Annotated in this window: 60 protein-coding genes, 4 tRNA genes and 2 pseudogenes (1 of these 66 running past the window's edge); 12 read left to right on the forward strand and 54 right to left on the reverse strand. The window is 59.0% G+C overall.

The features are described from left to right. The 4 genes and pseudogenes from H9642_RS17370 to msrA form a co-directional block, all read left to right on the forward strand. Window positions 1-293 (forward strand): M15 family metallopeptidase (locus tag H9642_RS17370; RefSeq protein WP_286010401.1); only part of this gene is annotated, 293 nt, incomplete at its 5' end. A gap of 31 nt (window positions 294-324) precedes the next feature. Then, a pseudogene (aceF, locus tag H9642_RS17375) lies at window positions 325-1,662 on the forward strand (dihydrolipoyllysine-residue acetyltransferase); the annotation flags it as partial. A gap of 712 nt (window positions 1,663-2,374) precedes the next feature. Next, a pseudogene (locus tag H9642_RS17380) lies at window positions 2,375-4,012 on the forward strand (putative bifunctional diguanylate cyclase/phosphodiesterase); the annotation flags it as partial. A gap of 110 nt (window positions 4,013-4,122) precedes the next feature. Further along, a complete protein-coding gene (gene msrA / locus H9642_RS17385) occupies window positions 4,123-4,755 on the forward strand; it encodes a peptide-methionine (S)-S-oxide reductase MsrA (protein WP_251837736.1) in 633 nt (210 codons plus the stop codon). Window positions 4,756-4,837: 82 nt separating this feature from the next. Here the strand turns inward: msrA and ribD are convergent, their stop codons facing one another. After that, the gene (gene ribD, locus H9642_RS17390) at window positions 4,838-5,944 is read right to left on the reverse strand and encodes a bifunctional diaminohydroxyphosphoribosylaminopyrimidine deaminase/5-amino-6-(5-phosphoribosylamino)uracil reductase RibD (protein WP_251837737.1); all 1,107 of its coding nucleotides are present in this window, start codon (window positions 5,942-5,944) and stop codon (window positions 4,838-4,840) included. Continuing rightward, window positions 5,941-6,405: a transcriptional regulator NrdR gene (gene nrdR, locus H9642_RS17395; RefSeq protein WP_251837738.1), complete on the reverse strand. Its 465-nt coding sequence runs from the start codon at window positions 6,403-6,405 to the stop codon at window positions 5,941-5,943. Before nrdR ends, ribD begins: the two co-directional genes overlap by 4 nt. A gap of 114 nt (window positions 6,406-6,519) precedes the next feature. Here nrdR and H9642_RS17400 point away from each other — a divergent pair, with 114 nt between their 5' ends. Beyond that, window positions 6,520-7,182, forward strand: coding sequence for a class I SAM-dependent methyltransferase (locus H9642_RS17400; protein ID WP_251837739.1), 663 nt, complete (start codon window positions 6,520-6,522; stop codon window positions 7,180-7,182). A gap of 60 nt (window positions 7,183-7,242) precedes the next feature. Here the strand turns inward: H9642_RS17400 and H9642_RS17405 are convergent, their stop codons facing one another. Beyond that, window positions 7,243-8,466, reverse strand: a complete 1,224-nt coding sequence (locus H9642_RS17405; RefSeq protein ID WP_251837740.1) for a hypothetical protein — start codon at window positions 8,464-8,466, stop codon at window positions 7,243-7,245. Window positions 8,467-8,726: 260 nt separating this feature from the next. On the opposite strand from H9642_RS17405, the gene trxA reads away from it, so the two are divergent. The 6 genes from trxA to H9642_RS17435 all read left to right on the forward strand — a co-directional run bounded on the left by trxA (window position 8,727) and on the right by H9642_RS17435 (window position 13,979). After that, a complete protein-coding gene (gene trxA / locus H9642_RS17410; protein ID WP_251837741.1) occupies window positions 8,727-9,596 on the forward strand; it encodes a thioredoxin in 870 nt (289 codons plus the stop codon). Window positions 9,597-9,980: 384 nt separating this feature from the next. After that, on the forward strand, window positions 9,981-10,586 hold the full coding sequence (locus H9642_RS17415) for a DUF2796 domain-containing protein (protein ID WP_251837742.1): 606 nt from the start codon (window positions 9,981-9,983) through the stop codon (window positions 10,584-10,586). Window positions 10,587-10,626: 40 nt separating this feature from the next. After that, complete coding sequence (locus H9642_RS17420; RefSeq protein WP_251837743.1) at window positions 10,627-11,337, forward strand: ABC transporter ATP-binding protein; 711 nt, start codon at window positions 10,627-10,629, stop codon at window positions 11,335-11,337. 1 nt (window position 11,338) lies between these two features. Continuing rightward, window positions 11,339-12,604 (forward strand): ABC transporter permease, encoded by a 1,266-nt coding sequence (locus tag H9642_RS17425; RefSeq protein WP_251837744.1) that lies wholly within the window; start codon window positions 11,339-11,341, stop codon window positions 12,602-12,604. A gap of 8 nt (window positions 12,605-12,612) precedes the next feature. After that, window positions 12,613-13,140 carry a DUF3299 domain-containing protein gene (locus H9642_RS17430; RefSeq protein ID WP_251837745.1) on the forward strand — a complete coding sequence of 176 codons (528 nt, stop codon included), beginning with the start codon at window positions 12,613-12,615 and terminating at the stop codon, window positions 13,138-13,140. A gap of 140 nt (window positions 13,141-13,280) precedes the next feature. Next, on the forward strand, window positions 13,281-13,979 hold the full coding sequence (locus H9642_RS17435; RefSeq protein ID WP_251837746.1) for an OmpW/AlkL family protein: 699 nt from the start codon (window positions 13,281-13,283) through the stop codon (window positions 13,977-13,979). Window positions 13,980-14,041: 62 nt separating this feature from the next. Here the strand turns inward: H9642_RS17435 and H9642_RS17440 are convergent, their stop codons facing one another. From H9642_RS17440 to H9642_RS17455, 4 genes are all read right to left on the reverse strand, one after another. Beyond that, window positions 14,042-14,974: an SDR family NAD(P)-dependent oxidoreductase gene (locus tag H9642_RS17440; protein ID WP_251837747.1), complete on the reverse strand. Its 933-nt coding sequence runs from the start codon at window positions 14,972-14,974 to the stop codon at window positions 14,042-14,044. Next, the gene (locus H9642_RS17445; RefSeq protein WP_251837748.1) at window positions 14,967-15,851 is read right to left on the reverse strand and encodes a sugar nucleotide-binding protein; all 885 of its coding nucleotides are present in this window, start codon (window positions 15,849-15,851) and stop codon (window positions 14,967-14,969) included. Before H9642_RS17445 ends, H9642_RS17440 begins: the two co-directional genes overlap by 8 nt. Window positions 15,852-16,158: 307 nt before the next feature. Further along, on the reverse strand, window positions 16,159-16,659 hold the full coding sequence (locus H9642_RS17450) for a single-stranded DNA-binding protein (protein WP_251837749.1): 501 nt from the start codon (window positions 16,657-16,659) through the stop codon (window positions 16,159-16,161). Window positions 16,660-16,675: 16 nt separating this feature from the next. Continuing rightward, window positions 16,676-18,061: an MFS transporter gene (locus H9642_RS17455; RefSeq protein ID WP_251837750.1), complete on the reverse strand. Its 1,386-nt coding sequence runs from the start codon at window positions 18,059-18,061 to the stop codon at window positions 16,676-16,678. A 162-nt stretch (window positions 18,062-18,223) separates the two neighbouring features. On the opposite strand from H9642_RS17455, the gene uvrA reads away from it, so the two are divergent. Beyond that, entirely contained in the window at window positions 18,224-21,058 is a 2,835-nt protein-coding gene (gene uvrA / locus H9642_RS17460) for an excinuclease ABC subunit UvrA (protein WP_251837751.1), read from the forward strand. 115 nt (window positions 21,059-21,173) lie between these two features. Here uvrA and H9642_RS17465 read toward each other — a convergent pair whose 3' ends face one another. From H9642_RS17465 to H9642_RS17695, 47 genes are all read right to left on the reverse strand, one after another. Further along, window positions 21,174-22,631, reverse strand: coding sequence for a catalase (locus H9642_RS17465; RefSeq protein ID WP_251837752.1), 1,458 nt, complete (start codon window positions 22,629-22,631; stop codon window positions 21,174-21,176). Window positions 22,632-22,803: 172 nt separating this feature from the next. Further along, a complete protein-coding gene (gene rplQ, locus H9642_RS17470) occupies window positions 22,804-23,193 on the reverse strand; it encodes a 50S ribosomal protein L17 (protein WP_251837753.1) in 390 nt (129 codons plus the stop codon). A gap of 45 nt (window positions 23,194-23,238) precedes the next feature. Further along, window positions 23,239-24,240, reverse strand: a complete 1,002-nt coding sequence (locus H9642_RS17475) for a DNA-directed RNA polymerase subunit alpha (RefSeq protein ID WP_251837754.1) — start codon at window positions 24,238-24,240, stop codon at window positions 23,239-23,241. A 22-nt stretch (window positions 24,241-24,262) separates the two neighbouring features. Further along, a complete protein-coding gene (gene rpsD / locus H9642_RS17480; protein ID WP_251837755.1) occupies window positions 24,263-24,883 on the reverse strand; it encodes a 30S ribosomal protein S4 in 621 nt (206 codons plus the stop codon). 16 nt (window positions 24,884-24,899) lie between these two features. Next, window positions 24,900-25,289 (reverse strand): 30S ribosomal protein S11, encoded by a 390-nt coding sequence (gene rpsK / locus H9642_RS17485; RefSeq protein WP_251837756.1) that lies wholly within the window; start codon window positions 25,287-25,289, stop codon window positions 24,900-24,902. A gap of 18 nt (window positions 25,290-25,307) precedes the next feature. Further along, the gene (gene rpsM, locus H9642_RS17490; RefSeq protein ID WP_251837757.1) at window positions 25,308-25,664 is read right to left on the reverse strand and encodes a 30S ribosomal protein S13; all 357 of its coding nucleotides are present in this window, start codon (window positions 25,662-25,664) and stop codon (window positions 25,308-25,310) included. A 132-nt stretch (window positions 25,665-25,796) separates the two neighbouring features. After that, window positions 25,797-25,913, reverse strand: a complete 117-nt coding sequence (gene rpmJ, locus H9642_RS17495; RefSeq protein ID WP_027590520.1) for a 50S ribosomal protein L36 — start codon at window positions 25,911-25,913, stop codon at window positions 25,797-25,799. A 29-nt stretch (window positions 25,914-25,942) separates the two neighbouring features. After that, on the reverse strand, window positions 25,943-27,271 hold the full coding sequence (gene secY / locus H9642_RS17500) for a preprotein translocase subunit SecY (protein WP_251837758.1): 1,329 nt from the start codon (window positions 27,269-27,271) through the stop codon (window positions 25,943-25,945). Further along, window positions 27,272-27,706, reverse strand: coding sequence for a 50S ribosomal protein L15 (gene rplO / locus H9642_RS17505; RefSeq protein WP_251837759.1), 435 nt, complete (start codon window positions 27,704-27,706; stop codon window positions 27,272-27,274). Between the two features lie 2 nt (window positions 27,707-27,708). Next, entirely contained in the window at window positions 27,709-27,888 is a 180-nt protein-coding gene (gene rpmD, locus H9642_RS17510; protein WP_093985653.1) for a 50S ribosomal protein L30, read from the reverse strand. Window positions 27,889-27,890: 2 nt separating this feature from the next. Continuing rightward, window positions 27,891-28,418: a 30S ribosomal protein S5 gene (gene rpsE / locus H9642_RS17515; protein WP_251837760.1), complete on the reverse strand. Its 528-nt coding sequence runs from the start codon at window positions 28,416-28,418 to the stop codon at window positions 27,891-27,893. A gap of 3 nt (window positions 28,419-28,421) precedes the next feature. Continuing rightward, window positions 28,422-28,772 carry a 50S ribosomal protein L18 gene (gene rplR / locus H9642_RS17520; protein ID WP_251837761.1) on the reverse strand — a complete coding sequence of 117 codons (351 nt, stop codon included), beginning with the start codon at window positions 28,770-28,772 and terminating at the stop codon, window positions 28,422-28,424. A gap of 10 nt (window positions 28,773-28,782) precedes the next feature. Next, the gene (gene rplF, locus H9642_RS17525) at window positions 28,783-29,316 is read right to left on the reverse strand and encodes a 50S ribosomal protein L6 (RefSeq protein ID WP_251837762.1); all 534 of its coding nucleotides are present in this window, start codon (window positions 29,314-29,316) and stop codon (window positions 28,783-28,785) included. 12 nt (window positions 29,317-29,328) lie between these two features. Further along, window positions 29,329-29,721 (reverse strand): 30S ribosomal protein S8, encoded by a 393-nt coding sequence (rpsH, locus tag H9642_RS17530; protein WP_251837763.1) that lies wholly within the window; start codon window positions 29,719-29,721, stop codon window positions 29,329-29,331. 188 nt (window positions 29,722-29,909) lie between these two features. Next, window positions 29,910-30,215, reverse strand: a complete 306-nt coding sequence (gene rpsN, locus H9642_RS17535; protein ID WP_251837764.1) for a 30S ribosomal protein S14 — start codon at window positions 30,213-30,215, stop codon at window positions 29,910-29,912. A 12-nt stretch (window positions 30,216-30,227) separates the two neighbouring features. After that, window positions 30,228-30,767: a 50S ribosomal protein L5 gene (gene rplE, locus H9642_RS17540; protein WP_251837765.1), complete on the reverse strand. Its 540-nt coding sequence runs from the start codon at window positions 30,765-30,767 to the stop codon at window positions 30,228-30,230. 19 nt (window positions 30,768-30,786) lie between these two features. Next, the gene (gene rplX / locus H9642_RS17545) at window positions 30,787-31,101 is read right to left on the reverse strand and encodes a 50S ribosomal protein L24 (protein WP_251837766.1); all 315 of its coding nucleotides are present in this window, start codon (window positions 31,099-31,101) and stop codon (window positions 30,787-30,789) included. Between the two features lie 12 nt (window positions 31,102-31,113). Further along, on the reverse strand, window positions 31,114-31,482 hold the full coding sequence (rplN, locus tag H9642_RS17550; RefSeq protein WP_003281831.1) for a 50S ribosomal protein L14: 369 nt from the start codon (window positions 31,480-31,482) through the stop codon (window positions 31,114-31,116). A gap of 23 nt (window positions 31,483-31,505) precedes the next feature. Then, complete coding sequence (gene rpsQ / locus H9642_RS17555) at window positions 31,506-31,772, reverse strand: 30S ribosomal protein S17 (protein WP_251837767.1); 267 nt, start codon at window positions 31,770-31,772, stop codon at window positions 31,506-31,508. A gap of 2 nt (window positions 31,773-31,774) precedes the next feature. After that, window positions 31,775-31,966 carry a 50S ribosomal protein L29 gene (rpmC, locus tag H9642_RS17560; protein WP_002555481.1) on the reverse strand — a complete coding sequence of 64 codons (192 nt, stop codon included), beginning with the start codon at window positions 31,964-31,966 and terminating at the stop codon, window positions 31,775-31,777. After that, entirely contained in the window at window positions 31,966-32,379 is a 414-nt protein-coding gene (gene rplP, locus H9642_RS17565) for a 50S ribosomal protein L16 (RefSeq protein WP_251837768.1), read from the reverse strand. Before rplP ends, rpmC begins: the two co-directional genes overlap by 1 nt. A 12-nt stretch (window positions 32,380-32,391) precedes the next feature. Continuing rightward, window positions 32,392-33,078 carry a 30S ribosomal protein S3 gene (gene rpsC, locus H9642_RS17570; RefSeq protein WP_251837769.1) on the reverse strand — a complete coding sequence of 229 codons (687 nt, stop codon included), beginning with the start codon at window positions 33,076-33,078 and terminating at the stop codon, window positions 32,392-32,394. Window positions 33,079-33,091: 13 nt separating this feature from the next. Continuing rightward, window positions 33,092-33,424, reverse strand: coding sequence for a 50S ribosomal protein L22 (gene rplV, locus H9642_RS17575; RefSeq protein WP_251837770.1), 333 nt, complete (start codon window positions 33,422-33,424; stop codon window positions 33,092-33,094). A 13-nt stretch (window positions 33,425-33,437) separates the two neighbouring features. Next, window positions 33,438-33,713: a 30S ribosomal protein S19 gene (gene rpsS / locus H9642_RS17580; RefSeq protein WP_090444963.1), complete on the reverse strand. Its 276-nt coding sequence runs from the start codon at window positions 33,711-33,713 to the stop codon at window positions 33,438-33,440. A 16-nt stretch (window positions 33,714-33,729) separates the two neighbouring features. Next, complete coding sequence (gene rplB / locus H9642_RS17585; protein ID WP_251837771.1) at window positions 33,730-34,551, reverse strand: 50S ribosomal protein L2; 822 nt, start codon at window positions 34,549-34,551, stop codon at window positions 33,730-33,732. A gap of 11 nt (window positions 34,552-34,562) precedes the next feature. Further along, window positions 34,563-34,862 (reverse strand): 50S ribosomal protein L23, encoded by a 300-nt coding sequence (rplW, locus tag H9642_RS17590; protein ID WP_251837772.1) that lies wholly within the window; start codon window positions 34,860-34,862, stop codon window positions 34,563-34,565. Then, entirely contained in the window at window positions 34,859-35,461 is a 603-nt protein-coding gene (gene rplD, locus H9642_RS17595; RefSeq protein ID WP_251837773.1) for a 50S ribosomal protein L4, read from the reverse strand. The genes rplW and rplD overlap by 4 nt, the downstream gene beginning before the upstream one ends. A 14-nt stretch (window positions 35,462-35,475) precedes the next feature. After that, a complete protein-coding gene (rplC, locus tag H9642_RS17600) occupies window positions 35,476-36,105 on the reverse strand; it encodes a 50S ribosomal protein L3 (protein ID WP_251837774.1) in 630 nt (209 codons plus the stop codon). An 83-nt stretch (window positions 36,106-36,188) separates the two neighbouring features. After that, entirely contained in the window at window positions 36,189-36,500 is a 312-nt protein-coding gene (gene rpsJ / locus H9642_RS17605; protein WP_003463313.1) for a 30S ribosomal protein S10, read from the reverse strand. Window positions 36,501-36,653: 153 nt separating this feature from the next. After that, the gene (gene tuf / locus H9642_RS17610) at window positions 36,654-37,853 is read right to left on the reverse strand and encodes an elongation factor Tu (RefSeq protein ID WP_251837775.1); all 1,200 of its coding nucleotides are present in this window, start codon (window positions 37,851-37,853) and stop codon (window positions 36,654-36,656) included. A gap of 28 nt (window positions 37,854-37,881) precedes the next feature. Next, the gene (gene fusA, locus H9642_RS17615) at window positions 37,882-39,984 is read right to left on the reverse strand and encodes an elongation factor G (protein ID WP_251837776.1); all 2,103 of its coding nucleotides are present in this window, start codon (window positions 39,982-39,984) and stop codon (window positions 37,882-37,884) included. A gap of 30 nt (window positions 39,985-40,014) precedes the next feature. Continuing rightward, window positions 40,015-40,485 carry a 30S ribosomal protein S7 gene (rpsG, locus tag H9642_RS17620; protein ID WP_251837777.1) on the reverse strand — a complete coding sequence of 157 codons (471 nt, stop codon included), beginning with the start codon at window positions 40,483-40,485 and terminating at the stop codon, window positions 40,015-40,017. Window positions 40,486-40,583: 98 nt separating this feature from the next. Then, entirely contained in the window at window positions 40,584-40,955 is a 372-nt protein-coding gene (gene rpsL, locus H9642_RS17625; RefSeq protein ID WP_251837778.1) for a 30S ribosomal protein S12, read from the reverse strand. 157 nt (window positions 40,956-41,112) lie between these two features. Next, complete coding sequence (gene rpoC, locus H9642_RS17630; protein WP_251837779.1) at window positions 41,113-45,312, reverse strand: DNA-directed RNA polymerase subunit beta'; 4,200 nt, start codon at window positions 45,310-45,312, stop codon at window positions 41,113-41,115. A gap of 65 nt (window positions 45,313-45,377) precedes the next feature. Further along, the gene (rpoB, locus tag H9642_RS17635) at window positions 45,378-49,454 is read right to left on the reverse strand and encodes a DNA-directed RNA polymerase subunit beta (protein WP_251837780.1); all 4,077 of its coding nucleotides are present in this window, start codon (window positions 49,452-49,454) and stop codon (window positions 45,378-45,380) included. A 210-nt stretch (window positions 49,455-49,664) separates the two neighbouring features. After that, on the reverse strand, window positions 49,665-50,033 hold the full coding sequence (gene rplL, locus H9642_RS17640; RefSeq protein ID WP_251837781.1) for a 50S ribosomal protein L7/L12: 369 nt from the start codon (window positions 50,031-50,033) through the stop codon (window positions 49,665-49,667). Between the two features lie 81 nt (window positions 50,034-50,114). Continuing rightward, complete coding sequence (gene rplJ, locus H9642_RS17645) at window positions 50,115-50,615, reverse strand: 50S ribosomal protein L10 (protein ID WP_251837782.1); 501 nt, start codon at window positions 50,613-50,615, stop codon at window positions 50,115-50,117. Between the two features lie 197 nt (window positions 50,616-50,812). Beyond that, window positions 50,813-51,508, reverse strand: a complete 696-nt coding sequence (rplA, locus tag H9642_RS17650; RefSeq protein ID WP_251837783.1) for a 50S ribosomal protein L1 — start codon at window positions 51,506-51,508, stop codon at window positions 50,813-50,815. Continuing rightward, complete coding sequence (gene rplK, locus H9642_RS17655) at window positions 51,508-51,939, reverse strand: 50S ribosomal protein L11 (RefSeq protein ID WP_251837784.1); 432 nt, start codon at window positions 51,937-51,939, stop codon at window positions 51,508-51,510. The genes rplA and rplK overlap by 1 nt, the downstream gene beginning before the upstream one ends. A 119-nt stretch (window positions 51,940-52,058) precedes the next feature. After that, entirely contained in the window at window positions 52,059-52,592 is a 534-nt protein-coding gene (gene nusG / locus H9642_RS17660; RefSeq protein ID WP_251837785.1) for a transcription termination/antitermination protein NusG, read from the reverse strand. A 9-nt stretch (window positions 52,593-52,601) separates the two neighbouring features. Beyond that, window positions 52,602-52,970 carry a preprotein translocase subunit SecE gene (gene secE, locus H9642_RS17665; RefSeq protein WP_251837786.1) on the reverse strand — a complete coding sequence of 123 codons (369 nt, stop codon included), beginning with the start codon at window positions 52,968-52,970 and terminating at the stop codon, window positions 52,602-52,604. 49 nt (window positions 52,971-53,019) lie between these two features. Continuing rightward, window positions 53,020-53,095, reverse strand: a tRNA-Trp gene (locus H9642_RS17670). A 54-nt stretch (window positions 53,096-53,149) separates the two neighbouring features. Then, a complete protein-coding gene (gene tuf / locus H9642_RS17675; RefSeq protein ID WP_251837775.1) occupies window positions 53,150-54,349 on the reverse strand; it encodes an elongation factor Tu in 1,200 nt (399 codons plus the stop codon). A gap of 82 nt (window positions 54,350-54,431) precedes the next feature. Beyond that, window positions 54,432-54,507 (reverse strand) — tRNA-Thr (locus H9642_RS17680). Between the two features lie 25 nt (window positions 54,508-54,532). After that, window positions 54,533-54,606, reverse strand: a tRNA-Gly gene (locus H9642_RS17685). A gap of 22 nt (window positions 54,607-54,628) precedes the next feature. Beyond that, window positions 54,629-54,713, reverse strand: a tRNA-Tyr gene (locus tag H9642_RS17690). A 140-nt stretch (window positions 54,714-54,853) separates the two neighbouring features. Next, on the reverse strand, window positions 54,854-55,505 hold the 3' portion of the coding sequence (locus tag H9642_RS17695) for an SPOR domain-containing protein (protein ID WP_251837787.1). Its footprint extends 26 nt past the window's final position; 652 of the gene's 678 nt are visible here — the last part of the coding sequence; the start codon falls outside the window, past its right edge; its stop codon occupies window positions 54,854-54,856.

A 55,505-nucleotide genomic window follows, 5' to 3' on the forward strand; every position in this document is an offset into this window, starting at 1 on the left:
GCGCGGCGGTCGACGTGACGCTGCTCGACTCCCGCGGCCATGAGCTCGACATGGGGTGCCCCCTGGACGCGACCCCCGAGGAGAGCGGCGGCGCCTGCTACTTCGACGCCCCCGGCATCTCGCGGCAGTCCCGCGCGCACCGCGAGCTGCTGGCGGCGGCCCTGGGGCAGGTCTGGCTCGTCAACTACCCCACGGAGTGGTGGCACTGGAGCTACGGCGACCGGTACTGGGCGCTCGCCACGGGGGCGCGGTACGCGCTCTACGGGCCCGCCGGGCTGGCGACCGCGGCATGAGCACCGACCTGCTGCGGCCACCTCGCACGACCCCCCCCCCCCCCCCCCGGCCGCCCCGGCACCGGCTGCGGCGTCTGCCTCCAGCAGCCAGGAAATCCGCGTGCCGGACATCGGCTCGTCCGGCACCGCCAAAGTCATCGAAGTTCTGGTCAAGGTTGGCGATACGGTGGAAGCCGAACAATCGCTGATCACCTTGGAGTCGGACAAAGCGAGCATGGAAATCCCCTCGCCGGTTGCCGGCGTGGTGGAAAGCCTGGCCGTTCAGCTGGACGCCGACGTCGGTACGGGCGACCTGATCCTGACCCTCAAGGTCGAAGGTGCCGCACCTGCTGCTGCGCAGCCTGCAGCCGCCGCGCCTGCCGCACCGGCCAGCAGTCCTGCTGCTGCACCGGCAGCTCTGGCTGCAGCGACACCAGCACCAGCTCCTGCGCCAGTAGCCGCAGCCAACCGTGACAGCAGCAAAGTGCACGCCGGACCGGCCGTGCGCCAGCTGGCCCGCGAGTTCGGTGTCGACCTGGCTGCCGTGACCGGTACAGGCCCGCGTGAGCGCATCCTCAAGGAAGACGTGCAAACCTACGTCAAAACCATGATGCAGCAGACCAAGGGCGCACCCACCGGGGCGACCGGCGGTGCCGGCATTCCGCCGATTCCGGCTATCGACTTCAGCAAGTTCGGTGAAGTCGAAGAAGTGGCCATGACTCGCCTGATGCAGGTGGGCGCTGCCAACCTGCACCGCAGCTGGCTCAACGTGCCGCACGTCACGCAGTTTGAATCCGCCGACATCACCGAGCTGGAAGCCTTCCGCGTTGCGCAGAAGGCGGTGGCCGAGAAGGCGGGCGTCAAGCTTACCGTCCTGCCACTGCTGCTCAAGACCTGTGCACACCTGCTCAAGGAAATGCCGGATTTCAACAGCTCGCTGGCACCCAGCGGTACTGCACTGATCCGCAAGAAGTACGTGCACATTGGCTTTGCGGTGGACACGCCGGATGGCCTGCTGGTGCCGGTGATCCGCAACGTTGACCAGAAGAGCCTGCTGCAACTGGCGGCCGAAGCGGCCGAATTGGCCGACAAGGCGCGCAACAAGAAACTGTCGCCCGACGCCATGCAAGGCGCCTGCTTCACCATCTCCAGCCTCGGCCATATTGGCGGCACCGGCTTTACGCCGATCGTCAACGCGCCGGAAGTGGCGATCCTGGGTGTCAGCAAGGCGACCATGCAGCCGGTCTGGGACGGCGCGGCCTTCCAGCCCAAGCTGATGCTGCCGCTGTCGCTGTCCTACGACCATCGGGTGATCAACGGCGCCGCCGCCGCACGCTTCACCAAGCGCCTGTCCGAGCTGCTCGCGGACATCCGCACGATGCTCCTGTAATACCCGCCGGGGCCAGCGCCCCGGCACCGTTCCTTCTAACGAGCATGCGCCACGCTCGTACCTCAAACCCTGCCGATTGGCAGGGTTTTTTTTGCACTTCGCTTGCGATCAGCCAAGAAGCTGGGAACGCTCTAGAGTAGGCTTACTAGCAACATCGTATGGCTAGGCACTCATGCGTGCTGGTTATCCGGCATGTGCAGCTTGCCGCGTTGACGATAACGCCACATAGTAGCCAAGTGCCCCATTCCAAAACTCAGGCTCGCGTATCGATTTGCCTGAACGATAAATAGAAAACCATTAGCGTGACCCTTGTTAGCGAGCCTTCATGTTCAAGCAGCCCGAATCCGCGTCAGAGCTTATCGCGCAGTTGCCCTCGCTGGCCCGCTTCGGCTTGGCTCGTTTCGCTCGTCCCAACAATGAAGAGTGGCGGCTGACCTGCGACTATGCGGAAGGAGCTGAAGGCGCGCTTTGGTCGCGGCTCGTTGGCGCTCGTTATGACGAACTGATTTCCTTGGCGTTACGCCGACAGTTGCACCAGTTGGTGCAGCGGCAATTGCAAAGCAGTAGCCACTATCGTTTGAGTTACTCCCTGAGCACCCCGCGTGGCCCGCTTAAATTGCTGGAAATCGGCGAACATACTGGTGATTGGCTGCGGGGCTACCTGTTGGCACAACAGCCCACCCCAATCAGTCGCGAAGGGATATGCCTAAGTGCCATCGAACAAAGCGCTCAGGCCTTTTTACTGGTGGATACTCGCGGCCGGATCACCTATGCCAATCCCAGCCTGTGCACCATCACCCACTACAGCCTTGAGGAACTTCTGGGCCGTCGGCTCGCAGAGCTGCCCCCGCTGGATAGCGTCGCGGAGTTGTTCCGCGATGCCATGCACCAACGGCCCGAACACGCCAGTTGGACAATTGAATTCCCCAGCCATCGCAAAAATCTCGAGCCCTATTGGGGGCGTGTAACGATTTCCCGTGTGCGCGACGAGAACGGTCGAACCAGCCATTTTTCCGGGCTCTGGGAAGACATTACCCTGAGTAAGCTGAACCAGCAGCAGTACCAGCAGCAAGCGCTCACCGATTCGCTGACCGGCCTTGGCAACCGCGAATACTTCCTCGCTCTGCTGCAGCGGCGCCTCGAAGCCAAACGGCCCGCACCGTTCAGCGTCCTGCTGATCGACATCGACAATTTCAAACGCATCAACGACAGCCTGGGCCATGAGACCGGTGACAAATTGCTGATCAGCCTGGCCCGCCGCCTGCGCAACAGCTTGGCCTCCACCACCAGCCTCTCGCGCTTCGCCAGTAATGAGTTCGCTGTGCTGCTTGACGCTGAAACGGATCAGGCAGCCGAGGATATTGCCCAACAACTGCTGCAGTTACTCGATCTGCCGCTGTTCGTGGCCAACCAATTGATTACCGTGACCGCAACACTGGGCATGGCCTTCTTCCCTCGCCATGGCGACGAGGCGAAAACGCTCACCAAACATGCCAGCCTGGCCCTGCACAAGGCCAAAGAGGTCGGCAAGAGTCGCCTGCAGGTATTCACTGAAAACCTCAACAGCGAAGCCGATTACAACCTGTTTATCGAGAGCAACCTGCGCCACGTGCTGGACCGGAATGAGCTGGAGCTCTACTACCAACCCAAGCTATGCCTTGGAAGCAAACGCCTGATCGGTCTGGAAGCCCTGTTGCGCTGGCGCCATCCAGTCAAAGGGTTGATCTCACCAGACAAGTTCATTGGCCTGGCCGAAGATACCGGACTGATCGTGCCCATCGGCCAATGGGTGATTCGCGAGTCCTGCCGAATGCTGCATCATCTCCAAGCGGCAGGGCGCCCCGACCTGCGCATTGCCATCAACTTGTCGCCGCGCCAGTTCCATGATGAGCATCTGGTCAGCTCCATCGAAAAGATCCTCAGGGAAGAGCACGCCGACGCCACACGCCTGGAGCTGGAACTGACGGAAAGCCTGCTGCTCGACTTCAGTACCAACACCTTCGAGCAGCTGACCCGCCTGAAAGCCCTGGGCTTTACCCTGGCCATGGACGACTTTGGTACGGGCTACTCGTCGCTGAGTTATCTGAAGAAATTTCCGCTGGATGTGATCAAGATCGACCGCAGCTTCATCAAGGACATCCCGGACAGTCAGGACGACATGGAAATCACCTCAGCGGTGATTGCCATGGCTCACAAACTAAAGCTGCAAGTGGTCGCCGAAGGCATCGAAACCGACGCCCAATTGGCTTTTCTGCAGCTTCAGCATTGCAACCTCGGGCAAGGCTTTCTGTTCGACAGACCCATTGCCGGCAGCGGCTTGCTTGAGCATCTGCAACGTTATCCTGCGTAACGACCGCACAGTTAGCCGGCTGGCAAGAGGACGCTACCCTTAAACCAACTGGCTCCCGTCATGGCAAGGGGGTAGGCTGAAGCCCAGTTCTTGCACACCGGGAGTTTCACATGTTTGCTACTGCCCACCACGCCGCACTGCCCAGTGCCGAACAGGCGTTGCCCGGACGTGACACGCCGCTACCGGTCCCGCACAGCCATTACGTGAACGGTCATCCGCTGCAGCCGCCCTTCCCGGGCGGCCTCCAACAGGCGATTTTTGCCCTCGGCTGTTTCTGGGGCGTAGAGCGACGCTTCTGGCAACAGTCTGGCGTCTGGAGCACAGCGGCCGGATACATCGGCGGGCGTACGCCCAACCCCACCTATGAAGAAGTGTGCAGCGGGCTGACCGGGCACACTGAAGCGGTGCTGGTGGTATTCGATCCACAGCTCATTGATTACGCAGCGCTGCTCAAGCTGTTCTGGGAGGCTCATGACCCTACCCAGGGCATGCGCCAGGGGAACGATATCGGCACCCAGTACCGCTCGGCCCTCTACTGGCTGAATGAGGAGCAGAAAGCTACCGCCCTGGCCAGCCGCGACGCCTATGCACAGCAACTGGCAAAGGCCGGGTTTGGCCCAGTCACCACGGAAATCGCCGAAGCGCCGCCGTTTTATTACGCCGAGGCTTATCACCAGCAATACCTGGCAAAAAACCCCAATGGTTATTGCGCGTTGCGCGGCACGGGAGTTTGTCTGCCGTAGGCGGCGAGTTAGCAGGAGCGTGGTTGGCTGAAGCCGATACCCTGGCGAACCTGCGCCATGGGTATCGCTGCGGTGTTGGCTTTTATACAGCGGAACGGGGTTTGGCGATGATCCGCCAGTCCTCACCCACCGCGCGTATGTCGACGATGCGTAATTCACGCGCTTCGCTCATACGCTCCAGCGGCAGATCCAGCAAGGGGCGGGCGCTGGAGCCGAGGAACTTGCCAGCGACGAAGATCTGATACTCATCGACCAGATCCTGCTGGGCAAAGGCGCCAGCCAGGCGCGGCCCGGCTTCCACCAGCACCTCGTTGGCACCGCGCGCAGCCAATTCACGCAGCAAGGCCGGAAGATCCACCTGCCCTCCTTCACCCGACACGCTCAGGCATTGGTGCCCGGCAGCCAGGTAATCCAGACCGGGGAACGAAGCCGTCGCCACCAGTGCCGCGCCAGCCTGAAAAAACGGTGCATCCAAGGGCACGCGACAACGTCCATCGACCAGTACCCGCAACGGCGGACGACCCAGCGCCAGCGCCGTCTGCTCGGTATCCAAACCCAGCTCGTTGCCGCGTACCGTAAGCCGCGCCTGATCCATCAAAACGGTATCAGCGCCGGTCAGCACCACACTGGACTGTGCGCGCAGGCGCTGCACTGCTGCACGCGCCGCAGCGCCGGTGATCCATTGGCTTTCGCCGCTGGCCATCGCCGTGCGTCCGTCCAGGCTCATCGCCAGCTTGACCCGCACATAAGGCAGGCCCGTTTCCATACGCTTCACAAACCCACAGTTCAGCTCACGCGCCTCGTCCTCCAACACTCCGCTGGCGACCGCGATACCGACACTGCGCAACCGCTCGAGGCCACGCCCCGCGACCTGTGGATTGGGGTCTTGCATGGCCGCCACCACCCGGGTGACACCCGCGCTGACCAGCGCTTCCGCACATGGCGGGGTACGGCCGAAATGGCTGCACGGCTCCAGGGTGACATAGGCGGTAGCACCCCGTGCGCGCTCGCCGGCCTGGCGCAAGGCATGCACTTCGGCGTGCGGCTCGCCGGCGCGTACATGCCAGCCTTCACCGACCACCTCGCCATCGCGCGCGATTACACAACCGACTCGCGGGTTGGGATGGGTCGAATACAAACCTCGGCGCGCCAGCTCCAGGGCACGCGCCATATACAGCTGATCACTCATGGCTTGGACGGCTCACGGGCCAGGCGTTCAATTTCCTCACGGAACTCGTTAAGGTCCTGGAAGCGACGGTAGACGGACGCGAAACGGATATAGGCGATCTCATCCAATTGCTGCAGAGCACTCATCACCAGCTCGCCAACCACCAGGGATTTGACCTCGCGCTCGCCCGTGGCGCGCAACTGATGCTTGATGTGGGCAATTGCCGCTTCCAAGCGCTCGACACTTACCGGGCGCTTTTCCAGCGCGCGCTGCATACCGGCGCGCAGCTTGTCCTCATCGAAGGGCTGGCGGCTGCCGTCCTGCTTGATCAACCGCGGCATCACCAGCTCCGCGGTCTCGAAGGTGGTGAAGCGCTCGCCACACGCCAGGCATTCGCGCCGGCGCCGAACCTGGTCGCCTTCGGCAACCAGACGCGAATCGATGACCTTGGTGTCATGGGCGCTGCAAAAGGGACAGTGCATGGGCGAAGAACCTGATGAAAGAACCAGGCGCCATGGTAGCGCATCCCCTTGAGCAGACAAATCGGCCGGGCTTGCAGCTACACTCGACCTCCTTTTCAGCCTGCCACCTTCACCATGAACACACCACACACCCTGCAACAGGCGCTCCATGAACTGCTCGGCGATGCGCGCCTAAGCGCCACGCCGTTGCCCGATACGGATCTACGCCTGTGGCTGATCGATGCCAACAATATGGACCGCGCCTTCAGCCCCGAAGAAACCCGGCGCATTCTCGAGGAGCCGCCGTACTGGAGTTTTTGCTGGGCCAGCGGATTGGTGTTGGCACGCTGGCTGGCCGAGCATCCGCAGTGGGTGAAGAATAAGCGCGTGCTGGATTTCGGCGCGGGTTCTGGCGTCGCGGCCATTGCCGCCGCCAAGGCCGGCGCGCTGGAAGTGGTGGCCTGCGACCTTGACCCCTTGGCGCTGGCGGCCTGCCGGGCCAATGCTGAGCTCAACGGCGTGGAGTTGGGCTACTCGGCGGATTTTTTTGCCGAAGGTGATCGCTTCGACCTGATTATCGTCGCCGATGTGCTTTACGACCGCACCAACCTGCCGCTGCTTGATCACTTCCTCAGTCGCGGCCAGGAAACCTTGGTGGCCGATTCACGGGTCAAGAATTTCCACCATCCGCTGTACCGGCATCTCGGCGAGATGGAAGCCTGCACTTGGCCGGACCTGGCCGAGCCGGCGGAATTTCGTCATGTGAACCTGTATCACGCCGCGCGCGTGACGGCCTAGGCCGCCACCAACAAAATGCCCCGCACAGGGCGGGGCATGGATGATCGCAGCGACTCGAGCTTAGAACGTCAGACCGATGTTCATCCGCGCACCGTCGAACTCTTCCTTGGCGTGGCTTTGATAGCTGGCGCCAACGAAGAACTGGGTGTTGGTAGCAGCTGAGCCTGACCAACCGAAATTGACGCCGTATTCAGTCACCTGATCGGAGTACAGCGCATCGCCGGAGTAACGGGTGTCGCGCACGAACACCTGGGTTGCCAGCTTCCACGGCAGGGCAATATGCCAGGCCAGGCCGTTGGTCATCGCCTTGTTGCTCAAGTCGTAGTCGATGACATAAATGTCCTCGTCGTCTTCGTACTCGATGCGCTCGCTGTCGATTTTCACCAAGCTGTTGTTCAGGGTGAAATTCTGGCCAAACAGGCTGAAGTCGTAGCGCGTGGTCAGCGATAGGGCACGCAGCACACCGACGGTAAGAATTTCGGCGGAACCAGCGGCGCCGTAGTCGATGGCCGGAGTAATTTCCAGGCCTTCAATCAGCGGAATGGTCCAGGCAAAGCCCAATTGCAGGCTGTAGCTCTTGGCATCCTCGTTAACCGTGGTGTAGTTCACCGGCATACGGAACTGCAGACGGTGACCCGGGAACCAATCGAGCTTGAAGGTATAGGCCAGCGGCAGGTTATAGTTGATGACATCCTGATTGTCCGCCGTGGTGTAGCTGCTGTAGCGCAGGCCAAGATCCCACTGGTTGTCGATATCCTGACGGTCGGTGCCGGTGATCGAGCTGTTGGTCAGGAAATAGATGTTGTCGACCATGGTCGACATCAGGCTGCTGGGGTTACCGGCAACGGGGTCGAAGCTGGTGGCTTGCGCGGCGACCTTATTGATCTTGGTAAGAATTTCATGTTCGCCTTTTTCGACCAAGTAATCCTTCAGTTGGTCAATGGCATCGTCGCCCATGGGGTCGTCATTGAATTCCTTGTAAATACCCAGGCTTGGGATATCCAGAATCAGCTTGCTGCCCTTTTCGTAGGTCAGCTGGATGGGCACACCACGAAACCTGATCTGCGCGACCGCGTCATGCTGGCTCTCGTCGAAGCCATCCAAACCCCATTGATCAATGATGAAATCAAGATCGACTACATCGACGGCCTCTTCGGCATCGTTAAAGCTGAAACTTGCCGATTTCCCCCCGGCCGCCCACGACAACGTCACATCAAACAGCGCGGCCTGTGCCGATGCGCTCCCCAGCGCAATGGCCGCAGCCAGTACTACTTTGCGGTACATGTTGAAGCTCCCATTTATTGATTTTTTATCCCTACCGCAGCGTTGGCAAATCTAAGCCGGCAAGGCGTGCCATCATTTTGCCTTCCAGCCATTTAACTGCCAATAGCACCGATGTCGGGAATACGTCTGAGCGCCCGGCTAAAAGCAAAAACCAAACCTCTTCATGGCTCCTTTACAGCCGCCCGTCGGAACCCCTGCGGCTTCCCGTAACGACCGTCCACCCTTACCATGCAGGCACGTCCGTTCCTTCGAGAAAGCTGATGAGCGCTACTCCGTATATCTTCGATGTCACCGAGGCCAGCTTCGAACAGCTGGTGGTTGAAAACTCTTTCCACAAGCCGGTGCTGGTGGACTTCTGGGCCGACTGGTGCGCCCCCTGCAAGGCGCTGATGCCGCTGCTGGCCAAGATCACCGAGGAGTACCAGGGCGAGTTGTTGCTGGCCAAGGTCAACTGCGATATTGAACAAGGCATTACCGCCCGCTTCGGCATCCGCAGCCTGCCCACCGTGGTGCTGTTCAAGGATGGCCAGCCGGTAGACGGTTTCGCCGGCGCGCAGCCGGAATCGGCGGTTCGCGCGATGCTCCAACCCCACGTGCAGATGCCTGCCGCACCGGAGGCCGACCTGCTGGAAAGCGCCCAGGCGCTGTTTGGTGAAGGCCACTTCAGCGAGGCCGAAGCGCTACTCAAGCAATTACTCAGCGAAGACAACGAAAATGCCGCCGGGCTGATCCTGTATGCCCGCTGCCTGGCCGAACGCGGCGAGTTGGGTGAGGCCGAGACGGTACTCAACGCAGTGCAGGGCGACGAGCACAAGCAGGCCCTGGCCGGAGCCCGCGCACAACTGACGTTCCTGCGCCAGGCGGCTGATCTGCCGGACGTTGCCCTGTTGAAATCACGTTTGGCCAAAGATGCGGGAGATGACGAAGCCACCTATCAGCTGGCTATTCAGCACCTGGCGCGCCAGCAATACGACACCGCCTTGGAGGGATTACTGAAGCTTTTCGTGCGCAACCGCAGCTACGCCGACGGCTTGCCACACAAAACCCTGTTGCAAGTTTTCGACCTGCTGGGTAATGACCATCCCTTGGTAACGCAATACCGACGCAAGCTGTATCAGTCGATTTACTGACACAGCTTCAGCCGCGGCGCCAAGCTCACATGGCGATGCAACGCGTCGCGGCTTGCTCCCACGCAGGAACGTGGGAGCCGCCAATCAGTTCCTGAGCTTCGGTCCGTGGGTCGGCCCCTCCACATAAGCCTGTGTGCCAGTTCGGACGTCTGTGGGAGCGGCGACCTCGCTGCGAAGCTTTCAGCACACAATGCAGCTACTGCTCATTGCGTGCCAACCCACCTCTTGCTCCCCTGCCTGGGCACTGGCCGATTACACGCCGGCTTTCAGTCAGACACACTTATCAAAAACCATCAGAACCAAGCTCCCGGCCTCGGCTGTGCTGGCCAGTGCGCAGTGAATATTGTTATAAGATAACGAACCTTGTGCATCACCGGAGTTTCCATGCGTCGCCTGTTGCTTGTTGTCCTGCCTCTCTCCCTGGTTTCGCCCCTCGCTAATGCCTTGACGCATCACGATGATGACGATGCCTATGGAAACGCCAGCCTGCATGCCCATGAGCACGGCGTCGCTCAGCTGGATGTGGCGTTGGAGGGCAAGCAGCTTGAGCTGGAGATACACAGTCCGGCAATCAACCTGCTGGGCTTCGAGCATTTCCCCAAAAACACGGCCGAGGAAGCCCGAGTCGAGGCCGTGCGCGAGCTGCTCGAACAGCCCCGCATCCTGTTCAGCCTTCCCGCCATGGCCAAATGCGAGGCGGAGCGCCAGGCGATCAACAGCCCACTGTTCGGTGTGGCAGCCGGTGATGTCGACCATCTGGCCCTGCATGATGACGAAGACGCCCTTGCCGATACGGCGGAACAGGAGCATGCGGAGATTCATGCCCACTACCAGTTTGACTGCGCAAAACCTGACGCCTTGCAGGGCCTTGACCTGAGCCCTCTGTTCCGCCAATTCCCCGGCACCCGGCGCATTCAGGTCCAGTTGATCGGCCCCAAGGGCCAGCAGGGCCATGAGGTGACGCGCAGCCAGCCGCGTCTGTCCTTTTAAGTCACGCGGAACAATCCCGCCTTCTTTTTCCAGGGATGTCATGACCGCTTTTAATTTGCTTGAACTCTCTCAGCTCGGTTTCGCCTGGCCCGGTCAGGCTGAGTTGCTGGATATTCCTACCTTCCAGCTAGCCAAGGGCGAAAGCCTGTTTCTCAACGGCCCCTCCGGGAGCGGCAAGACCACTCTGCTCGGCCTTTTGGGCGGCGTGCAAAAGGCCGGGCGTGGCAGCGTGCGTCTGCTCGGCCAGGACCTGAGCCTGCTCAGCGCCGGTGCTCGTGACCGCTTTCGAGTCGATCACACCGGCTACATCTTTCAGCAGTTCAACTTGCTGCCTTTTCTATCGGTACGTGAAAACGTCGCCCTGCCCTGCCGCTTTTCCAGGTTACGCACCAAACGCGCCCGGCAACGCCACGGCAGCGTCGAGCAGGCCGCCAACCAGTTGCTCAATCACCTGGGCTTGCCCGCCGCGTTGCACGAACGCCGTGCCGAAGCCTTGTCCATCGGTCAGCAGCAACGCGTCGCCGCGGCCCGCGCGCTGATCGGCCAGCCGGAATTGGTGATTGCCGACGAACCGACGTCGGCCCTCGACGCCGATGCCCGAGAAGCGTTCCTGCACTTATTGTTCTCCGAGTGCCAGGCGGCAGGCGCCAGCCTGCTGTTCGTCAGTCACGACCAGAGCCTGGCGCCGTTGTTCGACCGCAGCGTCTCCCTGCTTGACCTCAACCGCGCCGCCCGCGCCCAGGAGATTTGAGATGCATCTGCTGCGTCTGGCCCTGGCCAGCCTGGCCAACCGCCGCTTTACCGCACTGCTGACGGTGTTCGCCATTGGCCTGTCGGTGTGCCTGTTACTGGCCGTGGAGCGGGTGCGTACGGAAACCCGCGCCAGCTTCGCCAGCACCGTCAGCGGCACCGATTTGATCGTCGGCGCACGTTCCGGCTCGGTAAACCTGTTGCTGTACTCGGTATTCCGCATTGGCAACGCCACCAACAACATCCGCTGGGACAGCTACCAACGCTTCGCCGAACATCCCCGCGTCGCCTGGTCGATCCCGATGTCTTTGGGCGACTCGCACCGCGGTTACCGGGTACTCGGCACCAGCACGGCCTATTTCGAGCATTTCCGCCATGGCCGCAAACAGGCTTTGCGACTAACCGAGGGTCGCGCCTTCGCAGACGATCCGTTTGAGGTGGTTTTGGGCGCTGAAGTGGCCAGCGCGCTGGGTTATCAGCTCGAGGACCATATTGTCCTGGCCCACGGGGTCGCCCGGGTCAGCCTGACCCACCACGACGACAAGCCGTTTCGCGTGGTCGGCGTCCTGGCGCGAACTGGCACGCCGGTGGACCGCACCCTGCACGTGTCGCTGGAAGGCATGCAGGCGCTGCACATCGACTGGCGCAACGGCATGCCGGCGCGTGGCAACCAAGTGATCAGCGCCGAGCAGGCGCGCCAACTGGACCTGCAACCGCAACAGATCACCGCGTTCATGCTCGGCCTGCACAGCAAGGTGGCCACTTTCGCCCTGCAGCGCGAGATCAATCAATATCGCGGCGAGCCTTTGCTGGCGATTCTGCCTGGCGTCGCCCTGCAAGAGCTGTGGAGCCTGATGGGCACCGCGGAACAGGCGTTGTTCGTGGTCTCGCTGTTCGTGGTTCTGACCGGGCTGATCGGCATGCTGACGGCCATTCTCACCAGCCTCAATGAGCGTCGCCGGGAAATGGCTATCCTGCGATCGGTGGGTGCGCGCCCCTGGCATATCGGCGGGTTGCTGATCGTCGAAGCCTTCGCGCTGGCGCTGGCCGGCGTCGTCCTCGGTCTGGGGTTGCTTTATGTGGGTATCGCCCTCGCGCAAGGGCCTTTGCAAAGCCACTACGGCCTTTACTTGCCGCTGGCGTTACCCAGTTCCTGGGAATGGAGTCTGTTGGGTGCCATTCTGCTGGCAGCCGTGCTAATGGGCAGCGTGCCCGCCTGGCGCGCCTACCGGCAGTCGCTGGCCGATGGTTTATCGATTCGCCTGTGAGGAAACCCATGACACGTCTGCTATTCGTTCTGCTACTGGCCGCCACCCCAGCATTTGCTGCCGCCGAAGTCCGTGAGCTGCAATGGTCCGACCTGATCCCAGCCGGCGCCCCGCTGCCGGATCTGGAGCCGATGCCGCTGCATGATTTGTCCGAATTGGGCGAGGTACTTTCCGAGGATGGGCCGCCCGCTCCCCAGCAAGCACCCAACGAGCCGGTGGTAGAAGCGCTGGACGGTCAGCGGATCAAGCTACCTGGCTATGTGGTGCCGCTGGACATTACCGAGGCGGGGCGTGTCATCGAGTTTCTGCTGGTGCCCTACTATGGGGCCTGCATCCATGTACCGCCCCCACCCTCCAACCAGATCGTCCACGCCACCAGTGAACTGGGCATCCGCCTAGAAGACCTGTGGCTGCCGTTCTGGATCGAGGGCCCCTTGAAGGTGGCACACGCCAGCAGCGAACTGGCCGAGGCCGGCTACCAGATGCAGGCGGAGAAAATCATCGTCTACGACATCGAGCAACTGCAGGGTTATTGAACCGGCACCTTGCCGGCCGCGCGTGACAAGCTGTCGCATAGGCGCTGGGCAAACCGTTGCGCTGGATCAAAAAACGCCTGTCCCAGGCTCCTAACATGGGCTCCAACCAAGACATACCTCTGCCTCGATTGGAGTTACCCATGCGCACGACACTACTCGCTGCTTCCGCCCTGGCCCTCGCCATCGCCGCCCCGCTCGCCCATGCCCACAAGGCCGGTGACATCATTGTGCGGGCCGGTGCAGTGACGGTGGATCCGCGAGAGGACAGTTCCCTTCTCAATCTCGACGGCGGCAATGTCCCGGGTACAGGCGCCACCTTGAACAGCGACACCCAGCTGGGCTTGAACTTCGCTTATATGCTCACCGATAAGGTCGGTATCGAGCTGCTGGCCGCCACCCCATTCACCCATGAGGTAGGTGTCAAAGGCGTTAGCGCCGCGACGGGAATCCCAGGCCTGGACGGTAAACTGGGCGAGGTCACCCACTTGCCGCCAACCCTCAGCGCCGTGGTCTACCCGCTGGACAATAACTCCGCCTTCCAGCCCTATTTGGGCGTCGGCATCAACTACACCGTCTTCTTCGACGAGGAGTTGACCGCCGAACGCAAGGGCCAACAGTTCAGCAACCTCAGCCTGGATAGCTCATGGGGCCTGGCCTTCCAGGTTGGCGCCGACTACATGTTGACCGACAATTTGATGCTCAACGCCCAGGTGCGTTATATCGATATCTCCACCGACGCCACAGTGAAAGGTCCGGGCGCCCTGGGTGTCCAGGAAACCAAGGTCAGCGTCGACGTCGACCCGATGGTCTACATGGTCGGCTTGGGCTACAAGTTCTAAGCTCATCCTCTACAGCGAAAGGCGCCGAATTCGGCGCCTTTTTTTGTTTACAGCAGCAACTGTTATGAACGCCCTAACAACTTCGCCAGCCCTTCACGCATGCCGGTCGGCTCGGGGAATGCAAAACGCGCCAGCAGCCGTGCATTGTTGGCCCGCGAATGACGAATATCTCCGGCACGCGCCGGAAGGTGGCTCACTTCGGGCAAACCGCCGAGCACATCGCCGATGGCACCCAGCAACTGGTTCAAGCTGGTGGCCCGACTCAGGCCAAGATTGACCGCGCCTGCTTCCAGCGTTTCGGCTTCCAGCGCCTGCACCAGCACCTCAACCAGGTCGCCGACATACACGAAGTCGCGGGTCTGCTCTCCATCCCCGAACACGCTGATGGGCAAGCCTTTTTGCGCCCGCTCGGTAAAGATGCTGATTACCCCGGAATAGGGCGAAGACGGGTCCTGACGTGGCCCGAAGATATTAAAGAAACGGAAGATCGCCGGCTCCAGGCCATGCTGGCGACGATAGAAGTCCAGGTAATACTCACTGGCCAGTTTGTCCGCCGCATAGGGTGTCAGCGGTGCCTTGGGCGTATCTTCGTCGATTGCCTCGCCTTCGCCATTGTTGCCATACACCGCGGCGCTGGACGCGAACACCACGCGACGCACGCCCTGCTCGCGCATCGCCTCGCACAGGTTCAGGGTGCCGACCAGATTGCTCTGGTGAGTGCCCACCGGGTCGTCCACCGACGCCTGCACCGAGGCCACCGCTGCCAGGTGCACCACCGCCTGGCAGCCCTGCAAGGCCTGGCGCACCACGGCGGCATCTGCGACATCGCCTTCGATCAGGCTCAGGCGCGGATGCTCCAGTTGCAGGTTGGCGTGTTTGCCGGTGGACAGGTTGTCCAGCACGCGCACGGCATAACCACGCGCCAACAAGGCATCGGCCAGGTTGGAGCCAATGAAGCCGGCACCGCCGGTGATCAGTATCGGGGCATCATTCATGACGGAAATAACGATCCAGTAAGGGCGTCAGGCCCGTGCGCCAAGCACGCGGTTTGACGCCAAAGGTATTGAGAATCTTCTTGCAAGCCAGCACTGCATGCTGGGGCTCTTCCGCCGCATCAACACAGGCTGCGTGAGCCTTGGCGGCGATTTCCACGCTGGGCATGCTGCGCAGACTTCGCGCCTCGGCAAGAATAGCCTGCCCCACAGTCAGCGGAGTGGTCGCCTCCTGACCGCCGTAGTGGTAGGTACCCCACAGCGGCGCCGCACAGTCCAGCTGCTTGAGCACAGCCAGAATGACCCGGGCCACATCATCCACGGGGCAGGGATTGCCACGCCGGTCATCGGCCAATTCCAGTTCACCCGCTAGATCGGCACGCTGCAACAACCGACCAAGAATGCCTTCGGAGCTGTCATCCAGCACCCAGCCCAGACGTAACAGAACATGCCGCGGGCAGATCGCCCGAATGCACTGCTCCATGCGCCAGAGTGATTGCCCACGCAGCCCCAGCGGCATGGCCTCGTCTTTTTCACTGTAGGCGGTGGCGCGCCCGCCATCGAACACCCGATAGCTGGACGGTTGCAGCAGCACGATGCCGTGGTGCTGGCAAAGCTCGGCCAGGCGCTCGACGGCCTGTTCCTGCTCGGCAAAGCGCTGCGCGCAGACCGTCTCGCTCTGGAACCAGTCGAAGTAATAGGCCAGATTAATCAACGCATCGGGGCGGGTATCGTCAAGGAGCTGGGTCAGGCTGGCGACATCCCAGCCATGCAGCGGCGGGCGCGGTGCAATAAAGCCGATGTCTTCTTCGGCCCCCTGGGCAATCAGTGCCTGGCCCAGTGAATTACCACCACCGAGCAACATCAGGCGCATGCGCATGGCATCAACTCTTGCAGGTATGAAGTACGGGTTCGCTGCATGGGAAATCAGTAGGATCCATCTGAAATGCGGTCTTGGAAGGCATGCCGCGTCTGGGAGGCATTTTGCGTGTTTCGTTGAACATCGTCACGCCCCGATCACTGTCATACCTTCTGTACTACGCTACCAGGCCAATGGCAACCTGCTGCGCAGCGGGCAGATCACCTGTGCAACAGGAAACAGCGAGCCGTAGCATGGCTTCGCGTGATCACGGCGCAAGTCTCAACGAAAAAAAACGCAGCCTAGGCTGCGTTTTTTCAGACACCGTTTAGAACGGAATGTCATCATCGAAGCTGTCGTAATCCGGTGCGGGCTGCTGAGCCGCCGGTTTCGGAGTGGGTCGCGGGGCAGCTTGCTGCTGCGGCGCCTGCTCACGCGGCGGACGCGGAGCTCGCTGGGCGTAGTCGCCGCCTTCGCTGCTGCCGCCACGGCCACCCAGCAATTGCAGGGTGCCGCTGATGTCCACGACGATTTCCGTGGTATAGCGCTTGACGCCGTCCTTCTCCCACTCGCGGGTTTGCAGGCGGCCTTCAACGTAGCATTGTGAACCCTTGCGCAGGTATTCGCCGGCGATTTCCGCCAGCCTGCCGAAGAACACCACGCGGTGCCATTCGGTGCGCTCCTGCTGTTGGCCGGTCTGCTTGTCCTTCCAGCTGTCGGTGGTGGCCAGCGTGATATTGGTTACCGCATTGCCGTTGGGCAGGTAGCGGGTTTCCGGATCACCGCCGACGTTGCCGATCAGTATGACTTTGTTAACCCCACGGGCCATGACGTTCTCCTAGGCTTCAGCACGCAGGCGCTGGTTCGACCAGGCGCTCAAGAGACGTGCGATCCAATTGTTCGGTATCCACTTTAATATAGAGGGCGGCTTCCTCAGCCACCACTACGGCATCCGCTACGCCCGGCACTGCCAGCAACCGCTCGGTCAGCCCGGCATCGGCCATTGCCGTCGGCGACAGCGGCAAGCGCAAGCTGGTCACATAGGGAGGCTCGCGCATGGTAACAGCAATTATCGCCCACAGTGCGCAGAGCAGCGCACAGCCGATGAACACGCCGTCCAGTCCGCCGACCTGCATCAACCAGCCGCCCAGGATGCCGCCGAGCGCCGCCCCCAGGAACTGACTGGTGGAATACACGCCCATCGCCGTACCTTTGCCGCCGGCCGGCGACACCTTGCTGATCAGCGAGGGCAACGAAGCTTCCAGCAGGTTGAACGCGGTGAAGAACAGGATGGCGCCGATTACCAGCGCCATGAGGCTGTGGCCCACCTGCCAAAAATACAGCTCGCAGAACAGCAGCACGAGCACCGCGCCGGTCAAGACCCGCTTCATCTGGCGCTTTTTTTCGGCATAGATGATGAACGGCAGCATGCCAAAGAAGCCCACCAGCATTGCGACCAGATACACCCACCAGTGCTCTTCGCGGGGCAGACCACCCTGCTCCACCAGCGAGATCGGCAATGCCACAAAACTGGCCATGAGGATCGCATGCAGCACGAAAATACCGGCGTCCAGGCGCAGCAGATCGCCATGGCGCAACGTCGCACGCAACGCCTGGCGCGCCACACCGGATTCGCGATGCTGCAGGGGGCCTGCACTGCGTGGTACCAACCCAGCGATAATCAGAATACCCAGCAACGCCATGGCCGCCGTTGCCCAGAACAAACCGGACAACCCGAACGCCCGGGTCAGCAACGGACCGACCACCATTGCCACCGCAAACGACAAGCCGATGCTCATGCCGATCATCGCCATGGCCTTGGTACGGTGCTGTTCACGGGTCAGGTCGGACATCAGCGCCATAACTGCGGCGGAAATCGCCCCGGCGCCTTGCAGGACACGCCCGGCAATCACGCCCCAGATGGAATCGGCATTGGCCGCCAGCACCGCACCGGCGGCAAAAATCAGCAGACCTACATAAATGACCGGGCGCCGACCGATGCGGTCGGACAGCATGCCAAAGGGAATCTGCAGCACCGCCTGGGTCAGGCCATACGCCCCAATGGCCAGGCCAATGAGTGCCGGGGTACTGCCGGCCAGATCCTGCCCATAGGTGGCGAGAACCGGCAGCACCATGAACATGCCGAGCATGCGGAAGGCGAAGACCAGCGACAGTCCGCCGGCAGCCTTCAGCTCGACCGGCGACATACGCTCGCTATGCGGATCGTGCATGGAAATCCCTCATGAAAACCGGCGCCGATTCTAGCAGGCCGAGCCGCCAAGGGCTCGGGCAAAGCGCCGCGCCCGGTGAACTCAACCCCAGCCAAAGCTGACGCGGCTTGCCGGCCAGCCGTATACTTTGCCGTTTCCGCCCGCCATGCGAGGCCGCAGTACGTGGACAAGATTCTGATTCGTGGGGCACGCACCCATAACCTGAAAAACATCGACCTGACCCTGCCCCGTGACAAGCTGATTGTCATTACCGGGCTGTCCGGCTCGGGTAAGTCCTCGCTGGCTTTCGACACCCTGTACGCCGAAGGCCAGCGCCGCTATGTCGAGTCGCTGTCGGCGTACGCCCGGCAGTTTTTATCGGTGATGGAAAAGCCCGATGTCGACACCATTGAAGGCCTGTCGCCGGCGATTTCCATCGAGCAGAAATCCACGTCGCATAACCCACGCTCGACGGTTGGCACCATTACGGAAATCTACGACTACCTGCGTCTGCTGTATGCGCGGGCCGGGACTCCACGCTGCCCGGATCACGACCTGCCCCTGGAAGCCCAGACGGTCAGCCAGATGGTCGACCAAGTCGTGGCGCTGCCCGAAGGCAGCAAGCTGATGCTACTCGCGCCGATTATTCGCGAGCGCAAGGGTGAACACCTGGCGGTCTTCGATGAACTGCGCGCCCAGGGCTTCGTCCGCGCACGGGTCAACGGCAGGCTCTATGAGCTGGATGAGCCGCCCAAGCTGGATAAACAGAAAAAACATTCCATTGATGTGGTGGTGGACCGCTTCAAGGTCCGCGCCGACCTGCAACAGCGCTTGGCCGAGTCGTTCGAGACCGCACTCAAACTGGCCGACGGCATTGCCCTGATCGCACCAATGGATGACGACGAGCAGGAAGAACTGATTTTCTCCGCGCGCTATGCCTGCCCGGTGTGCGGCCATTCGATCAGTGAACTGGAACCCAAGCTGTTCTCCTTCAACAATCCGGCTGGGGCATGCGGCACCTGCGACGGCCTCGGGGTAAAACAGTTCTTCGATGCCAAACGCCTGGTCAATGGCGAACTGACCCTCGCCGAAGGTGCGATTCGCGGCTGGGACCGGCGCAACGTGTACTACTTTCAGATGCTCGGCTCGCTGGCCAGTCATTACGGCTTCAGCTTGGAGCGCCCTTTTGAAACCCTGTCTGCCGAAGACCAGAAAGCGATCCTGTTTGGTAGCGGCAAGGACTCGGTCGATTTCCGCTACCTCAACGACCGCGGCGATATCGTCAAACGTTCGCACCCTTTTGAAGGGATCATTCCCAACCTGGAGCGCCGCTACCGCGAGACCGAGTCGAACTCGGTGCGCGAGGAACTGGCCAAGTACCTGGCCACACAACCCTGCCCGGATTGCCGCGGCACCCGCCTGCGCCGCGAAGCACGCCATGTCTGGGTCGGGGAAAAAACCCTGCCGGCGGTGACCAGCCTGCCGGTGGGCGATGCCTGCGCCTACTTTGCCGACCTCTCCCTGCCCGGACGGCGCGGCGAAATCGCTGCCAAGATCCTCAAGGAAATTCGCGAACGTCTGGAGTTCCTGGTCAATGTCGGCCTCGATTACCTGACCCTGGAACGCAGCGCCGACACGCTGTCCGGCGGCGAAGCCCAGCGCATTCGCCTGGCCAGCCAGATCGGCGCCGGCCTGGTCGGCGTCATGTACATCCTCGACGAACCGTCCATTGGCCTGCATCAGCGTGACAACGAACGCCTGTTGGGCACCCTCACCCACCTGCGTAACCTGGGCAACACGGTGATCGTGGTGGAGCACGACGAGGACGCCATCCGCCTGGCCGATTACGTCGTGGACATCGGTCCCGGTGCCGGGGTGCATGGCGGCAGGATTGTCGCTGAAGGCACACCGTCCGAGGTCATGGCCCACCCGGACTCGCTGACGGGCAAGTACTTGTCGGGGCGCGAAAAAATCCGCTACCGCGCCGAGCGCACGGTTCGCAATCCGAATAAACTGCTCAAGCTCAAAGGCGCGCGCGGCAATAACCTGCAGAACGTCGACTTGGAAATTCCGCTTGGCCTATTGACCTGCGTGACCGGTGTGTCCGGCTCGGGCAAATCGACGCTGATCAACAATACCCTGTTCCCGATTACCGCGACCGCGCTAAATGGTGCGACCACGCTGGAGGTCGCTCCTTATACTTCCCTGGATGGCCTGCAGCACCTGGACAAGGTCGTCGACATCGACCAGAGCCCGATCGGTCGCACGCCCCGCTCCAACCCGGCCACCTATACGGGACTGTTCACGCCCATTCGCGAGCTGTTCTCCGGCGTGCCGGAAGCCCGCTCGCGCGGTTACGGCCCGGGGCGTTTCTCTTTCAACGTCAAGGGCGGGCGCTGCGAGGCCTGCCAGGGCGATGGCGTGATCAAAGTGGAAATGCATTTTCTGCCGGACATCTATGTGCCCTGCGATGTCTGCAAGGGCAAGCGCTACAACCGCGAAACCCTGGAAGTGAAGTACAAGGGCAAGAGCATCCATCAGGTACTGGAGATGACCATCGAGGAAGCGCGCGAATTCTTCGACCCCGTACCGGCCGTGGCGCGCAAGCTGCAAACCCTGATTGATGTCGGCCTTTCGTACATCAAGCTGGGCCAGAGCGCGACCACGCTGTCCGGCGGCGAGGCCCAACGAGTGAAACTGTCCCGAGAATTGTCCAAACGGGACACCGGTAAGACGTTGTACATCCTGGACGAACCCACCACCGGGCTGCATTTCGCCGACATTCAGCAATTACTGGACGTGCTGCATCGCCTGCGTGACAACGGCAACACCGTAGTGGTCATTGAACACAACCTGGACGTGATCAAAACCGCCGACTGGCTGGTCGATCTCGGCCCCGAAGGGGGTTACCGGGGTGGTCAAATCATCGCCACCGGCACGCCGGAACAAGTTGCGGACCTGCCACAGTCGCACACCGGGCATTTCCTCAAGCCGCTGCTGGAGCGCGACAAGGGCTGACAGTTGGTGCCATTTGGCGCGCCTGGCTGTACCTTTTCGCGTCGCGGCTGGATTAGTTTGAAAAGCAAAGAGCCCGCAGCATGCTGCGGGCTCTTTTTTGTTACCCCGAAGCCAGTTACAGGGCTTCTTCCACCGGAATACCCAAGGCATTCGCCACGCCGGTGCCATAGGCCGGATCCGCCTTGTAGCAGTGGAGAATGTGACGCAGCTTGATATGCCGCGCCGCATCACCCATTGCCCGCGCCGTGTTGCCGAACAGCCGCTGCTGCTCTTCAGAACCCATCAGGCGGAACAGGTTGCCTGGTTGGGTGAAGTAGTCGTTGTCGTCCGCACGATAATCATAGCGGGCGGCAGCGCCTTCCAACGCCAGTGGCGGTTCGCTGAAATCAGGTTGTTCCTGCCATTCGCCATAGGTGTTCGGCTCGTAGTGCAGACGACCGCCGTGGTTGCCGTCGACCCGCATCGCTCCGTCGCGGTGGTAGCTATGCACCGGGCAACGCGGGGCGTTGACCGGAATCTGGTGGTGGTTGACTCCCAGGCGATAACGCTGCGCGTCGCCATAGGAGAACAGGCGCCCCTGCAACATGCGGTCAGGCGAGAAGCTGATACCGGGCACCACGTTGGCCGGCGTAAACGCAGCCTGCTCGACGTCCTGGAAATAGTTGTCCGCGTTGCGGTTCAACTCGTAGTAGCCCACCTCGATCAGCGGATAGTCCTTTTTCGACCAGACCTTGGTCAGGTCGAAGGGATGGAAGCGGTACGAGGTCGCTTCAGCTTCCGGCATCACCTGTACATACATGGTCCAGCGTGGGAAATCCCCACGCTCGATCGACTCGAACAGGTCGCGCTGTGAGCTTTCACGGTCATTGGCAACGATGGCCGCGGCTTCTTGGTCCGTCAGGTTCTTGATGCCCTGCTGGGTCTTGAAGTGAAACTTGACCCAGTAGCGCTGGTTGTCGGCGCTGATGAAGCTGTAGGTGTGCGAGCCGAAACCGTGCATATGCCGGTAGGAAGCCGGAATACCACGGTCACCCATCACATAGGTGATCTGGTGCAGCGCCTCAGGCAGGCTGGTCCAGAAGTCCCAGTTATTGTTGGCATTGCGCATGTTGGTGCGCGGATCGCGCTTGACCGCATGGTTAAGGTCAGGGAACTTCAGCGGGTCGCGAAAGAAGAACACCGGCGTGTTATTGCCGACCATGTCCCAGTTGCCTTGCTCGGTATAGAACTTAAGGGCGTAGCCACGAATATCACGCTCGGCATCCGCCGCACCGCGCTCACCGGCCACCGTCGAGAATCGCGCGAACATTGGCGTCTTTTTGCCCACCTCGGAGAAAATCCTGGCCTTGGTATAACGGGTGATGTCGTGAGTGACCACGAATTCGCCGAATGCACCGGAGCCCTTGGCATGCATACGCCGCTCGGGGATCACCTCACGGTCGAAGTGGGCGAGCTTCTCAAGAAACCAGACGTCTTGCAGCAGCATGGGGCCGCGTGGACCCGCGGTCATCACGTTCTGGTTTTCGGCGACGGGAGCCCCGGCAACGGTGGTCAGCTTCGGCTTGTCAGTCATGGCATTACTCCTTGATTTGCATTCGGTTCACCCCGGGTTCAACCGGTTGATGGCAGCCATCTTAGGGGCACCGCCGCATGACCTCTAATGCGCAAAATCAAAGCCTTCGATTGATTTTTTTACGGACATAAAAAAACCGGGCACATGGCCCGGTTTTTTTTGACAACCGATATTACTCGGCCGCGGCTTCGACGGTACCAGCGACCGGACGGTCAACCAGCTCGACGTAGGCCATCGGAGCATTGTCCCCAGCGCGGAAGCCGCACTTGAGGATACGCAGGTAACCGCCCTGACGGGTGGCGTAGCGCTTGCCCAGATCGTTGAACAGCTTGCCGACGATGGCTTTCGAACGGGTACGGTCGAAGGCCAGACGACGGTTGGCGACGCTGTCTACCTTAGCCAGAGTGATCAGCGGCTCGGCAACGCGGCGCAGTTCCTTGGCTTTCGGCAGGGTGGTCTTGATCAGTTCGTGCTCGAACAGCGACACCGCCATGTTTTGGAACATGGCCTTGCGGTGTGCGCTGGTGCGGCTCAGATGACGGCCACTTTTACGATGACGCATGATTGAAATTCCTTACCAAACGTTCAGTTCGGTGATTGGGGACGATCAGGCAGTGGCCTTATCGTCCTTCTTCAGACTTGCCGGCGGCCAGTTATCGAGGCGCATACCGAGGGACAGACCACGGGAAGCCAGAACGTCCTTGATCTCGGTCAGGGACTTCTTGCCAAGGTTCGGAGTTTTCAACAGCTCGACTTCGGTGCGCTGGATCAGATCACCGATGTAGTAGATGTTCTCCGCCTTCAGGCAGTTGGCCGAACGAACGGTCAGCTCAAGGTCGTCGACCGGGCGCAACAGGATCGGATCAATCTCGTCTTCCTGCTCGACCACTTCCGGAACGGTGTCACCCTTAAGGTCGACGAAGGCGGCCAGCTGCTGCTGCAGGATGGTCGCGGCTCGGCGAATCGACTCTTCGGGATCTAGAGTACCGTTGGTTTCCAGATCGATAACCAGCTTGTCCAGGTTGGTACGCTGCTCGACACGGGCGTTTTCCACCACGTAGGCAATACGGCGAACCGGACTGAAGGAAGCATCCAGCTGCAAGCGACCAATGCTGCGGCTTTCGTCTTCGTCACTCTGACGGGCATCGGCGGGCTCATAGCCACGGCCGCGCGCCACCTTGAGCTTCATGTTCAGCACGCCGTTATCAGCCAGATTGGCGATAACGTGGTCGCCATTGACGATTTCGACATCGTGATCCAGCTGAATATCGGCAGCGGTGACCACGCCCGGACCCTTCTTGGAAAGGCTCAGCGTAACTTCGTCACGGCCGTGCAGCTTGACGGCCAGGCCTTTCAGGTTGAGCAGGATTTCGATGACATCTTCCTGCACACCCTCGATGGCGCTGTACTCATGGAGCACGCCATCGATTTCGACCTCGACCACTGCACAGCCAGGCATGGAGGACAACAGGATGCGACGCAGCGCGTTGCCCAAGGTATGGCCAAAGCCACGCTCGAGAGGCTCGAGCGTAATCTTGGCGCGGGTCGGACTGACCACCTGAACATCAATGTGACGGGGGGTCAGGAACTCATTTACCGAACTCTGCATGGATACACCTATTTTCTAGCCCTTACTTGGAGTAGAGCTCGACAATCAGGCTTTCATTGATGTCGGCGGACAGATCGCTACGAGCCGGAACGTTCTTGAACACACCGGACTTCTTCTCGGCGTCAACTTCGATCCATTCGGCACGACCGCGCTGAGCAGCCAATTCAAGGGCCTGGGCGATGCGCAGCTGGTTCTTGGATTTCTCACGAACTGCCACCACGTCACCGGCTTTCACCTGGTAGGACGGGATGTTCACGGTTTGACCGTTAACAGTGATCGACTTGTGGGAAACCAACTGGCGGGATTCAGCGCGGGTAGCGCCAAAGCCGATGCGGTACACAACGTTATCCAGACGGCATTCCAGCAACTGCAGCAGGTTTTCGCCAGTAGCGCCTTTACGGCTGGCGGCCAGCTTGTAGTAACCGCTGAACTGACGCTCAAGCACACCGTAGATACGGCGAACTTTCTGCTTTTCACGCAGCTGGGTGCCGTAGTCGGAAAGACGACCGCGACGCTGACCGTGCTGGCCAGGAGCCTGTTCGAGCTTGCATTTGGAATCGAGCGCGCGTGCACCACTCTTCAGGAAGAGGTCGGTGCCTTCACGGCGAGACAGTTTGCATTTGGGACCAATGTAACGTGCCATTTTTCACTGTCTCCTATTACACGCGACGCTTCTTCGGCGGACGGCACCCGTTATGCGGGATGGGCGTCACGTCGGTGATGCTGGCGATTTTATAGCCGCAGCCGTTAAGAGCACGCACTGCGGACTCACGACCTGGACCGGGACCCTTGACATTCACGTCAAGATTTTTCAGACCATATTCCAGCGCAGCTTGACCAGCACGCTCTGCAGCCACCTGGGCAGCGAACGGGGTGGACTTACGCGAACCGCGGAAACCCGAACCACCAGAGGTAGCCCAGGACAGAGCATTGCCCTGACGGTCAGTGATGGTCACGATGGTGTTGTTAAACGAGGCGTGGACGTGAGCGATCCCATCAACGACTGTTTTTTTGACCTTCTTACGAGGACGAGCAGCAGGTTTTGCCATGACTAGATTCCTACGCGATTACTTGCGGATCGGCTTACGCGGGCCCTTACGGGTACGCGCATTGGTCTTGGTGCGCTGACCGCGAACCGGCAGACCGCGACGATGACGCAGACCACGGTAGCAACCGAGGTCCATCAAACGCTTGATGTTCATGTTGGTTTCGCGGCGCAGGTCACCTTCAGTGGTGAGCTTGCCGACTTCGCCACGCAGCTGTTCGATCTGCTCGTCAGAGAGATCCTTGATCTTCGCAGCCGGATTTACGCCGGCAGCGGCACAGAGTTGCTGTGCAGTGGTGCGACCAACACCGTAGATGTAGGTCAGCGAGATAACAGCATGCTTGTTATCTGGAATGTTGACGCCTGCAATACGGGCCATTCAGTGAAACTCCAATTGACAGCTACCTACGCCCCGGAAGCCAAGAAATAGGGCGCGAGATATTAACGCTGTAGGAACGATTAATCAACCCGACAGCACACTAGCTGTCGGGCTATTGACGCTGTATCACACTCAGCCTTGGCGCTGCTTGTGACGCGGCTCCGCCTTGCAGATTACCCGCACGACGCCGTCGCGACGGACAATCTTGCAGTTACGGCAAAGCTTCTTGACCGATGCACGAACTTTCATCAGTAACTCCTAGAACCTTCCTGAATGCTTCAGCGGAGCATGCCGCTGCCATAGCCCTTCAGGTTGGCTTTCTTCATCAGGGATTCGTACTGGTGCGACACGAGGTGCGACTGCACTTGAGACATAAAGTCCATCACAACCACGACAACGATCAGCAACGAGGTCCCGCCAAGATAGAACGGAACGTTGGCCGCAACCACCAGGAACTGGGGCAACAGGCAGACGGCCGTCATGTACAGAGCACCGAACATGGTCAAACGAGTCAGAACGCCATCAATGTAACGCGCCGACTGCTCGCCCGGACGGATACCCGGGATAAAGGCACCGGACTTCTTCAGGTTTTCCGCTACGTCTTTCGGATTGAACATCAGCGCTGTGTAGAAGAAGCAGAAGAAGATGATCCCTGCGCTAAACAGCAAGATGTTCAACGGCTGACCCGGCGCGATCGACTGAGAAATATCCTGCAGCCAGCCCATGTTCTCGGACTGTCCGAACCACTGCCCCAGCGATGCCGGGAACAACAGGATACTGCTGGCAAAAATAGCCGGGATCACCCCTGCCATATTCACTTTCAGCGGCAAGTGGCTGGTCTGCGCAGCGAAGACCTTGCGGCCTTGCTGACGCTTGGCGTAGTGCACCGCAATGCGGCGTTGACCACGCTCAATGAACACCACGAAACCAATGATCGCAACAGCCAACAGGCCAATGACCAGCAACGCGACGATGTTGATATCGCCTTGCCGCGCTGACTCGAACGACTGACCGATCGCCGACGGCAGACCTGCAACGATACCGGCAAAAATCAGCATCGAAATGCCATTACCGACGCCGCGCTCAGTGATCTGCTCGCCCAACCACATCATGAACATGGCACCCGCCACGAAGGTGGTGATGGCCACGAAATGGAAGCCGAAATCAGCTGCAAAGGCTACACCCTGGCTTGCCAGGCCGATGGACATGCCAACAGCCTGAACGATTGCCAGCACCAGGGTGCCGTAGCGGGTGTACTGGCTGATCTTGCGACGGCCAGCTTCCCCTTCCTTCTTCAACTGCTCCAGCTGCGGGCTGACGGCGGTCATCAACTGCATGATGATCGATGCCGAAATGTACGGCATGATCCCCAAAGCGAAGATACTCATCCGTTCCAGCGCGCCGCCGGAAAACATGTTGAACAGGCTAAGAATGGTCCCCTCGTTCTGGCTGAACAACTCAGCCAAACGGTCAGGGTTGATTCCGGGAACCGGAATATGCGCACCGATCCGATAGACGATGATCGCCAGGAACAGGAAGCGCAGTCGAGCCCAGAGCTCGGACAACCCGCCGTTGCTTAGCGCAGAGAGAGCACCTTGCTTAGCCATTTAGTCCTCGAATTTTCCGCCAGCTGCTTCGATAGCCGCACGTGCACCCTTGGTGACGGCGATACCTTTAAGGGTGACAGCACGAGCGACCTCACCGGACAGCATTACCTTGACGCGCTGTACGTGTTGGCCGATCAGGTTGGCATCCTTCAGCGTTTGCACAGAGACCACATCGCCTTCTACCTTGCCCAGTTCGGAGGTACGAATCTCCGCGCGGTCCATGGCTTTCAGCGAGGTGAAACCGAATTTCGGCAAACGACGGTAAATCGGCTGCTGACCACCCTCGAAGCCGGGGGCGATGGAGCCACCGGAGCGAGAGGTCTGACCCTTGTGGCCGCGACCACCGGTCTTACCCAGACCGCTACCGATACCACGACCGGGGCGAGCCTTTTCGCGGCGTGCACCCGGCGCGGAGCGCAGGTCATTCAGTTTCATGGTTAACCCTCCACGCGCAGCAGGTAGTAGGCCTTGTTGATCATGCCGCGATTTTCAGGGGTGTCCTGAACTTCGACGGTATGACCAATGCGACGCAGGCCGAGGCCCTTGACGCACGCCTTGTGATTGGCCAGTCGGCCATTCACGCTCTTGATCAGCGTGACTTTGACAGTATTAGCCATGGTTAGAGAATCTCCTCGACGCTCTTGCCACGCTTGGCTGCAACGCTGGCCGGCGCCTGCATGGACTTCAGACCCTTGAAGGTGGCATACACCACGTTCACCGGGTTGGTGGAGCCATAGCACTTGGCCAGAACGTTCTGCACGCCAGCGACTTCAAGGATGGCGCGCATGGCACCACCAGCGATTACGCCGGTACCTTCGGAAGCCGGCTGCATGTACACCTTGGAGGCGCCATGTGCGGACTTGATCGGGTACTGCAGGGTAGTGCCGTTCAGGTCGACCTGGATCATGTTGCGGCGAGCCGCTTCCATAGCCTTCTGAATGGCCGCCGGTACTTCGCGGGACTTGCCACGACCGAAACCAACACGACCCTTGCCATCACCCACCACGCTCAGCGCGGTGAAAGTGAAGATACGGCCGCCTTTAACGGTCTTGGCAACACGATTAACCTGTACCAGCTTCTCGATGTAGCCTTCGTCGCGGCTATCGTCGCGATTGTCGCGATCGCGCTTTTGCTCGTGATTTGCCATAACTTAGAACTCCAGCCCGCCTTCACGAGCAGCATCGGCCAGCGCTTTCACACGACCGTGGTACTTGAAGCCAGAACGGTCGAACGCAACCTGGGAAATGCCAGCGGCTTTCGCACGCTCAGCCACCAGTTGACCAACCTTTTTGGCCGCGTCGATGTTGCCGGTGGCAGCATCACGCAGTTCTTTGTCCAAGGTCGAGGCCGAAACCAGAACCTTGCCGCCGTCGGCCGAAATGACCTGGGCGTAAATGTGCTGGGAAGAGCGGTACACGCAGAGGCGTACGGCTTCCAGCTCGCGCATTTTCAGGCGTGCCTTGCGAGCGCGACGCAGACGAGTTTCTTTCTTTACGCTCATTTGCTATGCCCTACTTCTTCTTAGCTTCTTTACGACGGACCACTTCGTCCGCGTAACGCACGCCCTTGCCCTTATACGGCTCGGGACGACGGAAGTCGCGGATTTCAGCAGCCACCTGGCCTACCACCTGCTTATCGATACCTTTGATTACGATATCGGTCTGGCTCGGGGTTTCAGCGGTGACGCCTTGCGGCAGTTCGTATTCGACCGGGTGCGAGAAGCCGAGGGCAAGGGACAGCACTTGACCTTTGGCCTGAGCCCTGTAACCGACACCCACCAGCTGGAGCTTGCGCTCAAAGCCTTGGCTGACGCCGACTACCATGTTGTTGACCAGCGCACGGGTAGTGCCGGCCATCGCACGGTTCTGCTGATCACCATTGCGAGCAGCAAAGCGCAGCTCGTCAGACTCCTGGATGACTTCAACAGACGGATGAATATTCAGTTCCAGAGCGCCCTTGGCACCCTTCACCGAAAGCTGCTGGCCGGACAGCTTGATTTCAACGCCAGCGGGCAGCTTGACGGGGTTCTTAGCAACGCGAGACATGCTTATCCCCCCTTAGAACACAGTGCAGAGTACTTCGCCACCCACGCCAGCGGCACGGGCAGCACGATCAGTCATCACACCTTTATTGGTGGAAACGATCGACACACCCAAACCACCGCGTACTTTCGGCAGCTGGTCTACGGATTTGTACTGGCGCAGGCCAGGACGACTGGCGCGCTTCAGCTCTTCGATAACCGGACGGCCTTCGAAATACTTCAGCTCGATGGACAGCAGCGGCTTGGCATCGCTGCTGACTTGGTAACCCGAAATGTAACCTTCGTTCTTGAGAACGTTGGCAACTGCCACCTTCAGCTTGGAAGCCGGCATGCTTACGACGGACTTTTCAGCCATCTGGGCATTACGGATACGAGTTAGCATGTCCGCTAACGGGTCCTGCATACTCATGGGCTAGACGCTCCTAATACAGAAAAATAGCCTTGCGGCTCATAATCGCCCGAGCTGCTCTAAAACAAAAAAGCCGGGCTCTGGCGAGCCGGCAATTCTAGAGATCACCCAGAAACAAATCAAGCCCCAGAGGGGCTTGATTTGATTTGTCGAGGCACACGAAGATTGCTCCCCGTGTCGCTTCGCACTTACCAGCTGGCCTTGACCAGACCTGGTACGTCGCCGCGCATGGCTGCTTGACGCAGCATGTTACGGGACAGGCCGAACTTACGGTAAACACCGTGCGGACGACCGGTCAGACGGCAACGATTGCGCAGACGAGCGGCGCTCGCGTCACGCGGTTGCTTTTGCAGTGCTACCTGAGCTTCCCAACGAGCTTCCTGAGTGGAGTTCGGGTTGGCAATGATAGCTTTCAGCTCGGCACGCTTTTTGGCGTACTTGGCGACCGTTTGCTGACGCTTCAGCTCACGGTTTTTCATGCTCTGTTTGGCCATTTCCTACTCCAATCAGTTGCGGAACGGGAAGTTGAAGGCGCGCAGCAGCGCACGGCCTTCATCATCGTTACGGGCGGAAGTGGTCAGGGTGATGTCCAAACCACGAAGCGCATCGATCTTGTCGTAATCGATTTCCGGGAAGATGATCTGCTCTTTGACACCCATGCTGTAGTTGCCACGACCGTCAAAGGACTTGGCATTCAGGCCGCGGAAGTCACGCACGCGCGGCAGGGAGATGGAGAGCAGGCGATCCAGGAACTCGTACATATGATTGCCACGCAGAGTGACCTTGACCCCGATCGGCCAGCCTTCGCGGACTTTGAAGCCAGCGATCGACTTGCGAGCGTAGGTAACCACCGGCTTTTGGCCGGTGATTTTTTCCAGGTCGGCTACTGCGTTATCGATGATCTTCTTGTCACCGATTGCTTCGCCCAGGCCCATGTTCAGGGTGATCTTGGTAACGCGCGGAGTTTCCATCACGTTGGCCAGCTGAAGCTCTTCCTTCAGCTTGGGCGCGATTTCCTTCCGGTAAATCTCTTTCAGTCGTGCCATGGTGTTTTACCTACGATGCTCAAGCGCCAACCGGCTTCTGGGTGGACTTGAAGACACGAATTTTCTTGCCGTCTTCAACCTTGAAGCCAACGCGGTCAGCCTTGTTGGTTTCAGCATTGAAAATCGCAACGTTGGAAACGTGCAGCGGAGCTTCTTTCTCGACGATACCGCCTTGAACGCCCAGCATCGGGTTCGGCTTGGTGTGGCGCTTCACCAGGTTGATCCCACCAACGACCAGACGGTCGTCAGCGAGCACCTTGAGCACCTTGCCACGCTTGCCCTTGTCTTTGCCGGCGATCACGATGATCTCGTCTTCACGACGAATCTTTTGCATGACGGCTTCTCCTTACAGCACTTCGGGGGCGAGCGAAACGATCTTCATGAACTTCTCGGTACGAAGTTCACGAGTCACCGGCCCGAAGATGCGGGTGCCGATCGGCTCTTGCTTGTTGTTCAGCAGAACAGCAGCGTTACCGTCGAAACGAATGATGGAACCGTCGGGACGGCGCACGCCATGACGGGTACGCACGACAACAGCGGTCATCACCTGGCCCTTCTTCACCTTGCCACGCGGAATTGCTTCCTTGACCGTGACCTTGATGATGTCGCCGATACCGGCGTAACGGCGGTGCGAACCACCGAGGACCTTGATGCACATAACGCGACGAGCACCGCTGTTGTCAGCGACGTCGAGCATGGATTGAGTCTGAATCATAAAATTTCTCCGACCCCTAGTCCTTAGACTTCCACTGCGCGTTCAACGACTTCCACCAGGGCCCAAGTCTTGGTCTTGGCCAGCGGACGGGTCTCACGGATGGTGACCTTGTCGCCGGTACGGCACTGGTTGGTTTCGTCGTGGGCGTGCAGCTTGGTCGAACGCTTCACATACTTACCGTAGATCGGGTGCTTTACGCGACGCTCGATCAGAACGGTGATGGTTTTGTCCATCTTGTCGCTGACAACACGGCCGGTCAGCGTACGGACTGTCTTTTCGGCTTCAGCCATGATCACTTACCTGCCTGCTGGTTGAGCACAGTTTTCACGCGAGCGATGTCACGCTTAACTTGCGAGAGCAGGTGAGACTGCCCCAACTGGCCAGTTGCTTTCTGCATGCGCAGATTGAACTGGTCGCGCAGCAGGCCGAGCAGTTGCTCGTTCAGCTGCTGTGCTGATTTTTCACGAAGTTCATTCGCTTTCATCACATCACCGTCCGCTTAACAAAGGAGGTGGCGAGCGGCAGCTTTGCAGCGGCCAGGGCGAATGCCTCACGCGCCAGCTCTTCGGAAACACCCTCGATCTCGTAAAGCACCTTGCCCGGCTGAATCTGGGCTACCCAGTACTCGACGCTGCCCTTACCTTTACCCATACGAACTTCGAGGGGCTTTTTGGTGACAGGCTTGTCGGGGAAGACGCGGATCCAGATCTTGCCGCCACGCTTCACGTGACGGGTGAGTGCACGACGTGCAGCTTCGATCTGGCGAGCAGTCAAACGACCACGGCCCACGGACTTCAGTGCAAACTCGCCGAAGCTGACTTTGCTACCGCGCTGGGCCAAGCCACGGTTGTGGCCAGTCATCTGCTTGCGGAACTTCGTACGCTTTGGTTGCAACATTTGGCGTACTCCTTATTTCTTGGCAGCTTTACGAGGAGCGGGCGCCTGCGGCTTGAGCTCTTCCTGGCGGCCACCGATGACCTCGCCCTTGAAGATCCAAACCTTGACACCGATCACACCGTAGGTGGTGTGCGCTTCGTAGGTGTTGTAATCGATATCGGCACGCAGGGTGTGCAGAGGCACACGACCTTCGCGATACCATTCGGTGCGGGCGATTTCAGCCCCACCCAAACGACCACTGACCTGGATCTTGATGCCCTTGGCACCAATGCGCATGGCGTTCTGTACAGCGCGCTTCATGGCGCGACGGAACATCACGCGACGCTCCAGCTGCTGAGCAACGCTCTGTGCAACCAGCATGGCGTCGAGCTCCGGCTTGCGGATCTCTTCGATATTGATGTGCACCGGCACACCCATTTGCTTGGTCAGGTCCTGACGCAGCTTCTCAACATCTTCACCTTTCTTGCCGATCACGATGCCGGGACGAGCGGTGTGGATGGTGATACGTGCAGTCTGAGCCGGACGAGCAATGTCGATGCGGCTAATGGACGCGTTTTTTAGTTTGTCGTGGAGATATTCACGCACCTTGATGTCGGCGAGCAGATAATCGGCGTATTGGCCTTTTTCTGCATACCAAACGGAGGTGTGCTCCTTGACGATACCCAGGCGAATGCCAGTGGGATGTACTTTCTGACCCATCTGATCGACTCCGTTACTTGTCCGCAACCTTGACAGTGATATGGCAAGACCGCTTGACGATGCGATCAGCACGGCCCTTGGCCCGCGGCATGATGCGCTTCAGCGAACGCCCTTCGTTGACGAAAACGGTGGAAACCTTCAGGTCGTCCACGTCAGCGCCCTCATTGTGCTCAGCGTTGGCCACGGCCGACTCCAGCACTTTTTTCAGCAGTTCAGCGGCTTTCTTGTTGCTGAAAGCCAACAGGTTGAGCGCTTCGCCCACCTTCTTCCCGCGGATTTGGTCGGCGACCAAGCGGGCTTTCTGGGCGGAGATACGAGCGCCAGACAGCTTAGCGGCTACTTCCATCTTTCCTTACCCCTTAACGCTTGGCTTTTTTGTCAGCCACGTGCCCGCGATAGGTGCGGGTAGCAGCGAACTCGCCGAGTTTGTGGCCGACCATGTCTTCGTTCACGAGAACCGGGACATGCTGACGACCGTTATGCACGGCGATGGTCAGACCGACCATTTGCGGCAGGATCATCGAACGACGCGACCAGGTTTTCACCGGCTTGCGATCGTTCTTTTCCACCGCCACTTCGATCTTCTTCAGTAGGTGAAGATCAATAAAAGGACCTTTTTTCAGAGAACGCGGCACAGTCGTATCCCTCTAGTTACTTACGGCGACGGACGATCATATTGTCGGTGCGCTTATTGGTGCGGGTTTTCTTGCCCTTGGTCGGGAAGCCCCACGGCGACACCGGATGACGACCACCAGAGGTACGACCTTCACCACCACCATGCGGGTGATCAACCGGGTTCATGGCCACGCCACGTACGGTCGGACGGACACCCTTCCAGCGCTTGGCGCCAGCCTTGCCCAGCGAACGCAGGCTGTGCTCGTGGTTCGAGACTTCGCCCAGGGTCGCACGGCACTCAGCCAATACTTTACGCATTTCGCCGGAGCGCAGACGCACGGTCACGTAGGCGCCCTCACGGGCTACCAACTGAGCCGAAGCACCAGCGGAACGCGCGATCTGAGCACCCTTGCCCGGCTTCAGCTCGATACCATGAATGGTCGAACCCACCGGAATATTGCGCAGCGGCAGGCTGTTGCCAGCCTTGATCGGCGCGTTGGCACCGGAAATCAGCTGATCGCCCGACACTACGCCCTTGGGCGCAATGATGTAGCGACGCTCACCGTCGGCATACTTCAGCAGCGCGATGTGCGCGGTACGGTTCGGGTCATATTCGATGCGCTCAACGATGGCTGGAATGCCATCCTTGTTGCGACGAAAGTCGACCAGACGGTAATGTTGCTTGTGACCACCGCCGATGTGGCGGGTGGTGATGCGACCGTTGTTGTTACGACCACCGGTCTTGGACTTCTTTTCCAGCAGCGGAGCGTACGGAGCGCCCTTGTGCAGGTCCTGCCCAACCACTTTGACGACAAAGCGGCGGCCAGCGGAAGTCGGTTTGCATTTAACGATTGCCATGATGCACCCCTTTACTCAGCGCTGCTGGCGAAATCGAGATCTTGACCTGGCTGGAGAGCGATGTACGCCTTCTTCCAGTCATTACGCTTGCCCAGACCGCGAGCGGTACGCTTGGTTTTACCCTGCACGTTGACAGTGCGGATACCGGCGACCTTCACGCTGAACAGGCTTTCGACGGCCTTCTTGATTTCCAGCTTGGTTGCATCAGTGGCAACCTTGAAAACGAACTGACTCTTGCTGTCGGCCAGAACAGTAGCCTTCTCGGAGACATGCGGGCCAAGCAGTACTTTAAATACGCGTTCCTGGTTCATCCCAGCAGCTCCTCGAATTTCTTCACTGCCGACACAGTCATCAATACTTTGTCGTAAGCGATCAGGCTGACCGGATCGACGCCCTGCACATCACGCACATCAACATGCGGCAGGTTGCGTGCAGCCAGGTACAGGTTCTGATCAATAGCTTCGGACACGATCAGGACGTCAGTCAGCGACAGACCGTTCAGCTTGTTCAGCAGGCCTTTGGTTTTGGGTGCATCCACAACAAAATCTTCAACCACGACCAGACGCTCGGTACGAGCCAGCTCAGCGAGGATGGAGCGCAGAGCTGCGCGATACATCTTCTTGTTGAGCTTCTGGGAGTGATCCTGCGGCTTGGCCGCGAAGGTCACACCACCGCTACGCCAGATGGGGCTGCGGATAGTACCGGCACGAGCACGGCCAGTGCCCTTCTGACGGAACGGCTTGGCGCCGCCACCAGATACTTCGGAACGGGTCTTCTGCGCGCGAGTACCCTGGCGACCGCCAGCCATATAGGCCACGACTGCTTGGTGTACCAGCGTTTCGTTGAATTCACCGCCGAAGATACGATCGGAAACTTCGATCGCCTGAGCGCCATTTACATTCAATTGCATCTCAGATTCTCCCCTTACGCCTTGGCAGCCGGACGGACGACAACGTCACCGCCGGTAGCGCCTGGAACGGCACCCTTGACCAGCAGCAGGTTACGTTCGGCATCCACGCGCACCACTTCCAGGGACTGCACGGTCACGCGCTCAGCGCCCATATGACCGGACATTTTCTTGCCCTTGAAAACACGACCAGGAGTCTGGCACTGGCCAATGGAACCTGGAACGCGGTGAGAGACGGAGTTGCCGTGAGTGTTGTCTTGTCCGCGGAAATTCCAGCGCTTGATGGTACCGGCAAAGCCTTTACCCTTGGACTGACCGGTCACATCGACCAGTTGACCTGCCTGGAAAATTTCGGCATTAATCTGATCACCCGCCTGGTACTCACCCTCTTCGAGGCGGAATTCCAGAACGGCACGACCAGCAGCGACATTCGCTTTGGCGAAGTGACCGGCTTGCGCCTTGGTCACACGGGAAGCGCGACGCTCGCCGACAGTTACCTGTACAGCGCGATAGCCATCGCTCTCTTCGTTTTTGAATTGGGTCACGCGATTCGGCTCGATCTCAATGACCGTAACCGGAATGGAGACACCTTCTTCGGTGAAAATGCGGGTCATCCCACACTTACGACCGACTACACCAATAGTCATGTTGTAAACCTCATGAGTGTACGGGGCTTTCACCCGCTATGGCCGCCCATTTCAGAGCGTTACACGACTAAAACCGGCAGGTTTTAGCCGAGGCTGATCTGCACTTCCACACCAGCCGCAAGATCGAGCTTCATCAGCGCATCGACAGTCTTGTCGGTCGGCTGAACGATGTCCAGCACACGCTTATGGGTACGAATTTCATACTGGTCGCGCGCGTCTTTGTTGACGTGCGGAGAAACCAGTACCGTGTACCGCTCCTTGCGGGTAGGCAGAGGAATTGGACCACGCACCTGAGCACCAGTACGTTTCGCGGTTTCCACGATTTCCTGGGTTGATTGATCGATCAGGCGATGGTCAAAAGCCTTCAACCGAATACGGATTTGTTGGTTTTGCATTTTGACCTCAGACTCCAATTTGCCATCCCTAACGGGCGGAATACGCCCGTTAAAAGGAGGCGCAATTGTACGGATGCCCCTACAGGGTGTCAATCTTTGACCAGCCAAAACAAAAAGGGCCCCGAAGGACCCTTTTTGCCACCAATCAACCGATTACTCGATGATCTTGGCAACCACGCCAGCGCCTACGGTACGGCCGCCTTCGCGAATCGCGAAACGCAGACCGTCTTCCATGGCGATCGGAGCGATCAGGGTAACAACCATCTTCACGTTGTCGCCCGGCATCACCATCTCAACGCCTTCCGGCAGTTCGCAGTTACCGGTGACGTCAGTGGTACGGAAGTAGAACTGCGGACGGTAGCCCTTGAAGAACGGGGTGTGACGACCACCTTCTTCCTTGGACAGCACGTACACTTCGCCTTCGAACTTGGTGTGCGGCTTGATGGTGCCCGGCTTGGCCAGAACCTGACCACGCTCCACGTCTTCACGCTTGGTGCCGCGCAGCAGCACGCCCACGTTCTCACCGGCACGACCTTCGTCGAGCAGCTTGCGGAACATTTCAACGCCCGTGCACGTGGTCTTGACAGTATCCTTGATACCGACAATTTCCACTTCTTCCTGGATGCGCACGATACCGCGCTCGACACGACCGGTTACCACGGTACCGCGGCCGGAGATCGAGAACACGTCTTCGATCGGCATCAGGAACGGACGGTCGATGGCACGCACCGGCTCCGGAATGTAGGAGTCCAGGGTTTCCACCAGGGTCTTCACCGCAGTGGTGCCCATGCCGTTGTCATCCTGGCCGTTCAGGGCCATCAGCGCGGAGCCGATGATGATCGGGGTGTCGTCGCCCGGGAAGTCGTAGGTGCTCAGCAGATCGCGAACTTCCATCTCGACCAGTTCCAGCAGCTCAGCGTCGTCAACCATGTCCGCCTTGTTCAGGAAGACCACGATGTACGGAACGCCAACCTGACGGGACAGCAGGATGTGCTCGCGGGTTTGCGGCATGGGGCCGTCAGCAGCCGAGCAGACCAAGATCGCGCCGTCCATCTGGGCAGCACCGGTGATCATGTTCTTCACATAGTCAGCGTGACCCGGGCAGTCAACGTGCGCGTAGTGACGGGTCGGGGAATCATATTCAACGTGCGAAGTGTTGATGGTGATACCACGAGCCTTTTCTTCCGGCGCGTTGTCGATCTGGTCGTAACCCTTGGAAGCACCACCGCTGCCGAATACTTCGGCGCAGACGCGGGTCAGGGCTGCGGTCAGCGTGGTCTTGCCATGGTCAACGTGACCGATGGTGCCAACGTTGAGGTGCGGTTTGCTACGTTCAAATTTTTCTTTAGCCACGACAGTAAACTCCTAGCGTAAAGGATGATTAACCTTGTTTTTTGGTGAGCGCTTCGACGATGTTCGACGGAGCTTCGGAGTACTTGGAGAACTCCATGGAATAACTGGCACGGCCCTGGGACATGGAACGAACGTCGGTCGCATAGCCGAACATTTCACCCAGCGGCACTTCGGCACGAATTACCTTGCCAGAAACCGAGTCATCCATACCCTGAATCAGACCGCGACGACGGTTCAGGTCACCCATCACGTCACCCATGTAGTCCTCAGGGGTTACCACTTCGACCTTCATGATCGGCTCAAGAACAACACCGCCGCCTTTCTGGGCAAGTTGCTTAGTCGCCATGGAAGCCGCGATCTTGAACGCCATTTCGTTCGAGTCGACGTCGTGGTAAGAGCCATCGAACACTTCAGCCTTCAGGCCCAGCAGCGGATAACCGGCGACAACGCCGTTTTTCATCTGCTCTTCGATGCCCTTCTGGATCGCAGGGATGTATTCCTTCGGAACCACACCGCCCACAACCTTGTTTTCAAACACCAAGCCTTCCTGACCTTCGTCAGCCGGCGAGAAGCGAATCCAGCAATGACCGAACTGGCCACGACCACCGGACTGGCGAACGAACTTACCTTCGATCTCGCAGCTCTTGGTGATCTTTTCACGGTAAGAAACTTGCGGCTTACCGATGTTGGCCTCGACGTTGAACTCGCGACGCATACGGTCAACCAGGATGTCCAGGTGAAGCTCACCCATCCCGGAAATGATCGTCTGGCCGGTTTCTTCGTCGGTCTTCACGCGGAAAGACGGGTCTTCCTGAGCCAGGCGGCCCAGCGCGATACCCATTTTTTCCTGGTCAGCCTTGGTCTTCGGCTCCACGGCAACCGAGATCACCGGCTCCGGGAAATCCATACGCTCAAGGATGATCGGCTTGTTGATGTCGCACAGGGTGTCACCTGTGGTCACATCTTTCATGCCAATCAGCGCAGCGATGTCGCCAGCGCGGACCTCTTTGATTTCCTGGCGCTCGTTAGCGTGCATCTGCACCATACGGCCGACGCGCTCTTTCTTGCCCTTGACCGAGTTGATCACCGAGTCACCAGAGGCCAGAACGCCCGAGTAGACACGAGCAAAGGTCAGCGTACCGACGAAGGGGTCGGTTGCGATCTTGAACGCCAGAGCCGCGAACGGAGCTTCGTCAGAAGCCACGCGCTCATCGGTCTCCTCTTCGTTGTCCGGATTGGTACCCTGGATCGGCGGAATTTCAGTCGGCGCCGGCAGGTAGTCGATCACGGCATCGAGAACCAGGGGCACGCCCTTGTTCTTGAAGGAGGACCCACAGACAGCCGGAACGATTTCACCGGCGATGGTACGCTGACGCAGACCAGCCTTGATTTCCTCGACGGAAAGATCGCCTTCCTCGAGGTACTTGTTCATCAGCTCTTCGTTGGCTTCGGCAGCTGCCTCTACCAAGTTCGAGCGATACTCTTCGGCTTGTGCCTGGAGCTCTGCAGGAATGGCTTCGTAACGGGGAGTCATGCCCATATCGGACTCATCCCAGTACACAGCCTGCATGCTCATCAGGTCGATCTGACCCTTGAAGTTCTCTTCGGCGCCGATCGGCAGCTGAAGCGGTACCGGGGTGTGACCCAGGCGCTGCTTGATCTGACCGACCACACGCAGGAAGTTGGCACCCTGACGGTCCATCTTGTTGACGTAGACAACGCGCGGCACGCCGTACTTGTTGGCTTGACGCCATACGGTTTCCGACTGCGGCTCAACGCCGGAAGTACCACAGAAGACCACCACCGCGCCGTCCAGCACGCGCAGCGAACGCTCTACTTCAATGGTGAAGTCCACGTGACCGGGGGTGTCGATCACGTTGACGCGGTACTTGTCGAACTGCTTCTGCGAGCCCTGCCAGAAAGCGGTCACAGCGGCGGAGGTGATGGTAATACCACGCTCCTGCTCCTGCACCATCCAGTCGGTGGTACTGGCACCATCATGGGTCTCGCCCATTTTATGGTTTACGCCGGTGTAAAACAGAATCCGCTCAGTCGTAGTGGTTTTACCGGCATCCACGTGCGCGCAGATGCCGATGTTACGGTAGCGGTTGATTGGGGTAGTACGGGCCACAATTAGGTCCTCGTAAATAGAGCGCTTGAATTAGAAGCGGTAGTGCGAGAACGCCTTGTTGGCTTCTGCCATGCGGTGCACGTCTTCACGCTTCTTCACTGCAGCTCCCTTGCCCTCGGAGGCATCCATGAGTTCGCCAGCCAGACGCAGAGCCATGGATTTTTCGCCACGCTTGCGCGCGCTATCCACCAACCAGCGCATAGCCAGGGCATTTCGACGGGACGGACGAACTTCAACCGGAACCTGGTAAGTCGCACCGCCAACACGGCGGGACTTCACTTCGACCAGCGGAGCGATGGCGTCGAGAGCTTTTTCGAAGATCTCCAGGGGATCGCTGTTCTTGCGGGTTTTGACAGTGTCCAGAGCACCGTAAACGATGCGCTCGGCCACGGCCTTCTTGCCGCTTTCCATCACGTGGTTCATGAATTTGGCGAGAATCAGGCTTCCGTATTTCGGATCGTCCAGAATCTCACGCTTGGCTGCTACACGACGTCTTGGCATTGATAAGCCCTCAAACGGTCTTCAGGTTAGCCCGGAACGATAACGCCTTGGTTACGTCCGACCTTACTCTTATCGACTCAATTAAATATAAAGCTGAATTACTTCGGACGCTTGGCGCCGTACTTGGAACGACCCTGCTTACGATCCTTGACACCCGAGGTATCCAGGGAACCGCGCACGGTGTGGTAACGAACACCCGGAAGGTCCTTTACACGGCCGCCGCGAATCAGCACAACACTGTGCTCTTGCAAGTTGTGGCCTTCACCGCCGATGTACGAGGAAACCTCGAAACCGTTGGTCAGACGTACGCGGCAGACTTTACGCAGTGCCGAGTTCGGTTTTTTCGGGGTGGTGGTATACACGCGGGTGCACACGCCACGACGTTGCGGGCAGTTCTGCAGCGCCGGCACGTCGGATTTCTCGACGATGCGCTTGCGCGGCTGACGCACCAGCTGGTTGATAGTTGCCATCTACTAGCTCCACTGTTGTCTTTCGACGCTATCGCTTTCCAAAGAAAGCAAAATGGCAGAGCGACGCGCCCTGCCAAATTTAGGGGTGCATGAGTCTAAAGAGACTGCAAGTTCCCGTCAAGGTAAAGCCCGGGCGAGTTTCGCCCGGGCTTTACACTCAGTTTCCGCTGGAGTTCAGCGCCTCGGTCAGAGCTGCCTCGACCTCGTCGGCACTCACGCGCAGCGGCTTGTCCAACTCACGGCGACGCTTGCGCTCGCTGTGATAGGCCAGACCGGTACCGGCCGGGATCAGACGACCCACAACGACGTTTTCCTTCAAGCCGCGCAGGTAATCGCGCTTGCCGGTAACGGCCGCCTCGGTCAATACGCGGGTGGTTTCCTGGAAGGATGCCGCGGAAATGAACGACTCGGTGGACAACGAAGCCTTGGTAATACCCAGCAGTACGCGAGTGAACTTGGCAATGAATTTGTCTTCGGCTGCCAGACGCTCGTTTTCGCGCAGCACTGCGGTCAGTTCCATCTGGTCGCCCTTGATGAAACTGGAATCACCCGACTCGGCAATTTCAACCTTGCGCAGCATCTGGCGCAGGATGGTTTCGATGTGCTTGTCGTTGATTTTCACACCCTGCAGGCGATAAACGTCCTGAATCTCGGTGACGATGTAGCGTGCCAGTGCACTGACACCCAGCAGACGCAGGATATCGTGCGGATCGCTCGGGCCGTCGGAGATCACTTCGCCCTTGTTCACCTGTTCGCCTTCGAAGACGTTGAGGTGACGCCACTTCGGAATCAGTTCCTCGTACGGATCGCTGCCATCGGTCGGAGTAATGACCAGGCGGCGCTTGCCCTTGGTTTCCTTGCCGAAGGAGATGGTTCCGCTGATTTCAGCCAGAATCGATGCTTCCTTCGGACGACGCGCTTCGAACAGGTCGGCAACGCGCGGCAGACCACCGGTGATGTCGCGGGTCTTCGAGGTTTCCTGGGGAATACGCGCGATGACGTCACCGACACCGATTTGCGCACCGTCCGCCACACCGACCAACGCGTTGGCGGGCAGGAAGTACTGCGCCATTACGTCGGTACCCGGCAGCAGCAGGTCCTTGCCATTCTCATCAACCATCTTGATCGCCGGACGGATGTCCTTGCCGGCGGCCGGACGATCCTTGGCATCAAGCACCTGGATGTTGGTCAGACCGGTCAGTTCGTCGGTCTGGCGCTTGATGGTGATGCCCTCCTCCATGCCGACGAAGGTCACGGTACCCTTCATTTCGGTCACGATCGGGTGGGTGTGCGGGTCCCATTTGACCACTACAGTACCGGCATCGACCTTGTCGCCTTCCTTGACGGAAATGACCGCACCATAGGGCAGCTTGTAGCGCTCGCGCTCACGACCGAAGTCGTCGGCTACCGCCAGCTCACCGGAACGTTCCACGACGACGATGTTGCCGTCGGCACGTACCACGTGCTTGATGCTATGCAGGCGAATGGTACCGCCGTTTTTCACCATCACGTTGTCGACGGCCGAAGTCCGGCTTGCCGCACCACCGATGTGGAAGGTACGCATGGTGAGCTGGGTACCCGGCTCACCGATGGACTGGGCAGCAATTACACCGACCGCCTCACCAATGTTGACCTGGTGACCACGAGCCAGATCGCGACCGTAGCACTTGGCGCAGATGCCGTAGCGGGTTTCGCAGGTGATCGGCGAACGCACGACCACTTCGTCGATACTGTTGCGCTCGATGAACTCAACCCACTTCTCATCGACCAGGGTGCCAGCCGGCACAATGATCTCATCGCTACCCGGCTTCGGTACGTCCTTGGCAATCACACGGCCCAGCACGCGATCACCCAGCGCCTCGACGACGTCACCGCCTTCGATGTGCGGAGTCATCAGCAGACCTTGCTCGGTGCCGCAATCAACCTCGGTCACTACCAGGTCCTGCGCCACGTCGACCAGACGACGGGTCAGATAACCGGAGTTAGCGGTCTTCAGTGCGGTATCCGCCAGACCCTTACGAGCGCCGTGGGTAGAAATGAAGTACTGGAGTACGTTCAGCCCTTCACGGAAGTTTGCGGTGATCGGCGTTTCGATGATGGAACCGTCCGGCTTGGCCATCAGGCCACGCATACCAGCCAGCTGACGGATCTGCGCGGCGGAACCACGCGCACCGGAGTCGGCCATCATGTACATGGAGTTGAACGATTCCTGCTCGACTTCGTTACCGTCGCGATCAATAACCTTGTCCTTGGACAGGTTGGCCATCATCGCCTTGGAGACTTCATCGTTGGCCTTCGACCACAGGTCGATCACCTTGTTGTACTTCTCGCCCTGGGTTACCAGGCCGGAGGCATACTGGGCTTCGATTTCCTTCACTTCGTCGGTGGCGGCATCAATGATGCGAGCCTTCTCGTCCGGAATCTCGAAGTCATTGACGCCGATGGACACGCCGGAAATCGTCGAATAGGCAAAACCGGTGTACATCAACTGGTCGGCGAAAATCACGGTGTCCTTCAGACCAACCGTGCGGTACGCCTGGTTGATCAGCTTGGAGATCGCTTTTTTCTTCATCGACTGGTTGACGACGTCGTACGACAGGCCTTTAGGCACGATCTGGAACAGCAGCGCACGACCAACAGTGGTATCTACAATGCGAGCATTCTCGACCAACGAGCCGTCTTTCTGCTTGATGGTTTCATGGATACGAACCTTGACCTTGGCGTGCAGCGACGCTTCACCGGCGCGGAACACCCGATCGACTTCCTGCAGGTCGGCGAACACGCGACCCTCGCCCTTGGCATTGATGGACTCACGGGTCATGTAGTACAGACCCAAGACCACGTCCTGTGACGGCACGATGATCGGCTCGCCGTTGGCGGGCGACAGTACGTTGTTGGTGGACATCATCAGCGCGCGCGCTTCCAGCTGGGCTTCCAGCGTCAGCGGCACGTGTACGGCCATCTGGTCACCGTCAAAGTCGGCGTTGTACGCGGCGCAGACCAGCGGGTGCAGCTGGATGGCCTTGCCTTCGATGAGGACCGGCTCGAACGCCTGGATACCCAGACGGTGCAGGGTCGGCGCGCGGTTGAGCAGTACCGGGTGTTCGCGAATGACTTCGGCGAGGACGTCCCAGACTTCCGGCAATTCACGCTCGACCATCTTCTTGGCAGCCTTGATGGTGGTCGCCAGACCACGCATTTCCAGCTTGCCGAAAATGAACGGCTTGAACAGCTCAAGAGCCATCTTCTTCGGCAGACCGCACTGGTGCAGGCGCAGGGTCGGACCCACGGTAATCACGGAACGACCGGAGTAGTCCACGCGCTTACCCAGCAGGTTCTGACGGAAGCGACCTTGCTTACCCTTGATCATGTCGGCCAGGGACTTCAGCGGACGCTTGTTCGAGCCGGTGATGGCGCGACCGCGACGGCCGTTATCCAGCAGGGCATCAACCGCTTCCTGCAGCATGCGCTTTTCGTTACGCACGATGATGTCCGGAGCGGACAGGTCGAGCAGGCGCTTCAGACGGTTGTTACGGTTGATCACGCGACGATACAGATCGTTCAGATCGGAGGTCGCGAAGCGGCCACCATCCAGCGGAACCAGCGGACGCAGGTCCGGCGGCAGCACCGGCAAAACGGTCAGAACCATCCACTCAGGCAGGTTGCCCGACCCCTGGAAGGCTTCCATCAGTTTCAGTCGCTTGGACAGCTTCTTGATCTTGGTTTCCGAGTTGGTCTGCGGAATCTCTTCGCGCAGGCGGCCGATCTCGTGCTCCAGATCAATGGCGATCAGCAGCTCGCGAACGGCTTCGGCACCCATGCGGGCATCGAAGTCATCGCCAAATTCTTCAAGGGCTTCGAAGTACTGCTCATCGTTCAGCAGCTGACCCTTTTCCAGGGTGGTCATGCCCGGATCGATCACCACGTAGCTTTCGAAATAAAGCACGCGCTCGATGTCACGCAGGGTCATGTCCAGCAGCAGGCCGATACGGGACGGCAGCGACTTCAGGAACCAGATGTGAGCGACCGGCGAGGCCAGTTCGATGTGCGCCATGCGCTCACGACGAACCTTGGCCAGGGCCACTTCCACACCACACTTCTCGCAGATTACGCCGCGATGCTTGAGGCGCTTGTACTTACCGCACAGGCACTCGTAGTCCTTGACCGGGCCAAAGATCTTGGCGCAGAACAGACCATCGCGCTCAGGCTTAAAGGTACGGTAGTTGATGGTTTCCGGCTTTTTTACTTCGCCGAAAGACCAGGAACGGATCATCTCAGGCGAAGCCAGACCGATACGGATCGCATCGAACTCTTCAACCTGACCCTGGTTTTTCAACAGATTCAGCAAGTCTTTCAAGGCCTTTCCTCCTCACGGACCTGCGGCGACCGGCTGTTGGCCGGGCGCCGCATAGGCGGTGCGTGTTATTCGGTTTCCAGTTCGATGTCGATACCGAGCGAGCGGATTTCTTTGATCAGCACGTTGAAGGACTCGGGCATGCCGGCCTCCATGCGGTGATCGCCGTCCACGATGTTCTTGTACATCTTGGTTCGGCCGTTCACGTCGTCCGATTTCACGGTCAGCATTTCCTGCAGGGTGTAGGCGGCGCCATAGGCTTCCAGCGCCCAGACTTCCATCTCCCCGAAACGCTGACCACCGAACTGCGCCTTACCGCCCAGCGGCTGCTGAGTGACCAGGCTGTAGGAACCGGTGGAACGCGCGTGCATCTTGTCGTCGACCAGGTGGTTCAGCTTGAGCATGTACATGTAGCCGACGGTGGTCGGACGCTCGAACTGGTTACCGGTGCGACCGTCGATCAGGCGCATCTGACCGCTTTCCGGCAGATCGGCAAGCTTGAGCATCGCCTTGATCTCATGCTCCTTGGCGCCGTCGAACACAGGCGTGGCCATCGGCACACCCTGACGCAGGTTGTGTGCGAGATCGAGAATTTCCTGATCGCTGAAGCTTTCCAACTCTTCCTTCTTGTGACCGCCGATATCGTTGTAGATCTGGCCGAGGAACTTGCGCAGGTCGGCGACCTTGCGCTGCTCTTCGAGCATCAGATTGATCTTGTCGCCCAAGCCCTTGGCCGCGAGGCCCAGGTGGGTTTCCAAGATCTGGCCAACGTTCATACGCGACGGTACGCCCAGCGGGTTGAGGACGATGTCCACCGGTGTGCCGTTGGCATCGTGCGGCATGTCTTCGACCGGCATGATCACCGAGACCACACCCTTGTTACCGTGGCGACCGGCCATCTTGTCACCCGGCTGGATGCGACGCTTGATCGCCAGGTAAACCTTGACGATTTTCAGCACGCCCGGTGCCAGGTCGTCGCCCTGCTGCAGCTTGCGCTTCTTGTCTTCGAACTTGTCATCGAGCAGCTGACGACGGTCGGAAATGTAGGCCTGGGCTTTTTCCAACTGCTCGTTCAGCGGATCTTCTGCCATGCGCAGCTTAAACCACTGGCCACGCTCCAGCCCGTCAAGCACCTCGTCGGTGACCTTGGCACCCTTCTTCAGGCCAGCACCGCCTTCAACGACGGCGCCGACCAGAGCGGCACGCAGACGCTCGAAGGTCGCACCTTCGACAATGCGGAACTCTTCGTTGAGGTCCTTGCGGATCTCGTCGAGCTGCATCTTCTCGATGGCCAGGGCACGGGAGTCGCGCTCCACGCCATCACGAGTGAAGACCTGAACGTCGATGACGGTACCCTTGGTGCCAGTCGGCACACGCAGGGAGGTGTCCTTCACATCGGAAGCCTTCTCACCAAAGATCGCACGCAGCAGCTTTTCTTCCGGTGTCAGCTGGGTTTCGCCCTTCGGCGTGACCTTGCCAACCAGGATATCGCCAGCGCCGACTTCAGCGCCGACATACACGATGCCTGCTTCGTCCAGCTTGTTTAGCGCCGCTTCACCCACGTTCGGGATGTCCGCGGTGATTTCCTCTGGGCCAAGCTTGGTATCGCGCGCCACACAGGTCAGTTCCTGAATGTGGATAGTGGTCAGGCGATCTTCCTGGACAACACGCTCGGACAAGCAGATGGAGTCTTCGAAGTTGAAGCCATTCCACGGCATGAATGCCACGCGCAGGTTCTGACCCAGGGCCAATTCGCCCATGTCGGTGGACGGACCATCCGCCATGATGTCGCCGCGCGAAACCGAATCACCCTTGCTGACCAGCGGACGCTGGTTGATGCAGGTGTTCTGGTTGGAACGGGTGTACTTGGTGAGGTTGTAGATATCCACACCGGCTTCACCGGTTTCAACTTCATCATCATGCACGCGCACAACGATTCGGCTGGCATCGACCGAGTCGATGACGCCGCCACGACGGGCCACGACGCAGACACCGGAGTCACGGGCGACGTTGCGCTCCATGCCAGTACCTACCAGGGGCTTGTCGGAACGCAGGGTCGGCACAGCCTGACGCTGCATGTTCGAACCCATGAGTGCACGGTTGGCGTCATCGTGTTCCAGGAATGGAATCAGCGAAGCAGCTACGGACACCACCTGACGCGGCGACACGTCCATCAGGGTCACGTCTTCGGGAGCCTTGACGGTGAACTCGTTGAGGTGACGAACCGTTACCAGTTCGTCAGTCAGCATGTTCTGCTCGTTCATGGTCGCCGAAGCCTGGGCGACCACGTGATCAGCCTCTTCAATGGCGGACAGGAACACGATCTCGTCGGTAACCTTGCCTTCCTTGACCACCCGGTATGGGCTTTCCAGGAAGCCGTACTTGTTAGTACGCGCGTAGGCTGCCAGGGAGTTGATCAGACCGATGTTCGGACCTTCCGGCGTTTCGATCGGACACACACGGCCGTAGTGAGTCGGGTGTACGTCGCGGACTTCAAAGCCTGCGCGCTCACGGGTCAGACCGCCCGGGCCAAGTGCGGAAACACGGCGCTTGTGGGTGATTTCAGAGAGCGGGTTGTTCTGGTCCATGAACTGCGACAACTGGCTGGATCCGAAGAACTCCTTCACCGCCGCCGCAACCGGCTTGGCGTTGATCAGGTCTTGCGGCATCAGGCCTTCGCTTTCAGCCATGGACAGACGTTCCTTGACCGCGCGCTCAACACGCACCAGGCCAACACGGAACTGGTTTTCAGCCATTTCGCCGACACAACGCACACGGCGGTTGCCGAGGTGATCGATGTCATCAACGATGCCCTTGCCGTTACGGATATCGACCAGGGTCTTCAGCACATCAACGATGTCTTCCTTGCTGAGCACGCCCGAACCTTCGATCTCGGTACGACCGATCCGACGGTTGAACTTCATGCGGCCCACGGCAGACAGATCGTAACGCTCAGCGCTGAAGAACAGGTTATTGAACAGCGTTTCAGCGGCATCCTTGGTCGGCGGCTCGCCGGGACGCATCATGCGGTAGATCTCGACCAGAGCTTCCAGCTGGTTGCTGGTGCTGTCGACCTTCAAGGTGTCGGAGATGAACGGACCGCAGTCGATTTCGTTGGTGTACAGCGTTTCAAAGCGCACAACTTGCGCCTTGCCGATCTGCACCAGCAGTTCGGTGGTCAGCTCGGTGTTGCACTCGACAACGATTTCACCGGTAGCCGGATGCACGATGGCCTTGGCCGTGGTGCGACCCAGCACGTAGTCCAGCGGAACCTGAAGCTCCTTGATACCGGCCTTTTCGATCTGGTTGATGTGGCGCGCGGTAACCCGGCGGCCTTGCTCAACGATGACCTTGCCGTTCTCATCCTGGATGTCGAACGCGGCAATTTCGCCACGCAGACGCTGGGGCACCAACTCCAGACTCAGGCCATCACCCCTGATCTGGAACACGTTGGTCGAATAGAAGGCGTCGAGGATTTCCTCGGTGCTGTAACCCAGGGCGCGCAAAAGCACCGAAGCCGGCAGCTTGCGGCGACGGTCGATACGCACGAACACTGCGTCCTTCGGGTCAAACTCGAAGTCCAGCCAGGAGCCACGGTAGGGAATGATGCGCGCGGAGTACAGCAGCTTGCCCGAGCTGTGAGTCTTGCCGCGATCGTGGTCGAAGAACACGCCCGGCGAGCGGTGCAGCTGAGAAACGATGACACGCTCAGTACCGTTAATGATAAAGGTACCGTTTTCGGTCATCAGGGGGATTTCCCCCATGTAAACTTCTTGTTCCTTGATGTCCTTGATCGCTTTATTCGACGATTCTTTGTCGAAAATGATCAGGCGCAGTTTTACCCGCAGCGGGACGGCAAATGTTACGCCACGCAGCACGCACTCTTTGACATCAAAGGCCGGCTCACCCAGGCGATAGCCTACGTATTCCAGAGCGGCGCTGCCGGAATAGCTGATGATCGGGAAAACGGATTTGAAGGCCGCATGAAGGCCAACGTCGCGGAACTGGTCTTTGCTTGCCCCCGCCTGCAGGAATTCGCGATACGAATCCAGCTGGATGGCCAGGAGGTAGGGCACATCCATCACGTCCGGCAACTTGCTAAAGTCCTTGCGGATACGTTTTTTCTCAGTGTATGAGTAAGCCATCAGCGTTCCCCAGCTTGGTCACCTGCTTGTTTGGCTTCTCCCGACGGGAGCAGCCAGAAACTCGTGCAGATCATGATCTGCGCCACCTATATGGTGGTGTCACAGGCAGCCTGCATTCGCAAGCCGCCTATAACGGAAAAAGGCCGGTGGCATTAGCCACCAGCCATCAGCCTTGTGCGAGACGCTCAGGCTGTAGACGCAAGGTCGCGCTTACTTGAGCTCGACCTTGGCGCCTGCTTCTTCCAAGGACTTCTTGGCAGCTTCGGCTTCTTCTTTCGAAACGCCTTCCTTGACGATGCCGGGAGCGCTGTCAACAACAGCCTTGGCTTCTTTCAGGCCCAGGCCGGTCAGTTCACGAACAGCCTTGATCACGTTCACTTTCTTGTCGCCAGCTTCGGCCAGGAAAATGGTGAACTCGGTCTGCTCTTCAACTACGGCAGCGGCAGCAGCCGGGCCAGCGGCAGCGGCAGCGGCAGCGGTAACACCGAACTTCTCTTCCATCGCCTTGATCAGTTCAACGATCTGCATGACGGACATTTCGGAAACGGCGTTGATGATATCTTCGTTGGTCAGAGCCATGACTCTAGTTCCTGTATTGGGGTGACGGCCTTACGGCCATCGAATTAAACGAATAACGTCGAAAAAGTATGCGGGGCCTTGTTAGGCGGCCACGCCTTCTTTCTGGTCACGAATAGCCGCCAGAGTACGAGCCAGCTTGCTGGTAGCGCCTTGAATCACGCTCATCAGCTGCGAAACAGCTTCGTCATAGGTCGGCAGAGTTGCCAGCACGTCGATCTGATTGGCTGCGATGAACTGACCCTCGAACGCAGCGGCCTTGATCTCGAACTTGTCCTGACCCTTGGCGAACTCTTTGAAGATACGAGCGGCAGCGCCCGGATGTTCGGTAGAGAAAGCAATCAGGGTCGGGCCTTTGAACACGTCGTTGAGCACATCATACGGAGTGCCTTCAACGGCGCGCTTGAGCAGGGTATTACGTACGACACGCACGTACACACCAGCTTCGCGGGCCTCTTTACGGAGTCCGGTCATGGCCCCTACGGTCACGCCACGGGCATCAGCCACGACAGCGGACAGGGCAGTTTTGGCAGCCTCGTTGACTTCAGCGACGATGGCCTTCTTGTCTTCGAGTTTAATTGCCACGGGTTCACTCCTGGATGTTACCGGTTCATCCGATCGAAATCGGACGTCGTTTTGGTGTCTGATTCGGTAAAGAATCGGGAGCACCATCTGCGTAGGCTTTCGTGTTTAAGGCTTGCGCCGCCTACGGTCTTGGATAGCCCCCGCCAGGCAGGGACCCCAATACCTGCGCAGCGGGCAAGCCCGCTGCGACTTCAAACTTACGCCTCGAACGAAGCCTGGTCGATTTGCAGACCCGGGCCCATGGTGCTGCTCAGCGTTACGCGCTTCACATAGACACCCTTGGAAGTGGATGGCTTGAGGCGACGCAGATCGGCCAGCAGGGCTTCAACGTTCTCTTTCAGCTTGGCGGGCTCGAAATCAACCTTGCCAATGGAGGTGTGAATGATGCCGTTCTTGTCAGTACGGAAGCGTACCTGACCAGCCTTGGCATTCTTCACGGCAGTAGCGACGTCAGGGGTTACAGTACCAACCTTCGGGTTCGGCATCAGGCCGCGCGGACCGAGGATCTGACCCAACTGACCAACGACACGCATTGCATCCGGGGAAGCAATGACGACGTCATAGCTCAGGTCGCCGCCCTTCATTTCGGCAGCCAGGTCGTCCATACCAACGCGATCCGCACCCGCAGCCAGAGCAGCTTCGGCAGCCGGACCTTGAGTGAACACGGCTACGCGCACGCTCTTGCCAGTTCCGTTCGGCAGCACGGTAGCACCACGAACGACCTGGTCTGACTTACGCGGATCAACGCCCAAGTTGATAGCAATATCAACGGACTCTTTGAACTTGATGGTGGACAGCTCAGCCAGTAGGGCAGCTGCTTCTTCGAAAGCATACTGCTTGCCTGCCTGAATCTTTTCGGCAATTGCCTTCTGGCGCTTGGTCAGCTTAGCCATTACACACCCTCCACGTTCAGGCCCATGCTGCGAGCGGAGCCAGCAATGCTACGCACGGCAGCGTCCAGGTCAGCGGCAGTCAGATCTGCTTGCTTGGTTTTAGCAATCTCTTCCAGCTGAACACGAGTCACGGTGCCGACTTTCTGGGTGTTAGGACGAGCGGAACCAGCGGTGATACCTGCCGCCTTCTTCAGCAGCACGGCTGCCGGAGTGCTCTTGGTTTCAAAGGTAAAACTGCGGTCGCTGTAAACAGTGATAATCACTGGAGTCGGCAGCCCAGGCTCCTGGCCTTGGGTACGGGCATTGAATGCCTTGCAGAATTCCATGATATTGACACCGTGCTGACCCAGTGCCGGACCCACTGGCGGCGACGGGTTAGCTTGACCTGCCTTAACTTGCAGCTTGATATAAGCCGTAATCTTTTTAGCCATTTCTTACTCCACTTACGGGTACGTGCGCCTGAAGGCTCCCCGGTTGCTTACGCGTATATCCCAGTGACGACAAAACCCCGCAACCCATTTAGCTGCGGGGTAAGGGATCTGCGAGCCAGTTAAGCCTTCTCGACCTGACTGAACTCCAACTCCACTGGCGTGGAGCGTCCAAAAATGAGAACAGCCACGTGTATCCGACTTTTCTCGTAATTGACTTCTTCGACAACACCGTTGAAATCTGCGAACGGCCCGTCAACGACACGCACCGTCTCACCGGGCTCAAACAGCGTCTTAGGCTTGGGCTTGTCACCACTATCGGCAACACGACGCAGGATCGCCTCGGCTTCCTTTTCGGTAATCGGCGCAGGCTTGTCTGCCGTACCACCAATAAAACCCATGACGCGAGGCGTATTCTTGATCAAATGCCAAGCCGCCTCACTCATCTCCATCTGGACAAGAACGTAGCCCGGAAAGAATTTACGCTCGCTCTTGCGCTTTTGCCCGTTGCGCATCTCCACCACTTCTTCGGTGGGGACGAGGATCTCGCCGAACTCATCTTCCATGCCGGCCAGCCTGACACGCTCGATCAGCGAGCGCATGACATGCTTCTCGTAACCCGAGTAAGCATGCACCACGTACCATCGCTTAGCCACGGAGCACCTTTAACCTACGATCAACGAAACAACCCAACCCAACAGCGAATCAAGCCCCCACAACAACAGCGCCATCACAAGAACGACAGCCACAACGATCAATGTTGTTTGAGTGGTTTCCTGACGGGTCGGCCATACGACCTTGCGAATCTCGACACGAGCCTCTCGAGCCAGCACGTGAAAAGCGCGCCCTTTCGTCGTTTGCAGCCCGACGAAAATAGCTCCAACAGCAAGAACCAACAGAACCAGAACACGATATAGAACAGGCTCAGCCGAAAAATACTGATTACCAACTACGCCGATCACCACCAAAGCAGCCACAAAAAGCCATTTCAGTAGATCAAAGCGACTCTCTTTGGCTTCAACCCTGGCGTTCATCTGTTTAGATCCTGTTTAAAAAAATGCCAGATTCTCAACTTAAGGAATCTGGCAGGCCAGGAGGGAATCGAACCCCCAACCTGCGGTTTTGGAGACCGCCGCTCTGCCAATTGAGCTACTGGCCTAGAACTCGAATCAGGCCGGCAATTATGCCGACCTGAAGACCCAAAATCAACCGATTACTCGATGATCTTGGCAACCACGCCAGCGCCTACGGTACGGCCGCCTTCGCGAATCGCGAAACGCAGACCGTCTTCCATGGCGATCGGAGCGATCAGGGTAACAACCATCTTCACGTTGTCGCCCGGCATCACCATCTCAACGCCTTCCGGCAGTTCGCAGTTACCGGTGACGTCAGTGGTACGGAAGTAGAACTGCGGACGGTAGCCCTTGAAGAACGGGGTGTGACGACCACCTTCTTCCTTGGACAGCACGTACACTTCGCCTTCGAACTTGGTGTGCGGCTTGATGGTGCCCGGCTTGGCCAGAACCTGACCACGCTCCACGTCTTCACGCTTGGTGCCGCGCAGCAGCACGCCCACGTTCTCACCGGCACGACCTTCGTCGAGCAGCTTGCGGAACATTTCAACGCCCGTGCACGTGGTCTTGACAGTATCCTTGATACCGACAATTTCCACTTCTTCCTGGATGCGCACGATACCGCGCTCGACACGACCGGTTACCACGGTACCGCGGCCGGAGATCGAGAACACGTCTTCGATCGGCATCAGGAACGGACGGTCGATGGCACGCACCGGCTCCGGAATGTAGGAGTCCAGGGTTTCCACCAGGGTCTTCACCGCAGTGGTGCCCATGCCGTTGTCATCCTGGCCGTTCAGGGCCATCAGCGCGGAGCCGATGATGATCGGGGTGTCGTCGCCCGGGAAGTCGTAGGTGCTCAGCAGATCGCGAACTTCCATCTCGACCAGTTCCAGCAGCTCAGCGTCGTCAACCATGTCCGCCTTGTTCAGGAAGACCACGATGTACGGAACGCCAACCTGACGGGACAGCAGGATGTGCTCGCGGGTTTGCGGCATGGGGCCGTCAGCAGCCGAGCAGACCAAGATCGCGCCGTCCATCTGGGCAGCACCGGTGATCATGTTCTTCACATAGTCAGCGTGACCCGGGCAGTCAACGTGCGCGTAGTGACGGGTCGGGGAATCATATTCAACGTGCGAAGTGTTGATGGTGATACCACGAGCCTTTTCTTCCGGCGCGTTGTCGATCTGGTCGTAACCCTTGGAAGCACCACCGCTGCCGAATACTTCGGCGCAGACGCGGGTCAGGGCTGCGGTCAGCGTGGTCTTGCCATGGTCAACGTGACCGATGGTGCCAACGTTGAGGTGCGGTTTGCTACGTTCAAATTTTTCTTTAGCCATTGAGCCCGTCTCCCATCGCAGAATTATCGGTTCACGTAACCATAAAACAAAGGCAGATATCTTCATATCTGCCTTTTAAATGTGGAGCTCATGAGCGGACTTGAACCGCTGACCTCACCCTTACCAAGGGTGTGCTCTACCAACTGAGCTACATGAGCGTAACATTTTGACAAACAGCAAATCTGGAGCGGGTAGCGGGAATCGAACCCGCATCATCAGCTTGGAAGGCTGAGGTTCTACCACTAAACTATACCCGCTAACTTGCTATTTACGCTTATTTGGTGGAGGGAGAAGGATTCGAACCTTCGAAGTCGATGACGTCAGATTTACAGTCTGATCCCTTTGGCCACTCGGGAACCCCTCCAAAGTGCGCGGAATTCTATCTGAATCCCTCGCAGTGTCAAGAACTTTCTCTATTAAAATCTTAGAGTTAGCGCCGCCTGACACAGACTTCGTGGCAGTCTTGACAGCAACGACCACAAAGCGGGCGCCATTTTAGGTAAATCAGGGAGCGGATGCAACAGCGTTTTCACACGGATTTTGCTGTTGCTGCAAACCAGAGAAATCCTTGGCTAACCGCACCAGCAAGTCATCTCCAATTAAATAACTGCTCCGCGGGGCGACCTGCAGCCAGAACGTGCGCGACGCCCGCCTTAGCTCCCGCAACTCGGCCGCGTACCCTATGCTCCGCATACGCTGAAGCACGCTGCGCGCCGAATCATTACGCGAAAAAATACCCAAGGAAATACCGTTAGCCAAATCGCCCTGGGTAATCAGATAGCTGTCAACGGCTCGTGACTGCAGCTCTTTCAATTGTCGTAAAGCAGCTTCGCGCGAACCCAACGGTGCCAGGTAAACCCAATAATCGACACCTGCCTCGGCTTCACGCTCATGCACATTCGACATGATGTCCAGACTAAGAAGACGCTGCTCAAGAGCTGCAGCGTCAGCCTGGTGCTCGAACCCTCCAAGGAACAGACATTGCGCTGCATCTGCCACGCGCGCATTCTTTGAAGCAGACGCACGCTTGTAAACCTCTTCACTGATCAGACGAATTTGATCTTTTTCGCCACTGTGAAGCGTAAAGGGGGAAACGGATTGCGCCAAACCTGGAAGCTGCTGCTGATTCCAAACGAAATAAAATATATTTATTACC

The organism is Serpens gallinarum (assembly GCF_014836765.1).
In the GTDB taxonomy this organism is placed as follows: Bacteria; Pseudomonadota; Gammaproteobacteria; order Pseudomonadales; family Pseudomonadaceae; genus Serpens; species Serpens gallinarum.

What these genes read in the sequence shown, in the direction of transcription:
- msrA (WP_251837736.1), top strand. Translation starts at nt 4,123, where the DNA reads ATGTTTGCTACTGCCCACCACGCCGCACTGCCCAGTGCCGAACAGGCG.
- ribD (WP_251837737.1), bottom strand. Translation starts at nt 5,944, where the DNA reads ATGAGTGATCAGCTGTATATGGCGCGTGCCCTGGAGCTGGCGCGCCGA.
- nrdR (WP_251837738.1), bottom strand. Translation starts at nt 6,405, where the DNA reads ATGCACTGTCCCTTTTGCAGCGCCCATGACACCAAGGTCATCGATTCG.
- H9642_RS17400 (WP_251837739.1), top strand. Translation starts at nt 6,520, where the DNA reads ATGAACACACCACACACCCTGCAACAGGCGCTCCATGAACTGCTCGGC.
- H9642_RS17405 (WP_251837740.1), bottom strand. Translation starts at nt 8,466, where the DNA reads ATGTACCGCAAAGTAGTACTGGCTGCGGCCATTGCGCTGGGGAGCGCA.
- trxA (WP_251837741.1), top strand. Translation starts at nt 8,727, where the DNA reads ATGAGCGCTACTCCGTATATCTTCGATGTCACCGAGGCCAGCTTCGAA.
- H9642_RS17415 (WP_251837742.1), top strand. Translation starts at nt 9,981, where the DNA reads ATGCGTCGCCTGTTGCTTGTTGTCCTGCCTCTCTCCCTGGTTTCGCCC.
- H9642_RS17420 (WP_251837743.1), top strand. Translation starts at nt 10,627, where the DNA reads ATGACCGCTTTTAATTTGCTTGAACTCTCTCAGCTCGGTTTCGCCTGG.
- H9642_RS17425 (WP_251837744.1), top strand. Translation starts at nt 11,339, where the DNA reads ATGCATCTGCTGCGTCTGGCCCTGGCCAGCCTGGCCAACCGCCGCTTT.
- H9642_RS17430 (WP_251837745.1), top strand. Translation starts at nt 12,613, where the DNA reads ATGACACGTCTGCTATTCGTTCTGCTACTGGCCGCCACCCCAGCATTT.
- H9642_RS17435 (WP_251837746.1), top strand. Translation starts at nt 13,281, where the DNA reads ATGCGCACGACACTACTCGCTGCTTCCGCCCTGGCCCTCGCCATCGCC.
- H9642_RS17440 (WP_251837747.1), bottom strand. Translation starts at nt 14,974, where the DNA reads ATGAATGATGCCCCGATACTGATCACCGGCGGTGCCGGCTTCATTGGC.
- H9642_RS17445 (WP_251837748.1), bottom strand. Translation starts at nt 15,851, where the DNA reads ATGCGCATGCGCCTGATGTTGCTCGGTGGTGGTAATTCACTGGGCCAG.
- H9642_RS17450 (WP_251837749.1), bottom strand. Translation starts at nt 16,659, where the DNA reads ATGGCCCGTGGGGTTAACAAAGTCATACTGATCGGCAACGTCGGCGGT.
- H9642_RS17455 (WP_251837750.1), bottom strand. Translation starts at nt 18,061, where the DNA reads ATGCACGATCCGCATAGCGAGCGTATGTCGCCGGTCGAGCTGAAGGCT.
- H9642_RS17465 (WP_251837752.1), bottom strand. Translation starts at nt 22,631, where the DNA reads ATGACTGACAAGCCGAAGCTGACCACCGTTGCCGGGGCTCCCGTCGCC.
- rplQ (WP_251837753.1), bottom strand. Translation starts at nt 23,193, where the DNA reads ATGCGTCATCGTAAAAGTGGCCGTCATCTGAGCCGCACCAGCGCACAC.
- H9642_RS17475 (WP_251837754.1), bottom strand. Translation starts at nt 24,240, where the DNA reads ATGCAGAGTTCGGTAAATGAGTTCCTGACCCCCCGTCACATTGATGTT.
- rpsD (WP_251837755.1), bottom strand. Translation starts at nt 24,883, where the DNA reads ATGGCACGTTACATTGGTCCCAAATGCAAACTGTCTCGCCGTGAAGGC.
- rpsK (WP_251837756.1), bottom strand. Translation starts at nt 25,289, where the DNA reads ATGGCAAAACCTGCTGCTCGTCCTCGTAAGAAGGTCAAAAAAACAGTC.
- rpsM (WP_251837757.1), bottom strand. Translation starts at nt 25,664, where the DNA reads ATGGCCCGTATTGCAGGCGTCAACATTCCAGATAACAAGCATGCTGTT.
- rpmJ (WP_027590520.1), bottom strand. Translation starts at nt 25,913, where the DNA reads ATGAAAGTTCGTGCATCGGTCAAGAAGCTTTGCCGTAACTGCAAGATT.
- secY (WP_251837758.1), bottom strand. Translation starts at nt 27,271, where the DNA reads ATGGCTAAGCAAGGTGCTCTCTCTGCGCTAAGCAACGGCGGGTTGTCC.
- rplO (WP_251837759.1), bottom strand. Translation starts at nt 27,706, where the DNA reads ATGAAACTGAATGACCTGCGCTCCGCGCCGGGTGCACGCCGCGAAAAG.
- rpmD (WP_093985653.1), bottom strand. Translation starts at nt 27,888, where the DNA reads ATGGCTAATACTGTCAAAGTCACGCTGATCAAGAGCGTGAATGGCCGA.
- rpsE (WP_251837760.1), bottom strand. Translation starts at nt 28,418, where the DNA reads ATGGCAAATCACGAGCAAAAGCGCGATCGCGACAATCGCGACGATAGC.
- rplR (WP_251837761.1), bottom strand. Translation starts at nt 28,772, where the DNA reads ATGAGCGTAAAGAAAGAAACTCGTCTGCGTCGCGCTCGCAAGGCACGC.
- rplF (WP_251837762.1), bottom strand. Translation starts at nt 29,316, where the DNA reads ATGTCTCGCGTTGCTAAGAACCCCGTCAAGCTGCCCGCTGGCGTTGAA.
- rpsH (WP_251837763.1), bottom strand. Translation starts at nt 29,721, where the DNA reads ATGAGTATGCAGGACCCGTTAGCGGACATGCTAACTCGTATCCGTAAT.
- rpsN (WP_251837764.1), bottom strand. Translation starts at nt 30,215, where the DNA reads ATGGCCAAACAGAGCATGAAAAACCGTGAGCTGAAGCGTCAGCAAACG.
- rplE (WP_251837765.1), bottom strand. Translation starts at nt 30,767, where the DNA reads ATGGCACGACTGAAAGAGATTTACCGGAAGGAAATCGCGCCCAAGCTG.
- rplX (WP_251837766.1), bottom strand. Translation starts at nt 31,101, where the DNA reads ATGCAAAAGATTCGTCGTGAAGACGAGATCATCGTGATCGCCGGCAAA.
- rplN (WP_003281831.1), bottom strand. Translation starts at nt 31,482, where the DNA reads ATGATTCAGACTCAATCCATGCTCGACGTCGCTGACAACAGCGGTGCT.
- rpsQ (WP_251837767.1), bottom strand. Translation starts at nt 31,772, where the DNA reads ATGGCTGAAGCCGAAAAGACAGTCCGTACGCTGACCGGCCGTGTTGTC.
- rpmC (WP_002555481.1), bottom strand. Translation starts at nt 31,966, where the DNA reads ATGAAAGCGAATGAACTTCGTGAAAAATCAGCACAGCAGCTGAACGAG.
- rplP (WP_251837768.1), bottom strand. Translation starts at nt 32,379, where the DNA reads ATGTTGCAACCAAAGCGTACGAAGTTCCGCAAGCAGATGACTGGCCAC.
- rpsC (WP_251837769.1), bottom strand. Translation starts at nt 33,078, where the DNA reads ATGGGTCAGAAAGTACATCCCACTGGCATTCGCCTGGGTATCGTCAAG.
- rplV (WP_251837770.1), bottom strand. Translation starts at nt 33,424, where the DNA reads ATGGAAGTAGCCGCTAAGCTGTCTGGCGCTCGTATCTCCGCCCAGAAA.
- rplB (WP_251837771.1), bottom strand. Translation starts at nt 34,551, where the DNA reads ATGGCAATCGTTAAATGCAAACCGACTTCCGCTGGCCGCCGCTTTGTC.
- rplW (WP_251837772.1), bottom strand. Translation starts at nt 34,862, where the DNA reads ATGAACCAGGAACGCGTATTTAAAGTACTGCTTGGCCCGCATGTCTCC.
- rplD (WP_251837773.1), bottom strand. Translation starts at nt 35,461, where the DNA reads ATGCAATTGAATGTAAATGGCGCTCAGGCGATCGAAGTTTCCGATCGT.
- rplC (WP_251837774.1), bottom strand. Translation starts at nt 36,105, where the DNA reads ATGACTATTGGTGTAGTCGGTCGTAAGTGTGGGATGACCCGCATTTTC.
- rpsJ (WP_003463313.1), bottom strand. Translation starts at nt 36,500, where the DNA reads ATGCAAAACCAACAAATCCGTATTCGGTTGAAGGCTTTTGACCATCGC.
- rpsG (WP_251837777.1), bottom strand. Translation starts at nt 40,485, where the DNA reads ATGCCAAGACGTCGTGTAGCAGCCAAGCGTGAGATTCTGGACGATCCG.
- rpsL (WP_251837778.1), bottom strand. Translation starts at nt 40,955, where the DNA reads ATGGCAACTATCAACCAGCTGGTGCGTCAGCCGCGCAAGCGCATCGTC.
- rpoB (WP_251837780.1), bottom strand. Translation starts at nt 49,454, where the DNA reads ATGGCTTACTCATACACTGAGAAAAAACGTATCCGCAAGGACTTTAGC.
- rplL (WP_251837781.1), bottom strand. Translation starts at nt 50,033, where the DNA reads ATGGCTCTGACCAACGAAGATATCATCAACGCCGTTTCCGAAATGTCC.
- rplA (WP_251837783.1), bottom strand. Translation starts at nt 51,508, where the DNA reads ATGGCTAAGCTGACCAAGCGCCAGAAGGCAATTGCCGAAAAGATTCAG.
- rplK (WP_251837784.1), bottom strand. Translation starts at nt 51,939, where the DNA reads ATGGCTAAAAAGATTACGGCTTATATCAAGCTGCAAGTTAAGGCAGGT.
- secE (WP_251837786.1), bottom strand. Translation starts at nt 52,970, where the DNA reads ATGAACGCCAGGGTTGAAGCCAAAGAGAGTCGCTTTGATCTACTGAAA.
- tuf (WP_251837775.1), bottom strand. Translation starts at nt 54,349, where the DNA reads ATGGCTAAAGAAAAATTTGAACGTAGCAAACCGCACCTCAACGTTGGC.